54 protein-coding genes (1 of these 54 running past the window's edge) are annotated in these 56,681 nt (G+C 63.8%); 19 read left to right on the forward strand and 35 right to left on the reverse strand.

Features of this window, described 5'->3' with window-relative positions:
- The coding region (locus QZY01_RS20860) for a DUF2478 domain-containing protein (RefSeq protein ID WP_294541065.1) at positions 1-237 on the forward strand (237 nt) is incomplete at its 5' end.
- Between the two features lie 4 nt (positions 238-241).
- Here QZY01_RS20860 and phoB read toward each other — a convergent pair.
- The 11 genes from phoB to ribA form a co-directional block, all read right to left on the reverse strand.
- Positions 242-985 (reverse strand): phosphate regulon transcriptional regulator PhoB, encoded by a 744-nt coding sequence (gene phoB / locus QZY01_RS20865; RefSeq protein WP_294541067.1) that lies wholly within the window; start codon positions 983-985, stop codon positions 242-244.
- A gap of 52 nt (positions 986-1,037) precedes the next feature.
- A complete protein-coding gene (gene phoU, locus QZY01_RS20870) occupies positions 1,038-1,736 on the reverse strand; it encodes a phosphate signaling complex protein PhoU (RefSeq protein ID WP_294541069.1) in 699 nt (232 codons plus the stop codon).
- 35 nt (positions 1,737-1,771) lie between these two features.
- Positions 1,772-2,575, reverse strand: a complete 804-nt coding sequence (gene pstB / locus QZY01_RS20875; protein WP_294541071.1) for a phosphate ABC transporter ATP-binding protein PstB — start codon at positions 2,573-2,575, stop codon at positions 1,772-1,774.
- The gene (pstA, locus tag QZY01_RS20880) at positions 2,572-3,444 is read right to left on the reverse strand and encodes a phosphate ABC transporter permease PstA (protein ID WP_294541073.1); all 873 of its coding nucleotides are present in this window, start codon (positions 3,442-3,444) and stop codon (positions 2,572-2,574) included. The genes pstB and pstA overlap by 4 nt, the downstream gene beginning before the upstream one ends.
- 1 nt (position 3,445) lies before the next feature.
- A complete protein-coding gene (pstC, locus tag QZY01_RS20885; RefSeq protein WP_294541075.1) occupies positions 3,446-4,441 on the reverse strand; it encodes a phosphate ABC transporter permease subunit PstC in 996 nt (331 codons plus the stop codon).
- A gap of 106 nt (positions 4,442-4,547) precedes the next feature.
- Complete coding sequence (pstS, locus tag QZY01_RS20890; RefSeq protein WP_294541077.1) at positions 4,548-5,594, reverse strand: phosphate ABC transporter substrate-binding protein PstS; 1,047 nt, start codon at positions 5,592-5,594, stop codon at positions 4,548-4,550.
- A gap of 206 nt (positions 5,595-5,800) precedes the next feature.
- Entirely contained in the window at positions 5,801-6,850 is a 1,050-nt protein-coding gene (locus QZY01_RS20895; protein WP_294541079.1) for an ATP-binding protein, read from the reverse strand.
- Between the two features lie 17 nt (positions 6,851-6,867).
- Positions 6,868-7,992 carry a lysylphosphatidylglycerol synthase domain-containing protein gene (locus QZY01_RS20900; RefSeq protein WP_294541081.1) on the reverse strand — a complete coding sequence of 375 codons (1,125 nt, stop codon included), beginning with the start codon at positions 7,990-7,992 and terminating at the stop codon, positions 6,868-6,870.
- A 166-nt stretch (positions 7,993-8,158) separates the two neighbouring features.
- On the reverse strand, positions 8,159-9,055 hold the full coding sequence (locus QZY01_RS20905) for a 2Fe-2S iron-sulfur cluster-binding protein (protein WP_294541084.1): 897 nt from the start codon (positions 9,053-9,055) through the stop codon (positions 8,159-8,161).
- A 217-nt stretch (positions 9,056-9,272) separates the two neighbouring features.
- Entirely contained in the window at positions 9,273-11,618 is a 2,346-nt protein-coding gene (locus QZY01_RS20910) for a hypothetical protein (protein ID WP_294541086.1), read from the reverse strand.
- The gene (ribA, locus tag QZY01_RS20915) at positions 11,587-12,690 is read right to left on the reverse strand and encodes a GTP cyclohydrolase II RibA (RefSeq protein WP_294541088.1); all 1,104 of its coding nucleotides are present in this window, start codon (positions 12,688-12,690) and stop codon (positions 11,587-11,589) included. The genes QZY01_RS20910 and ribA overlap by 32 nt, the downstream gene beginning before the upstream one ends.
- A 153-nt stretch (positions 12,691-12,843) precedes the next feature.
- Here ribA and QZY01_RS20920 point away from each other — a divergent pair, with 153 nt between their 5' ends.
- Positions 12,844-13,794, forward strand: a complete 951-nt coding sequence (locus tag QZY01_RS20920; RefSeq protein WP_294541090.1) for a hypothetical protein — start codon at positions 12,844-12,846, stop codon at positions 13,792-13,794.
- Positions 13,791-14,771: a heparan-alpha-glucosaminide N-acetyltransferase gene (locus QZY01_RS20925; RefSeq protein ID WP_294541091.1), complete on the forward strand. Its 981-nt coding sequence runs from the start codon at positions 13,791-13,793 to the stop codon at positions 14,769-14,771. Before QZY01_RS20920 ends, QZY01_RS20925 begins: the two co-directional genes overlap by 4 nt.
- 12 nt (positions 14,772-14,783) lie before the next feature.
- On the opposite strand, the gene fumC is transcribed toward QZY01_RS20925, so the two are convergent.
- Positions 14,784-16,160: a class II fumarate hydratase gene (gene fumC / locus QZY01_RS20930; protein ID WP_294541169.1), complete on the reverse strand. Its 1,377-nt coding sequence runs from the start codon at positions 16,158-16,160 to the stop codon at positions 14,784-14,786.
- A 297-nt stretch (positions 16,161-16,457) separates the two neighbouring features.
- Between fumC and QZY01_RS20935 the strand changes: the two genes are divergently transcribed.
- A complete protein-coding gene (locus QZY01_RS20935; RefSeq protein ID WP_294541093.1) occupies positions 16,458-16,730 on the forward strand; it encodes a KGG domain-containing protein in 273 nt (90 codons plus the stop codon).
- A gap of 119 nt (positions 16,731-16,849) precedes the next feature.
- On the opposite strand, the gene QZY01_RS20940 is transcribed toward QZY01_RS20935, so the two are convergent.
- The 3 genes from QZY01_RS20940 to petA form a co-directional block, all read right to left on the reverse strand.
- Positions 16,850-17,695 carry a cytochrome c1 gene (locus QZY01_RS20940; protein WP_294541095.1) on the reverse strand — a complete coding sequence of 282 codons (846 nt, stop codon included), beginning with the start codon at positions 17,693-17,695 and terminating at the stop codon, positions 16,850-16,852.
- A gap of 28 nt (positions 17,696-17,723) precedes the next feature.
- Positions 17,724-19,004, reverse strand: coding sequence for a cytochrome b N-terminal domain-containing protein (locus QZY01_RS20945; RefSeq protein ID WP_294541097.1), 1,281 nt, complete (start codon positions 19,002-19,004; stop codon positions 17,724-17,726).
- Positions 19,005-19,070: 66 nt separating this feature from the next.
- A complete protein-coding gene (petA, locus tag QZY01_RS20950; RefSeq protein WP_294541099.1) occupies positions 19,071-19,589 on the reverse strand; it encodes a ubiquinol-cytochrome c reductase iron-sulfur subunit in 519 nt (172 codons plus the stop codon).
- A 430-nt stretch (positions 19,590-20,019) separates the two neighbouring features.
- Between petA and QZY01_RS20955 the strand changes: the two genes are divergently transcribed.
- The 3 genes from QZY01_RS20955 to QZY01_RS20965 are packed head-to-tail and all read left to right on the forward strand — an operon-like array spanning position 20,020 to position 21,680.
- Positions 20,020-20,529, forward strand: a complete 510-nt coding sequence (locus QZY01_RS20955; RefSeq protein ID WP_294541101.1) for a tRNA (cytidine(34)-2'-O)-methyltransferase — start codon at positions 20,020-20,022, stop codon at positions 20,527-20,529.
- Positions 20,523-21,422 (forward strand): oxygen-dependent coproporphyrinogen oxidase, encoded by a 900-nt coding sequence (hemF, locus tag QZY01_RS20960; RefSeq protein ID WP_294541103.1) that lies wholly within the window; start codon positions 20,523-20,525, stop codon positions 21,420-21,422. Before QZY01_RS20955 ends, hemF begins: the two co-directional genes overlap by 7 nt.
- A gap of 60 nt (positions 21,423-21,482) precedes the next feature.
- Positions 21,483-21,680: a DUF2158 domain-containing protein gene (locus tag QZY01_RS20965; RefSeq protein WP_294541105.1), complete on the forward strand. Its 198-nt coding sequence runs from the start codon at positions 21,483-21,485 to the stop codon at positions 21,678-21,680.
- A gap of 424 nt (positions 21,681-22,104) precedes the next feature.
- On the opposite strand, the gene QZY01_RS20970 is transcribed toward QZY01_RS20965, so the two are convergent.
- From QZY01_RS20970 to QZY01_RS20995, 6 genes are all read right to left on the reverse strand, one after another.
- A complete protein-coding gene (locus QZY01_RS20970; RefSeq protein ID WP_294541107.1) occupies positions 22,105-22,830 on the reverse strand; it encodes a PEP-CTERM sorting domain-containing protein in 726 nt (241 codons plus the stop codon).
- 369 nt (positions 22,831-23,199) lie between these two features.
- On the reverse strand, positions 23,200-24,312 hold the full coding sequence (locus QZY01_RS20975; protein WP_294541108.1) for an extensin family protein: 1,113 nt from the start codon (positions 24,310-24,312) through the stop codon (positions 23,200-23,202).
- Positions 24,313-24,495: 183 nt separating this feature from the next.
- A complete protein-coding gene (locus QZY01_RS20980) occupies positions 24,496-24,969 on the reverse strand; it encodes a DUF2852 domain-containing protein (protein WP_294541110.1) in 474 nt (157 codons plus the stop codon).
- A 102-nt stretch (positions 24,970-25,071) separates the two neighbouring features.
- On the reverse strand, positions 25,072-25,782 hold the full coding sequence (locus QZY01_RS20985; RefSeq protein WP_294541112.1) for a TetR/AcrR family transcriptional regulator: 711 nt from the start codon (positions 25,780-25,782) through the stop codon (positions 25,072-25,074).
- Positions 25,783-26,562: 780 nt separating this feature from the next.
- Positions 26,563-27,516 (reverse strand): crotonase/enoyl-CoA hydratase family protein, encoded by a 954-nt coding sequence (locus tag QZY01_RS20990; RefSeq protein ID WP_294541114.1) that lies wholly within the window; start codon positions 27,514-27,516, stop codon positions 26,563-26,565.
- Between the two features lie 182 nt (positions 27,517-27,698).
- Positions 27,699-29,330 carry a RecQ family ATP-dependent DNA helicase gene (locus tag QZY01_RS20995; RefSeq protein WP_294541116.1) on the reverse strand — a complete coding sequence of 544 codons (1,632 nt, stop codon included), beginning with the start codon at positions 29,328-29,330 and terminating at the stop codon, positions 27,699-27,701.
- A 239-nt stretch (positions 29,331-29,569) separates the two neighbouring features.
- Between QZY01_RS20995 and QZY01_RS21000 the strand changes: the two genes are divergently transcribed.
- From QZY01_RS21000 to QZY01_RS21015, 4 genes are all read left to right on the forward strand, one after another.
- Positions 29,570-29,962, forward strand: coding sequence for a cytochrome c family protein (locus QZY01_RS21000; RefSeq protein ID WP_294541118.1), 393 nt, complete (start codon positions 29,570-29,572; stop codon positions 29,960-29,962).
- 364 nt (positions 29,963-30,326) lie between these two features.
- On the forward strand, positions 30,327-30,716 hold the full coding sequence (locus tag QZY01_RS21005) for a cytochrome c family protein (protein ID WP_294541120.1): 390 nt from the start codon (positions 30,327-30,329) through the stop codon (positions 30,714-30,716).
- Positions 30,717-30,842: 126 nt separating this feature from the next.
- Positions 30,843-31,343, forward strand: a complete 501-nt coding sequence (locus QZY01_RS21010) for an N-acetyltransferase (protein WP_294541121.1) — start codon at positions 30,843-30,845, stop codon at positions 31,341-31,343.
- Between the two features lie 398 nt (positions 31,344-31,741).
- Complete coding sequence (locus QZY01_RS21015) at positions 31,742-32,224, forward strand: cache domain-containing protein (protein WP_294541123.1); 483 nt, start codon at positions 31,742-31,744, stop codon at positions 32,222-32,224.
- Between the two features lie 232 nt (positions 32,225-32,456).
- Here the strand turns inward: QZY01_RS21015 and QZY01_RS21020 are convergent, their stop codons facing one another.
- From QZY01_RS21020 to QZY01_RS21035, 4 genes are read right to left on the reverse strand one after another with little or no spacing between them, the layout of a single operon-like run.
- Complete coding sequence (locus QZY01_RS21020) at positions 32,457-34,586, reverse strand: hypothetical protein (RefSeq protein WP_294541125.1); 2,130 nt, start codon at positions 34,584-34,586, stop codon at positions 32,457-32,459.
- A 16-nt stretch (positions 34,587-34,602) separates the two neighbouring features.
- On the reverse strand, positions 34,603-37,389 hold the full coding sequence (locus QZY01_RS21025; protein ID WP_294541127.1) for a DUF4159 domain-containing protein: 2,787 nt from the start codon (positions 37,387-37,389) through the stop codon (positions 34,603-34,605).
- Positions 37,386-38,306: a DUF58 domain-containing protein gene (locus tag QZY01_RS21030; RefSeq protein WP_294541130.1), complete on the reverse strand. Its 921-nt coding sequence runs from the start codon at positions 38,304-38,306 to the stop codon at positions 37,386-37,388. The genes QZY01_RS21025 and QZY01_RS21030 overlap by 4 nt, the downstream gene beginning before the upstream one ends.
- Entirely contained in the window at positions 38,306-39,325 is a 1,020-nt protein-coding gene (locus tag QZY01_RS21035) for a MoxR family ATPase (protein WP_294541132.1), read from the reverse strand. The genes QZY01_RS21030 and QZY01_RS21035 overlap by 1 nt, the downstream gene beginning before the upstream one ends.
- A 192-nt stretch (positions 39,326-39,517) precedes the next feature.
- On the opposite strand from QZY01_RS21035, the gene QZY01_RS21040 reads away from it, so the two are divergent.
- The 7 genes from QZY01_RS21040 to QZY01_RS21070 all read left to right on the forward strand — a co-directional run bounded on the left by QZY01_RS21040 (position 39,518) and on the right by QZY01_RS21070 (position 44,239).
- A complete protein-coding gene (locus tag QZY01_RS21040; RefSeq protein ID WP_294541134.1) occupies positions 39,518-40,102 on the forward strand; it encodes a DUF1285 domain-containing protein in 585 nt (194 codons plus the stop codon).
- Positions 40,099-40,758 (forward strand): CoA pyrophosphatase, encoded by a 660-nt coding sequence (locus tag QZY01_RS21045; RefSeq protein WP_294541136.1) that lies wholly within the window; start codon positions 40,099-40,101, stop codon positions 40,756-40,758. The genes QZY01_RS21040 and QZY01_RS21045 overlap by 4 nt, the downstream gene beginning before the upstream one ends.
- A gap of 41 nt (positions 40,759-40,799) precedes the next feature.
- Complete coding sequence (locus QZY01_RS21050) at positions 40,800-41,297, forward strand: hypothetical protein (protein ID WP_294541138.1); 498 nt, start codon at positions 40,800-40,802, stop codon at positions 41,295-41,297.
- A gap of 78 nt (positions 41,298-41,375) precedes the next feature.
- The gene (locus QZY01_RS21055; protein WP_294541140.1) at positions 41,376-41,639 is read left to right on the forward strand and encodes a DUF6111 family protein; all 264 of its coding nucleotides are present in this window, start codon (positions 41,376-41,378) and stop codon (positions 41,637-41,639) included.
- Between the two features lie 65 nt (positions 41,640-41,704).
- On the forward strand, positions 41,705-42,952 hold the full coding sequence (locus tag QZY01_RS21060) for a CCA tRNA nucleotidyltransferase (protein ID WP_294541142.1): 1,248 nt from the start codon (positions 41,705-41,707) through the stop codon (positions 42,950-42,952).
- Positions 42,953-43,006: 54 nt separating this feature from the next.
- A complete protein-coding gene (locus tag QZY01_RS21065) occupies positions 43,007-43,267 on the forward strand; it encodes a hypothetical protein (RefSeq protein WP_294541143.1) in 261 nt (86 codons plus the stop codon).
- Between the two features lie 297 nt (positions 43,268-43,564).
- Positions 43,565-44,239, forward strand: coding sequence for an outer membrane beta-barrel protein (locus tag QZY01_RS21070; RefSeq protein WP_294541145.1), 675 nt, complete (start codon positions 43,565-43,567; stop codon positions 44,237-44,239).
- Between the two features lie 134 nt (positions 44,240-44,373).
- Here QZY01_RS21070 and QZY01_RS21075 read toward each other — a convergent pair whose 3' ends face one another.
- The 8 genes from QZY01_RS21075 to QZY01_RS21110 form a co-directional block, all read right to left on the reverse strand.
- A complete protein-coding gene (locus QZY01_RS21075) occupies positions 44,374-44,985 on the reverse strand; it encodes a glutathione S-transferase (protein WP_294541147.1) in 612 nt (203 codons plus the stop codon).
- A 109-nt stretch (positions 44,986-45,094) separates the two neighbouring features.
- Positions 45,095-45,307 carry a cold-shock protein gene (locus tag QZY01_RS21080; protein WP_294541149.1) on the reverse strand — a complete coding sequence of 71 codons (213 nt, stop codon included), beginning with the start codon at positions 45,305-45,307 and terminating at the stop codon, positions 45,095-45,097.
- A 272-nt stretch (positions 45,308-45,579) separates the two neighbouring features.
- Positions 45,580-46,377 carry a 23S rRNA (adenine(2030)-N(6))-methyltransferase RlmJ gene (gene rlmJ / locus QZY01_RS21085; RefSeq protein ID WP_294541151.1) on the reverse strand — a complete coding sequence of 266 codons (798 nt, stop codon included), beginning with the start codon at positions 46,375-46,377 and terminating at the stop codon, positions 45,580-45,582.
- A 123-nt stretch (positions 46,378-46,500) separates the two neighbouring features.
- Positions 46,501-46,980: a nuclear transport factor 2 family protein gene (locus tag QZY01_RS21090; RefSeq protein ID WP_294541152.1), complete on the reverse strand. Its 480-nt coding sequence runs from the start codon at positions 46,978-46,980 to the stop codon at positions 46,501-46,503.
- 40 nt (positions 46,981-47,020) lie between these two features.
- A complete protein-coding gene (locus tag QZY01_RS21095) occupies positions 47,021-47,782 on the reverse strand; it encodes a ribonuclease T (RefSeq protein ID WP_294541154.1) in 762 nt (253 codons plus the stop codon).
- A gap of 27 nt (positions 47,783-47,809) precedes the next feature.
- Positions 47,810-48,259 (reverse strand): hypothetical protein, encoded by a 450-nt coding sequence (locus QZY01_RS21100; RefSeq protein ID WP_294541156.1) that lies wholly within the window; start codon positions 48,257-48,259, stop codon positions 47,810-47,812.
- A 106-nt stretch (positions 48,260-48,365) separates the two neighbouring features.
- Complete coding sequence (locus QZY01_RS21105) at positions 48,366-49,961, reverse strand: peptide chain release factor 3 (RefSeq protein ID WP_294541158.1); 1,596 nt, start codon at positions 49,959-49,961, stop codon at positions 48,366-48,368.
- Between the two features lie 216 nt (positions 49,962-50,177).
- Positions 50,178-50,654, reverse strand: a complete 477-nt coding sequence (locus QZY01_RS21110; RefSeq protein ID WP_294541160.1) for a ferritin family protein — start codon at positions 50,652-50,654, stop codon at positions 50,178-50,180.
- Between the two features lie 412 nt (positions 50,655-51,066).
- Between QZY01_RS21110 and QZY01_RS21115 the strand changes: the two genes are divergently transcribed.
- Positions 51,067-53,004, forward strand: coding sequence for an alpha/beta hydrolase (locus tag QZY01_RS21115; RefSeq protein WP_294541162.1), 1,938 nt, complete (start codon positions 51,067-51,069; stop codon positions 53,002-53,004).
- A 51-nt stretch (positions 53,005-53,055) separates the two neighbouring features.
- Here QZY01_RS21115 and QZY01_RS21120 read toward each other — a convergent pair whose 3' ends face one another.
- Complete coding sequence (locus QZY01_RS21120) at positions 53,056-56,253, reverse strand: efflux RND transporter permease subunit (protein ID WP_294541163.1); 3,198 nt, start codon at positions 56,251-56,253, stop codon at positions 53,056-53,058.
- 123 nt (positions 56,254-56,376) lie between these two features.
- Positions 56,377-56,681: the 3' portion of an efflux RND transporter periplasmic adaptor subunit gene (locus tag QZY01_RS21125; RefSeq protein ID WP_294541165.1), read on the reverse strand. Its footprint extends 838 nt past the window's final position; the window shows 305 of its 1,143 coding nt (coding positions 839-1,143); its start codon lies off the right edge, out of view — the gene reads right to left on this strand; its stop codon occupies positions 56,377-56,379.

Genomic DNA, 56,681 nt, shown 5'->3' on the forward strand with positions numbered 1-56,681 from the left:
GCGGGCGCGCCGGACTTGCTGCTGATCAGCCGCTTCGGCCGCGCCGAGGCGGAGAGCGGCGGCTTTTTGGCCGAAATCGGCGCGGCGGCCTGCGCCGAGACCCCGACCCTGATCGGCGTTCCGGCCAGGCGCGAGGCGGAATGGCGCAGCTTCGCCGGCGATTTCGCCGATGCGCTGCCCTTTTCGCTCGAAGCGCTGCTGGCGTGGTGGGACGAGGTCGCGCCGGAAAGGCCGTAAAGCCTTATCCCCGCCCGAAAGTCTCGTCGAAAGCATAGCCGGAGCCGCGCACCGTGCGGATCGGGTCTTCCTGCTCGTCCTGCGACAGCGCCTTGCGCAGGCGGCCGATATGGACATCGACGGTGCGTTCGTCGATCTCGGCGGAAAAGCCCCAGACGCTGTCGAGCAATTGCGACCGCGCGAACACCCGGCCGGGCTTTTCCATCAGATATTCGAGCAGGCGGAATTCGGTCGGGCCGAGGTGGACGTCGCGGCCCGCGCGCCGCACCCGGCGGGTTTCCCGGTCAAGCTCCAGATCGCCGGCGAGCAGCTTGACCGCCACGCGCTCCGGCCGCGCCCGGCGCAGCAGCGCCCGCACCCGGGCCATCAGTTCGGGCACCGAAAAGGGCTTTACCACATAATCGTCGGCGCCGACCGACAGGCCGCGCACCCTTTCGCCTTCATCGCCGCGCGCCGTCAGCATGATCACCGGCAGGGTGCGGGTGATTTCGCGGGCGCGCAGGCGGCGGCAGATTTCGAGGCCCGACACGCCCGGCAGCATCCAGTCGAGAATGACCAGATCGGGCGCCGCCTCTTCCAGCCGCAATTCGGCTTCGTCGCCGCGCTCGACCCGCTCGACGACATAGCCTTCGGCTTCAAGGTTGTAGGCGAGCATCAGCGACAGCGCCGACTCGTCCTCGACAACCAGAATGCGGGGAGCGCCGCCCGGCGAGGCGGCGCCGACGACCGATGCGCGCGTTTCGTTCATGAATTCAGCAAGGCTCCCGATTTATTCCGGAACGACAGGCCGGCGACGGCTTTCACGGCGTGGAAGCGGAATCCAGCCCGCGCGGCCGCTCGACCGGCAGCGATTCCCCGGTGACGATATAGACGACGGTCTCGGCGATATTGGTGGTGTGGTCGCCGACCCGTTCGAGGTTTTTCGAACAGAACAGCAGATGGGTGCAGAAGGTGATGTTGCGCGGATCTTCCATCATGAAGGTGAGCAGATCGCGAAACACCGAATCCTCCAGCGAGTCGAGTTCGGCGTCGCGTTTCCACACCGACTTGGCGCGTTCGGGATCGCGCTGCGCATAGGCGTCGAGCACGTCGTTCAATTGCGTGGCGGCGACGTCGTGCATCGACCGCAGGCCGACCACGCTGCGGGGAATGCGCATTTCGCCGGCGATCAGGGCCGCCCGTTTGGCGATGTTCTTGGCGAGGTCGCCGACCCGCTCCAGATCGGCGGAAATGCGGATCGCGCCGACGATCTCGCGCAGGTCGACCGCCAGAGGCTGCCGCTTGGCGATGGTGTGGACGGCGAATTCCTCGACCGTTCTTTGCAGCAGATCGAGGCGGGGATCGGAGGAAACGACCCGCTGCGCCAGCTCGACATTCATGCCGGCGAGCGCGTCCATGGCGTCGGCCAGCATTTTTTCCGCGATGCCGCCCATTTCCGCAATATAGCGGTCGAGCGTTTCCAGCTCGACATCGAAGGATTTGACCGTGTGTTCGACCATTTGAGCGATTCCTGTCTGGCCAGCGAATTCGGAGATCAGCCGAAACGGCCCGTGATATAATCCTGGGTGCGGCGCTCGGTCGGCGCGGTGAACACCTTGTCGGTATCGCCGAATTCCACCAGTTCGCCCAGATACATGAAGGCGGTATATTGCGAGACGCGCACCGCCTGCTGCATGTTGTGGGTGACGATGGCGATGGTATATTCGTTACGCAACTCGTCAATCAGTTCTTCCACCTTGGCGGTGGAGATCGGATCGAGCGCGGAACAGGGTTCGTCGAACAGAATGACTTCCGGCTGGATCGCCACGGTGCGGGCGATGCACAGGCGCTGCTGCTGGCCGCCGGAAAGGCTGAGCCCGCTGGCCTGCAGCTTGTCCTTGACTTCGCCCCAGATCGCCGCGCCGCGCAGGGCTTTTTCGACCCGCTCGTCCATTTCCGCCTTGCCCAGCTTCTCGTATAGGCGGACGCCGAAAGCGATGTTTTCGTAAATCGACATCGGGAAAGGCGTCGGCTTCTGGAACACCATGCCGACGCGGGCGCGCAGCCCGTTGACGTCGAGGCCGGGATCGAGAATGTTCTCGCCGTCGAGCAGAACTTCGCCCGCCGCGCGCTGGCCAGGATAAAGGTCGTACATGCGGTTGAAAACCCGCAACAGCGTCGACTTGCCGCAACCCGACGGGCCGATGAACGCCGTCGCCAGATTGGCGTAAAGCGGCACATTGACCGATTTGAGCGCCCGGTTGTCGCCATAGAAGAAATCGAGGTTCCGCACGGTCATTTTTTCGGGGAATTTTTCCAGCGACGCGGGCGCCTGTTGCGACGAAACTACATTGGTCATTGGCTGGTCCTTTGCGCGCCGAGAATTCGCGCCGTGATCGACAGGGCGAGAACCGCCAGGGTGATGAGCAAGGCGCCGACCCAGGCGAGTTGCTGCCATTCCTTGTAGGGCGACATCGCGAACTGGAAGATCACCACCGGCAGGCTGGCCATCGGCTTGTTGAGGTCCGTACTCCAGAACTGGTTGTTGAGCGCGGTGAACAACAGCGGCGCGGTTTCGCCGCTGACGCGGGCCACCGCCAGCAACAGGCCGGTAATCAGTCCCGCCCGCGCCGCCTTGTAGGCGACGAAGCGGATTACCAGCCAACGCGGCAGGCCGAGCGCAGAGGCCGCCTCGCGCAGCGGGCCGGGCACCAGATTGAGCATGTCCTCGGTAGTGCGCACCACCACCGGCACGACCAGCAGCGCCAGCGCCAGCGATCCGGCGAGGGCCGAAAAATGCCCCAGCGGCACGACGGCGATTTCATAGACAAACAGACCGATGACGATCGAGGGCGCCGACAAGAGAATATCGTTGATGAAGCGCACCACCAGGGTCAGTTTCGAACCATGGCCATATTCGGCCATGTAGGTGCCGGCGAACAGGCCGAGCGGCGCGCCGAGCAGCACGCCGAAAGACGTCATCACCAGCGAGCCGAAAATGGCGTTGAGCAGGCCGCCGCTCGACCCGGGCGGCGGCGTCATCTGGGTGAAAACCGCCGGCGACAGGCTGGAAAAGCCGCTCCACAACAGGGCGCCGAGGATCAGCGCCAAAGCGATCAGGCCGAGGGCGGCGGCGACGATGCACAGAACCATGATAATGCCGCTGCGCGTCTTGCGCGTGGCTTGCAGCCGGGCTGCCAGCGGCCTTGAGGATTGCACGGCGGCCATATCAGCGCGCTCCCTTTTGCTCGATGCGCATCAGCAGAAGCCGCGAAACCGACAACACGATGAAGGTGATGACGAACAGCACAAGACCGAGCGCAACCAGCGATGAGGTGTAGAGCTTGCCGTCGGCCTCGGTGAATTCATTGGCGATGGTCGCGGAAATGGTGGTGCCCGGACCCAGAATCGACGGCATGATCTTGTGGGCGTTGCCGATGACGAAAGTGACCGCCATGGTCTCGCCGAGCGCGCGGCCGAGCGCCAGCATGATGCCGCCGACCAATCCGACGCCGGTATAGGGCGCGACGATGCGGCGCACGACTTCCCAGCGCGTGCAGCCAATGCCGAAGGCCGCTTCCTTGAGCACCGGCGGCACGGTGTTGAAGACGTCGCGGGAAATCGAACTGATCAGCGGCAAGATCATGATCGCCAGGATCAGGCCCGCCGTCGCTATGCCTATGCCATAGGGCGGGCCGGAGAATATCTGGTTGAGATAGGGGACATTGGCGAAGGCGGCGATGATCGCCGGCTGGACGTGTTCCTGCAGGAACGGCGCGAGGATGAACATGCCCCAGATGCCGTAGATGATCGAGGGAATGCCGGCGAGCAATTCGACGGCGATGCCGATCGGACGGCGCAGCGCATAGGGGCAGAGTTCGGTCAGAAACACGGCGATGCCGAGGCCGATCGGCACCGCGATCGCCAAGGCGATGAAAGACGTGACCAATGTGCCGTAGATGGCCGGGGCCGCGCCAAAATTCTCCGTTACCGGATTCCACGCCGAGGAAGTGAGAAAGCCGAAGCCGAACTGGCGCAAAGCCGGCGCCGCGCCTTCGACCAATGAGACAATCACGCCGCCGAGCAGCAGCAGGACGGTGACGGCGCAGGTCTGAGTGACGATACGGAATGACTTGTCGCCAAGGGCGAAACCGCGCAGCACCCTGTCGCGCAAATCGTCTCGCGGCGCTGGCTTGGCGTCCGTGCTCAAAAGCGCCTCCGTCATCGATCAGACCCCGAGGTTAGAACCGGAACGGGGAAAACGTCCCGTTCGTTAAGTCGAAACCCCGATCCGATCAAGTCGGACCGGGGCTTTTGACGCGCAGGATCGATCAATTGCCCAGATAGACGGCCTTGCCGTCGGCGGCCTTGATGTCGGCGGCCCAGGTCTTCTTGATCAGGCCGACAACCTTGTCGGGCATCGGGATATAGTCGAGCGCCTCGGCTTCCTTGTCGCCCTTGGCGAAGGCCCAGGAGAAGAACTTCAGCGCGTCGCCCGTCGCCGCCGCATCGACCGGCTGCTTCTGAACCAGAATGAACGTGGCGGCGGTGATCGGCCAGGAGGCGGCGCCCGGTTCATTGGTCAGGATCTGGTAATAACCGGGGGAATTGGCCCAGTCGGCGTTGGCGGCGGCCGCCTGGAAGGCCTCCTTGGTCGGCGCGACGGTCTTGCCCTCCTTGTTGATCAGCTTGGTGTGGGTCATCTTGTTCTGCTTGGCATAGGCATATTCGACATAGCCGATCGAGCCCCTGGTGTTGGCGACCGTATTCGCGACGCCCTCATTGCCTTTGGCCGCGAGGCCGGTCGGCCATTCCACCGCCGCCGCCGATCCGACCTTGGTTTTCCAGTCTTCGGAAACCTTCGCGAGATAATCGGTGAAGTTGAAGGTCGTGCCGGAACCGTCCGAACGATGCACGACCAGAATGGCCGTTTCGGGCAACTTGACAGAGGGGTTGAGCTTTACGAGGGCCGGATCGTTCCAGGTCTTGACTTCGCCGAGGAAGATTCTGGCCAGCGTCGGGCCGTCGAGGACCAGATCGCCGGCGGCGACGCCGTCGAGATTGACGACCGGCACGATGCCTCCCATCACCTGCGGCCATTGCACCAGGCCGGATTTTTCAAGGTCGTCGGCCTTGAGCGGCGCGTCGGTGGCGCCGAAGGTCACGGTATTGGCCTTGATCTGCTTGATGCCGCCGCCCGAGCCGATCGACTGGTAGTTGAGGCCGAGGCCGGTTTCCTTCTTGTAGGAATCCGCCCATTTGGCATAGATCGGATAGGGGAAAGTGGCGCCGGCGCCAGAAATATCGGCGGCGATGGCGGCCGAGCCGACGCCGACGAGAGCCGCCACAAGGGCGGAGCGCAAAAGAATTTTCGACATGCCGGACCTCTTCTGAGGTTGAGAGGATCGCCCGTGCTCCGCCCGCAAGCGAAGACCGGCGAATGCGCTGGGGCGTCGCGCCGCAGCCTGGATGCGCTTTGAGCGCTGCCATCGTTTACGACGCACGGATGACGGTTGCGTGACAGCCGCCGTCCGCTTTTCGCATGCGGCCGCCGGCAGCCTTCTTTGAAAAGGCGCTGCCCGCTTCACGGTTCATAAAGCGGCGCCATGGCCGAAAAAGTCGCGCCGCGCCCCGGTTCCGAACTTATTTCGAGGCGGCCGCGATGACGGGCGAGAATATGCTTGACGAGCGCCAGACCGAGGCCGGTGCCGCCCTTGGCGCGGCTCTGGCCGACATCGACGCGGTAGAAGCGCTCGGTCAGGCGCGGTATATTCTCCGGCGCTATGCCCGGCCCTTCGTCGTGCACTTCGAGCACGCCAAAGGCGCCGCGCGGCGCCACGCGAATCCAGACCCGCCGCGCCTCCTCGCCGCGCTCCGGGGCGCTATATTTGATGGCGTTCTCGATCAGGTTTTCCGCCACTCGCACCAATTCGTCGCGGTCGCCGCGCACCAGCGCCGGTTCGGTGTCGATCTCCAGCACGAGCCGATTATCCTGCGCGAGCGGCGCCAGCGCGTCGCGCACGTGGCGCGCCAGACCCGCGAGATCGACGGCGGCGCGCGGACGCAGGTGCAGGGTCTGCTCGATCCGGGACAGCGACAGAAGATCGTCGACCAGCCGCGCCATGCGGCGGGCCTGTTCCAACATGATGCCGAGGAAGCGCTCCCGCGCCTCAAAATCGTTGCGCGCCGGCCCCTGCAAGGTTTCGATAAATCCGAGCAGCGAGGCCAGCGGCGTGCGCAATTCGTGGCTGGCGTTGGCGACGAAATCGACCCGCGTCTGTTCAAGGCGCCGCGATTCGGTGGCGTCATGCAGGGTCAGGGCGACAAAGCGCGCCTCTTGCGCATGAAAGGCGGCGACATGAATCTGGAACAGCCGTTCGACCGGCACGCGATCGAGCCAGGAAATATTTTCCGCCTGCCCGGTATGCAGCACCCGCGCAATGGCGTCGTGCAGATCGACCGCGCGCAGGCTGGTCGTCAGCGGCGCCTGCGGGCGCAGATGCGGAAACAAGGCCCAGGCCGGCGCGTTGGCCGCGACGAGCCTTACCGTGTCGCTGACCACCAGCACCGGTTCGGGCATGGCCTCGATCAGACCGGACAACAGCGCGCCGGCGACTTCGATGGCCTCGTTCATGCCAAGCCAATCCCTGTTCAGGCGTCCTTGTCCCGCTCCGCCTGCGCCCGGTTCATGGTTTCACGCAAGGCGTCCCAGCGGCGCCCGCCTTCGTTGGCGCCAAGCAGCGCAAGAGCCAATACGAAAGGGATGACATAATAAAGAATGCGAAACATCAAAAGGGAGGCGAGCAGCGCCTCCTGCGAAGGCGACGGAAGCACTTTCAGCATGGTCGCCTCGAAAACCCCGATCCCGCCCGGCGCATGGCTGACGATGCCAAGCAGGCTGGCGAAGACATAGACGGAGGCGAAGGTGAAGAAATCTACCCCGGCATGGCTTGGCAGCAGCATATAAAGCGCGCCGGCGGCGCAGCAAAGGTCCATCACCCCGAGGCCCATCTGGCCGAGCGTCAAGCCGAGGCCCGGCAATTCCAGGTTCAGCCCCTGCCAGCGGGCGCGGCGCGGCCGCGCCGAAACCCAGGCCAGATAGACTAAAATCGCCGCCAGAACGCCAACGCCGATCAGCCGGTTCCAATTGACCGCGAGATGGTTGATCTCGGAAAGCGGCTCCGCCTCGATCAGCAGTCCCAGGCCGATCACCACCGCCATGCCGAGCCAGAAGGTCACGCCGGCGACCACCGTAAGGCTGGCGATCTTTCCCGGCCGCACGCCGGCGCGCGAATAGATCCAGTAGCGCACCGTGCCGCCGGTGAAGATCGGAAAGCCCAGGGTGAAGGACACCGCATAGGAGGCGAAGGAGCCGAGCGCCGTGGTGCGATAGGGCACGTGCAGCTTTAGCTGGTAAAGGGCAAGAGCGTCGTAACCCGTCAGGATCAGATAGGACATGGCGGTGAAAGCCAGGCCGAGCACGATCTGGCGCGACGAGGTGGCGGCGAAGGCGGCGCGCAATTCGCCGATATCGAGGCTGGCGATGGTGCGGCTGAGCACGAAAATCGCCACGCCGACCACGAGCAGGCTGATCGCCGCACCGATTCGCGTCCAGAGTTTGCGCTTTTTCGCCGCCGCATCGCCAGCCTGCCGGCGGGGAGAACGGATGGATTGCGTCGGCGCCGGTTCCGGCGCCTCGACGGCATCCTCGCTATCACTCCCCATACGTTCCATCGCTGACGCTACCACCAGGCCGGCGAACAGCCGGACGCTCACGGCTCCTTTACGGCGCCGCCCCTTTTTGGGCAAGTCGTCGTTCTTTCGACAATTCGTCCTTCTGTCGGGAAATTAGGCCTTTTTATGGGAAAGCATCGCCTCGAAGGACAAAAAAAGCGGGCGCGGGTTATCCCCGCGCCCGCCTCGCCCTCCCTTGTTCGTGAAATCAGACGGCGTGCTTGGCCGACAGCCATTCCTCGCGCGCGATCCAGGCTTCGAGGATTTTCACATGCTCGGCCTCTTCCTTGACGAATTCCTTGGCCATCTCCACGATCTCATCGTTTTTCGAGGTGCCGGCGACGCTGTAATAGAATTCATAGCCGCGCTTCTCGCCGACCAGCGCCGCACGCAGCGCGTCGAGACGCGAAATATCGGCGTCGCTGGCGTAAAGCGAGGTGCGCTCCGGCGTGGCGTGTTCCGGCCAGACATAGTCCGGCGGGATCTGCGCGGTCAGGTCGAGGTCCTTGGCGCGCGTCTTGGCTTCCTTGAGGTGCAGGCGCGAATAGCCGGCGAGCTGGCGGAACAATTTGCCGACTTCGCCGTTGCCACAAGCCTCCATGCCGGCGGCGAGGCCGTCGAAATGGATCGCGGCGTCCTCTTCGACCTTGATCGCATGGGCGAGGAAGTCATCGACCGATTTGAGCTCAAGCCCGCCCTTGAACACTTTGGCGGCGCTCGAGAGATGCGGCGGCTGCGCCGGCACGGTCTCGTCGCCGACGAACGACACCTGAATGTCCTCGTTACGCACGAAACACTGGCAGGCCAGCCGATAACGCGGCGGAATGTCGTTGACCTCGGCCTGGACGATTTCCTCCTTTGTGATTTTGCCGAGCTGGCGCAGGGCTTCCTTTTCCTTTTCGGTCAGCGCGATGCCATAGGGGCGCTTGTCGCTGAGCGTCTTGACCTCAACCAGGCAGGAGCCGCATTCGCCATCCTGGCAGTCGAACGGGATCGGAATCTTGTTGGCCTTGGCCACCGCGAGGATGGTGCCACGATCGCCGGCGACCGCATAAACCGTCACGTCGCGTGACAGGGAAGGCGAGGTAAACGTAATATTAGCCATTGGAATTGCTCCCGGAACAGGTTGAAGCCGCTTTTGCTCCCGGCGCTCCGGCAGCAAGAGCCGTGCCCGAATAAAATTATTTAAAAACAAAGAATTAATGTGAGCGCCGGCTTGGCCGAACCAAACAATTTGTTGCGGCCGGCGCAAAAGCGAAAAGAAAGCGACAGGCTTTGTTTCGTCCGCGTCGCAAGGACGACAAGCCTGTAGCGAGCGGTTCCTATCGTCCCGGCATGAATTGCAGCAGACCCCTTGCCGGTTCGAAACGGAAGCGCACGCGATGGGCGCCGGGCGACAGGGCTACGGCGCGAAACATCAGGTTCGCGCGCAAAATCGGCGCCTCGACCCCATCGACGGAGGCGCTCTGCCAATCCTGCCAGATATCGTTGAGCACCAGAAAGCCGCCCCCGGACGGCGCCTCGGCCTCGATGTCGATCAGCGTATTGCCGTAGCGCAAAATCCTGGCCGCGCCCGACAGCGCCGGCGGCGCCGCCTCCTCCTTGCAGGAAAGCTCGGGCCGCGCGGCGCAGGTCGCGCGGTCGAGCAGCACATAGAGGCGGTAGTCGATGTCGGGCGTCCCGCCCTCGGCGGCGATCTTGGCGAAATCCGCCGCCACGGCGCGCCCCGGCGCCAGCACGCGCGGCAGAGCGTACTTGTTCTCATATATATAGGCGTCGACGGTGCGCTGGACCAAAGGCAGGTCGCCGGGCTTGAGGCTCGTGTCTATCTCCTCGGCCGGGACGCCCGTGGCGATCCAGCGCAGTCCCAGCAAGTTGGCCATCGGCGATTTATAGGAAGGGAAAGCCGGCGAGAACACGCGCTGTTCGGGGATGGCGACATGGTCGTTGGCGTGGGTCACGTCAACAAACAACGTCAGGCGGATCGGATTATAGCCAAGGCTCATGTCGAAGCCATGGGTCAGCCCGGCATTGGGCCAGTGGAAGCCGATCCCCGCCAGTTCGACGCGGTCGCGCCGGTCCGGTTCCCGGTTTTCGGCCAGCCTGTCCTTCAGAAAGACGATAGTGTCGTTCTTCGTCGCCTCGCGCAAAATATCGTATTTTTCCGGCGGCAGGCCGGTGGATTGGTTGGGCGCATTATTGAGCGACAGGTCCAGAGTCAGCAAAAGGCCGACGGCCAGCACGCCGAGCGCCGGTTTTTCGCGCCATTGGGCCAATTTTTCCAGCAGCCACAGCGATAGGCCGATGAAAAAGGCCGAAAACAGCAGCGCCGGCAGGGCGGCGGCCAAATGGCCCTTGGCGAAGGCGACGACGAGACAAAGCAGATAAAGCGCGCCGACCACAGCCCCGCCGATTTTTTGCCTGGCCGCGTCCGGCGGCGCGTCGATGGCGCGGCTGACGCAATAGCCGCCGATGACGGCGGCGAAAACGCAAAGCGGAAAAGTGGCGTCGGCGGGCCGGCGAAACAGATTGGCCCCCGGCACGTCGAACAAGGCGGCAAAAATCGGGGTATATTTCCCGAAAGCGTAAATCGCCATCACCAGCGCGGCGGCGCTGAAAAAACGCATCGGCCGCGCGAAAACCCAGCCGCGCGAAAAGCCGAAGGCGAGGAGCGCGATGGCGGGCAAGGCGCCGAAATAGATTTCGCCCATGTTGCGCGCGATATAAAGCCCGGTTTCACCCCAGTCGAGCGAGGGCGGCCCCCAGAATTGCGATTGCGCGCCATGAATATTGTAGAGATTGGCGACGACGGCCGTGAGCAGCGAAGCCGGATGCAAGGAGCCGCGCAGCGCGCCTTCGAGGGTGATTTCGGCGCGATTGGACTGCTGCGCCAAGGCTATGGTCCACAACAGCGGCGGACCGGCGACGATCAGGCCGACGATGGCGCCGCCGGCCAGCGGCGCGATCAGGCGTTTGAGCCGCGCGAAAAAAGCATTCTTGTCGCTTTGGGGCGGGGAAAACAGCCGCCAGATTGTGAAAAAGCTCAAGCTCAGCACGAACAGCCAGGCGATCTGGTCGCGGCCGAGCACCATCAAGGCGGCGAACAGCCCGGCCAGCGCGCCCCACCGGAAGGAGGCGCGGTCATAGGCCCGGTTAAGCGCCCAGAAGGCCAGCGGAAACCACGACAGGCTCAAAATCTGCCCGGTATGCTGGATGCGCCAGGCCGCCGAGCCCCCGTAAGCAAAAGCCAGCGCCGCGACCAGTCCGCCGGCGGCCCTCCAGCCGCGATCGCGGAAATAAAGCATCCAGCCTATGCCGCCAAGAGTCAGCATGGCGAAGGCGACGGCGTCGGCCTGTCGGAAGGTCGGCTCGGGAACCAGCGCCGCGAGCAGCAGGTAGGGCGGCGAGAAGATCAACGATTGCGGGTCGGCGATCTGCGGCATTCCCGCAAAGACGTTCGGCGTCCAGAACGGCGACTGCCCGCTGTGCAAGGCATGGGCGAGAAAGGATAGCTGCGGCTGGAAATGGGCCTTGGAATCCCACGGAATCGTCACCTGCCCCGATAGCCACGGCCAGGCCAGATAAAGGCTGGCGAGGACGAAGAAACCAAGGGCGAAACGAAAGATCTTAACGGATTCAGGCGCCGCCGGGCGGGGGAATGTCGACATCGAGGAAATGGCCTGCCCTGTCGCGTTTGGTGGCGAGATAATGAATGTTTTGCGGCGTCGGACGCCCCTGAATGCGCTGGTCGGCAACCTCGAGCCCGGCGGCGCGCAAAGCCTCGATCTTGGCCGGATTATTGGTCATCAGCCGCACCCGCGTCACCCCGAGCAGGTCGAGCATCCGCGCCGCATAGCCGAAGCGGCGCTGATCGAGGCCAAAGCCCAGAATTTCATCGGCGTCGTAGGTGTCGTGGCCCCGCGCCTGCAACGCATAGGCGCGGATCTTGTTGGCGAGGCCATTGCCGCGCCCTTCCTGGTCGAGATAGAGGATCACCCCGCCGCCGTTTTCCGCCATGAAACGGGCGGTATGGCGCAACTGGTCGCCGCAGTCGCATTTGAGCGAGCCGAACAGGTCGCCGGTCAGGCAGGCCGAATGCAGCCGCACATGGACCGGCCCGGCGAGATCGGGTTTGCCGACGATCACCGCCGCCTGATCGCGAAGACCCTCGCCGCCGCGAAACACCGCGATTTCCGAGTGCGGCGCGCCTTCGAGTGGCACGGGGGCCCGCCCGACCATATTCAGCGACAGGATTTTCTTGGCGCGAAATCCCCTTATGTCGTGGCCCGACACTTCCTGCAATTCCGGCGTCGGTCCCGTCAAGGGCGCCAGCACGGCGCCCGGCAGCAGATGGGCGAGGCGCAACAGGTCGAGCGCCGCCTCTTCCGCCGGACCGGGATGCGCCACCGGCGCGTCGATGCGGGCGTCCTCCTCGGCAAGCAGGGCGGCGATGCGTTCGAGGTCGATTTGCGGCAGGGCGATCAGGCCGGGACCGCCGCGCTCCACCCCGAGCCGCCGCAGCCTTTGCGCCGACACGATCAGATTGGCGCGCCCCGGCGCCAGTTGGTCGAGCGCCTGCGCCGAATTCACGTCGAGAAGCTCCGCCGGAAACACCAAGAGCCGAGTAGCGCGCTCGGTGACGACGATGGGCCGCCCGCCGCGCAATTCGGCTATGCCGCGCTCGACCGCGACCGCGCCGGAAACCGCAAGCGAAGGGAAAAGCCCGGAAAGTTCAGACATTTTACAGGATAACCTTTTTTGCGCCGCAACGCACTCGTGCCTACATAAGGGTTCGGCGACCCAAGAACCAGCTTTAAGCGAAATTTGCGCGTTGCTTGCCTTCGAGGCGGCGGCGGCTTAAAGCCGCAGCGACGTTTTTGCCCGGATTATGCCATGCGCCCGTTTCGCCTCGCCTGCCTCCTGCTTTGTCTCGCCGCGCCGGCGCTGGCCGCCGGCTCGCAAAACCTGGTCAACGAAATGGCGGTGCGGGTCCTTAACAAGTCGACGCCCGAGGTTTGCGCCGAGCGCGACAATGTCGAACTCGATTTCGTCTCGCCCGAACTGCGCCACATGGAGATCAAGGCGGCGCATCCCGCCTTTATCGGCATGATCGTCACCGACCGCTGGGCGCCCGATTTTTCCGCCTGCAACATTCCGCATGGCGAAGGCTTTTTGCCACGCAAGACCTTTTACGAATCCCCGACACTCTGGCTCACCGGCCTGACCGATCCGGACTTCTGGCGCCCCGCCAATGTTCCGGTCCGCGTCGGCGACCATGTCGAGCCGGGGTTCAATTACATCCAGCTGTGGATGCTGTTTCGCGAGCGCGCCGAAGAGATTCTGGTGATGTATCCCTCCGACGGCAATTGGCGCATCCGCCCCCTGCCCTTCGGCGACCTGCGCTGGACGGCCTATGGGTCCTCGTTCCAGATCGGACCGCTCGAAGTGCAGGACGGCCCCGGCGGCCCGCGTCCGATCGTCGCGATCAAGGACATCATGTTCGATCCGGCCAAAAAAGCCTTCACGCTGAATTTCATTCGCGGCGGATCCGCGACCGTGACGCTTAAACAGGTCGACCAGGACCATATCGCGCTCGATGTCGATTATTCAGGCGCCATGCCAGAAAATTTGCCCTTCGCCGCTCTGCGCTCGATGTATACGGCCGAAGGTAATTCCGACGTCGCCCGCATCGCCTGGCGCGAAAAGAACGGCAAGGGCTGGAAAGAATCGCCGGTGCTGGATTTCCCCGGCGCCTTCGTCACCGAAGTCTGGGCCGGGCGGCTGACGCCCTCGCGACATAATCTGTCTGCGCCGGACATGATCTTTTCGCACTTCCAGCCATGACCGCCGCCGAACGGGGGGGGCCGATCCGTTTGCCCCTCGTCGATCTTGCGCGCGGGTTGGCGTTGTGGGCGATGCTGGTCTTCCATCTGATCTGGGATCTCGCAGCCTTCGGCTGGATCGACGCCGACGCGCCGCATACGCCTTTCTTGCGATGGTTTGGCCACGCCATCGCCGTGAGCTTCCTGCTGCTGGTCGGCTACAGTCTCGTCCTCGCGCAAAACGCAACGGGGCTTGAGCAGGGGCCGCTCTGGCGCAGCGCGAAATTCTGGCGGCGCTGGGGCCAGATCGCGCTGGCCGCAGCCGCGATCAGCGCGGTTTCCTTCTTTCTGTTCGCGGAGACGCCGATCTTTTTCGGCATGCTGCACTGCATCGCGCTGTCCAGCCTGATCGCCCTGCCCTTGCTCGCCGCGCCGGCGGCTCTCGCCTTTGTTCTGGGCGTCGCGGCGCTGGCCGCGCCGCATTTCCTGGCCTCGTCCCTGTTTGACGCCAAAATCTTCTGGTGGACGGGCCTCGGAACCTACCAGCCGCCAAGCAATGATTTCCGGCCGCTGCTGCCATGGCTGGCTTTCGTGCTGTTCGGCATGGCGCTGGCGAAGTGGGCAAAGCTCCCTCTCCCGGTCTCGACGAGGAGAGGGCGCGGGGAGAGGGGGTTAGGCCGCGCCCTGACCTTCTGCGGGCGTCATTCGCTCGCCTTTTATCTGATCCACCAGCCGGTGCTGTTCGGCCTCTTCACCCTGCTCGGCTTTTTCGTCACGCCGACGCCCGACGCCGGCCCGTTTCAGCGGCAATGCGCCATGCAATGCGTCAACGCCGGCGCGGCGGCGGAGCTTTGCGAAAAATCCTGCGCATGTGTGATCGACCGCGCCAAAAGCGCGGGCCTTTGGAATGTGCTGGCGCGCGACCGGCTCACGGAAGCGCAGAAAAGTCTCGTCCACGACGCCGCGATGGCCTGCTATGCCGATTCCGCAACGAAATAACCGTTTGAACTATCAGTCTTTCGGCGCCAGCATGTTTTGTGGTCGCACCAAAGCGTCGAATTCCGGCCCCGTGACGAAGCCGAGCCGCAAGGCCTCCTCGCGCAGGCTGCTATTATTGGCCTGTGCCGCCTTGGCGACCTGCGCCGCCTTGTCATAGCCGATTTTGGGCGTCAGCGCCGTCGCCAGCATCAGCGAGCGGCGCATGGTTTCGTCGAGCTTGTCCGCGTCGGCCTTGATGCCCTCGATGCAATGGAGGGCGAAGCTGCGCGTGGAATCGGCGAGCAGCCGCACGCTTTCGAGAAAGGCGAAGGCGATGACCGGCTTGTAGACGTTTAGCTCGAACTGGCCCTGCGAAGCGGCGAAAGCGATGGTGGTCTGGTTGCCGAACACCCGGGCGCAGACCATGGTCAGCGCCTCGACCTGGGTCGGATTGACCTTTCCCGGCATGATCGACGATCCCGGCTCGTTCGCCGGCAGGATCAGTTCGGCGAAACCCGCGCGCGGGCCGCTGCCGCCCAGCCGGATATCGCTGGCGATCTTGTAGAGTCCGGTCGCCGCCGATTCCAGCGCGCCATGGGCGAAAACCAGGGCGTCATGGCAAGCCAGCGCCTCGAAGAAATTATCGGCCGGCTTGAACGGCAGGCCGGTTTCAAGCGCCAGTTCATGGGCGAAACGCGCGCCGAAATCCTTGTGGGCGTTGAGCCCGGTGCCGACCGCCGTGCCGCCCTGCGCGAGAAAATAAAGACCGGGCAGGACCGCTTCGATCCGCTCCGCCGCAAGCGCCAGTTGCGCCGCATAGCCGGAAAATTCCTGGCCGAGCGTGATCGGCGTCGCGTCCTGCAGATGGGTTCGGCCGATCTTGATCAGCCCGGCGAATTCCCGCGCCTTGGCGTCGAGCGCGCCCTGGAGCCGGTGCAGCGCCGGCAGCAGATTTCGCTTGAGCGCCGAGGCCGCCGCCACATGCATGGCGGTGGGGAAGGAATCGTTCGAGGACTGGCCGAGATTGACATGGTCGTTGGGGTGGACCGGCTGCATCGCGCCACGCGGCGCGCCAAAGGATATCTCGTTGGCGCGATTGGCGATCACCTCGTTGACGTTCATGTGCGACTGCGTGCCCGATCCCGTCTGCCAGACAAGCAGCGGAAAATGATCGTCGAGGTTGCCGGAAATGATTTCGTCGGCGGCGGCGACGATCGCTTCGGCCATGGCCGGATCGAGCAGGCCGAGTTCCGCGTTGACCTTGGCCCCCGCCTTCTTGCCGAGCGCCAGCGCGTGAATGATTTCGCGCGGCGTCCGCTGCGCGCCAATGGCGAAATTCTGCAAGGAGCGCTGGGTCTGCGCGCCCCAGAGCCGATCCTCGGCCACTGCAACCGGGCCGAATGTATCCATTTCCGTGCGCGTCTGGGTCACGGGTTTCTCCCTTGTCGGTTGACGCCGAGCTTAGAGCTTTCCCCGCTCCGCCTGAAGCGGGGAAAAAAATCTGGATTTCTTTGAAAACGCCTGTCCTTTTCGTAAAACCGGCGTCCACTTTTGCGGGATAGGCTCCAGCCCGGCGGGCGCCACACGCGATCACGAATTCGTGATCACAAAAAATTCATTTAAGCGCAGCCGAAACGCGTTTCGCGCGTTTCAACCTGACGCGTGCAGGCGGCGTAGTGTCGCCTGCAATCGCCAAGAGGAAAGTCGATGATTGACCTAGCGAAAAAGCCGAAACGCGGTTTCGCCTCGATGGATCCAGAAAAGCAGCGCGCCATTGCCCGCAAAGGGGGCGAAAGCGTGCCGCGCGAGAAGAGAAGTTTTTCGCAAAACGCCGAGTTGGCCGCCGAAGCCGGGCGCAAGGGCGGCAAAAGCGTCAGTCCGACCAACCGGAGTTTCGCGCGCGACAAGGATCTGGCTAAAACCGCTGGCCGCAAGGGTGGCCGCGCCGCCCATACGGCGGACGAAACCGGACGTCGGTAAAGAGACCGGACCGGAGCGTGGCGATCGGCGCCTTCGAACTGGCGGCCATGGTAAGCAAAGAGTCCGAAAAAAGGCGGAGGTCACGACCTCCGCCTTTTCATTTGCGTTCGCCGGCGGGATCAATGCGCGACGTCGGACCAGACGCGCTTCTTGGCGAAGTAAACCAGACCGGCGAGCAGGAACAGGAACAGCATTACGCGCAGGCCGACGCGCTTGCGCACCTCCAGGGTCGGTTCCGCCGCCCAGGCCAGAAAGGCGGCCACGTCCTTGGAATATTGCGACAGGGTCGTCGGCGCGCCGTCGGTATAATCGACCTGGCCGTCGGCCAGCGGCTTGGCCATGGCTATCTTGTGGCCGGGGAAATAGAGGTTCCAGTTCGGATCGTCCTCCTTGGTGTAGCCGTGGAGAATGGCGTAGATCAGATCCGGACCCACTTCCTGATAGATGCCGAGGCCTGGAATCGGCAGCGCGTCGAACACGAAATTGGGGAAGCCGCGCTCGAACTTGATCGACTTGGCGATCAGCGACATTTCCGGCGGCACCGCGCCAAGCGCCGCCGCGGCCGCTTCCGGGTTGGGAAAGGGCGGCGGGAAATAATCGGAGGCGCGGCCGGGACGGTCGAACATGTCGCCGGCCAGATTGGGGCCGTCGTGGATGGTATAGGTCGCCGCCAGCGCCTTAACCTGATCTTCGCTGAACCCCGGTCCGCCCGGCTGGCCCAAGGTGCGGAACGGGATGCGCAGCTCGTGGCAATTGGAGCAGACTTCCTTGTAGACCTTGAAGCCGCGCTGCAACTGCGGCTTGTCGAACGTGCCGAAAAAGCCGGAAAAACTCCAGTTCTGGCGCTCAGGACTGGGTGCTTCGGCAAATCCGGGCGGCTCTTCGGCGCGCAGGACGGGAGAGGCGATCGCAACGGCGGCGAAAACGGCGGCCGCGACAAATCCGATTTTCCTGGTGAAAGCCATGGTCTTGTTGTCCCTCGAAATCGGCCGATCAGCCCTTGGTCTGCGGAGCGGAGGCGGCGCTCGCCGCGACCGATGAAGCGGACCCAGTCCTTGCGAGCACGGCGTCGGCGATGGAGGCCGGCACCGGCGTGGTTTTTTCGAAAAGGCCGAGCAGGGGCAGGACGACCACGAAGAAGCCGAAATAAACCACTCCGAGAATGCGCGCCGCCAGCACATAGCCGCCTTCCGGAGGCATGGCCCCGAGATAGCCGAGTCCAATGCCGCTCGCCACGAAGATCCAGAAGAATATCCGGAAGATCGGACGATATTTGCCCGAGCGCACTTTCGACGTGTCCAGCCAGGGCAGGAAGGCGAGGATGGCGATGGCCGCGAACATGGCGATGACGCCGGCGAGTTTGTTCGGGATCGACCGCAAGATCGCATAATAGGGCAGGAAATACCATTCCGGCACGATGTGCGCGGGCGTCTTCATCGGATTGGCGGGAATGTAATTATCCGCGTCGCCGAGATAGTTCGGGATGTAGAAGATGAACCAGCAATAGAGGATCAGGAAAAATGCGATCCCGACGCTGTCCTTCATCGTCGCATGCGGCGTGAACGGCACGCAATCCTTGTGGATGTCCTGTACTTCGACGCCGTCCGGATTGTTCTGGCCACAGACATGCAGCGCCCAGACATGGAGGGCCACCACGGCGACGATCATGAAGGGCAGGAGATAATGCAGGGCGAAGAAGCGGTTCAGTGTCGGATTATCGACCGAAAAGCCGCCCCACAGCCAGACCGTGATGTCGTCGCCAACCAGCGGAATGGCCGAGAACAGGTTGGTGATGACGGTCGCGCCCCAGAACGACATCTGGCCCCAGGGCAAAACATAGCCCATGAACCCGGTGGCCATCATCAACAGGAAGATGATCACGCCGAGAATCCACAAAACTTCGCGCGGCGACTTGTAGGAGCCGTAGTAGATGCCGCGGAACATGTGGATATAGACGGCGAAGAAGAACATCGACGCGCCATTCGAGTGGGCGTAGCGCAGCATCCAGCCCCAGTTCACGTCGCGCATGATTTTCTCGACCGAACCGAAGGCAAGGGTCGATTCCGGCGTGTAATGCATGGTCAGCACGACACCTGTGACAATCTGGGCGATCAGCATGAAGGACAGGATGCCGCCGAAGGTCCACCAGTAATTGAGGTTTTTCGGGGTGGGAAAGGCGACGAAAGAGCCGTGAGCGAAGCTGAGAATCGGCAACCGGGCTTCGAGCCACTTCACGAAGCCATTCTTGGGCTCAAAGGTTGAGAGTCCGTGCATGTGAGATCTCTCCAGATCAGCGTTCGGGACGGGCCGAGGCGCCCGGCTGCAAGCCGGGCCGCACCTTCAGCCGATTTTGACTTTGGCGTCGGTCAGGAAACTATAGGCCGGAACCTCGAGATTCCTCGGCGCCGGGCCAGAGCGGATGCGGCCCGAAGTATCGTAGACGGAACCGTGGCAGGGGCAGAACCAGCCGTCATATTCGCCCGCATGACCGATAGGGATGCAGCCGAGATGGGTGCAGACGCCGACGACGATCAGCCATTGCGGCTTTTGCACGCGGGCCGAATCGGCCTGCGGATCGGGCAGGGTCGCGATATTTACGGCCTCGGAGTCCGCAATTTCCTTGGCGGTGCGATGGCGGACGAACACCGGCTTGCCGCGCCACTTGATGGTGACGATCTGGCCTTCCGGAATGGCGGAGATGTCCAATTCGGTCGAAGCCAGCGCAAGAGTCGAAGCGTCGGGGCTCATCGAGTTAATCAAGGGCCAGACGGCGGCGGCGGCGCCGACGGCGGCGACCGCCCCGGTGGCGATATAAAGGAAATCTCTGCGGGTCGGTTCGACCGTCGTTGCGGTGGCCAAGTTTTCGTCCCCAAGGTTTTGAACCCGACCCCGCGCCCGAGGCGCCGGCGGCTCGCTTCGCCCAATCCGGCGAAGCTGTTGACATTACTTACGCGAGTCCGGCCGGGCCGGTCGACGCACGGCGAAAAAAATTTCCGCAACGAGCGCCTCCGCCTGCCGGCGAGCGGCGCGGTCGAGGGGAAACCATGGCGGAACCTGACTGAGCAAGCATCGCTATTTGGCATCGTTCCGACGCCTTGTCCATAGTATATCCTGTACGTCAGGTTTTGCGCCAGACCGCTTTGGCGCCATGCCCGCCCCCGATTTGGCTCCGCTGGACCCGGCCGCCGCAAAAGGCGCCGAAGTTCCGGGCAAAGGTCGCCGCTGCAAACGGCGACGCGCCGGAAGGTGGAAAGCTTGGCGGCGCGGCGCGGCGATGCTATCGAGCGCCATGGTTTCGCAAGTCCCTTTCTGTCTCGCCCTTTACCAGCCGGACATTCCGCAGAACGCCGGCGCGATGCTGCGTCTGTGCGCCTGTCTTGGCATCGACGCCGCGTTGATCGAACCGGCCGGCTTTCCAATGTCCGACCGCCATTTCCGTCGCGCCGGCATGGATTATCTCGACCATGTGCGCATCGACCGGCACATATCCTGGCGGGCGTTCGAGCAATGGCGTGCGGCAAAGGGTCGCAGACTGGCGCTGTTGTCGACGCGCGGCGAAACATCTTACGCGGATTTTGCCTTCGCGCCCGGCGACGTCATCATGGTCGGACGCGAATCGGCCGGGGCGCCGGAAGAGGTTCACGCCAGCGCGCAGGCGCGGCTGCGGATTCCGTTGCGCGCCGGTCTGCGTTCGCTCAATGTCGCGATGGCGGCGGCGATGGTTCTGGGCGAGGCGCTGCGCCAGACCGGTAGCTTTCCGCCGGGGAATTTTGTGCATCCGCAGGGAGATTTTTGGTGAGCCTTTCCGAACTGGAAGCCCGCAAGACGGCGGCGTCAGAATGGTTTCTGGCGCTGCAATCGCGCATCGTCGCCTCATTCGAGGCGCTGGAGACGCGCGGGGACGCCATCCTCGCCGAACCGGACGCCGCCCCGGGAAAATTCACGCTTTCGCCTTGGCAGCGCACGAATCATGACGGCGCGCCGGGCGGCGGCGGCCGCATGGGCCTGCTCAAGGGGCGGATTTTCGAAAAGGCCGGCGTGCATTGCTCCGTCGTTCATGGGACTTTCGCGCCGGAATTCGCCGGGCAGATTCCCGGCTCCGACGCCGACCCGCGGTTCTGGGCGGCGGGCATCTCGCTGATCGCCCATCCATGGAACCCCAATGTGCCGACCGTGCACCTGAACACGCGTCTGGTGGTGACGAGCAAACACTGGTTTGGCGGCGGCTCCGACCTCACGCCGGTGCTCGGCGCCCGGCGCACGCAGGACGACCCCGATACGCTGGCCTTCCACGCCGCCATGCAGCAAGCCTGCGCAGGCCACGCCATCGCCGACTACGCGCGTTACAAGGCGTGGTGCGACGAGTATTTCTTCCTCAAACACCGCAACGAGCCGCGCGGCATTGGCGGCATTTTCTACGATTATCTCGAAGCCGGCGGCGAGGCCTTCGATCCCGCCTTCGCCTTCACCCGCGCCGTCGGCGAGGCTTTCGATGGCATTTATCCGAAAATCGTCGAAGCCAATATGGGCAAGAGCTGGACGCCGGCGCAGCGCGAGGAGCAGCTGGTGCGGCGCGGACGCTATGTCGAGTTCAACCTGCTTTACGATCGCGGCACGATTTTCGGCCTCAAGACCGGCGGCAATGTCGACTCCATTCTGTCATCCATGCCGCCTATCGTGAAATGGCCGTAAGACTTCCGGGCGGCGCCATCCGCCGGACGCAGACAAAGACCCCAAACAGCGAGCAAGGCGATGGAATTCAAACCCGGCGAAATCGTGCAGTTGAAATCCGGCGGCCGCAGCCTGACCGTGGTCCGGCAGGTCAAGGAAAACGTCGAAGTGATCTGGTACGCGGACGCCGACGACGTCGTGCGAACGGCGACCGTCCCCGCCGTCTGTCTGGCGCTGATCGAATTCGCCGACGACGAGGACGAACTCGACGACGAGTGAGTGTGCCGGGCCGCCCGACTTTTCGGGCGCGGTTCAAGGATCGGGCGAAGGGGTTGTGCGCGCGACTTGGCGTTTCACGCCGCTTCTCGTCTTGCGGGGACGGATAAACCGCGCTTGTGCGTTCAATACCCGAACCCGGAAGTCTTGATTTCCGGGTTCGGGTCAGGAGCGAACGTGACGCCGAGCTTAAGCGAGGGATTCCAAAATCGCGACGGGTCGCGATTTTGGAGGCTTGGTATCGGACACCGCAATATGTAGAGGGGGCCGCGCGCTCGTTGCAACGGCAAGGATCGGCGGAAAGCCGTCGTCCGGGAATGCGGGCGGCAAAGGCGAGGATGCGCCATCAACGCAAGTCGCCATGCGCGAAACGAAGAAGGATAGCCGCCCGAAGGCAGTTCGCAATTGCAATCCTGATTATGATCGATCAGGCCGCCAGCAATGCCGGCTTGGATTTCCGGCGATAGGCCATGAAGGCGACGCCCGCAAAGCCGAGCAGCATCGTAGCCCAGGTCGCTGGCTCCGGCGCAGATGGCGCCGACGGCGTGTAGTCGTAGGTTACCGTCTCCCGATAAAAAAAGGTCGAGGTTGCATTGCCGATATAGGACGTATTTCCCGGTAAAAGGTAGACATAGGCCAATACGGGCACATAAATTGTATTGACGAAGAATGGTCCAAACGTTGTTGACAAGTTGTTTGTGTAGGAGCTTGGCCCGCTGCTGCTGGTTTGGACGCCAGTGTCGAAAAAGCTCGGATTCCCGCTACTCGAAAATGTAAAAGGCAAACCGGCGCCCATGCCGCCATACGGCGTTCCTCCGCTGATATACAATACTGCATTTAATATATTCGTCGGAGCGCCGTAGATATTATAAGCTTGCTTGAATTCGAGCGAACCGCTGACAAGCGTCGTCAACGTCACCGAGTTGAGCGCGCCAAGCGCCGCATTGAACCCGCTTAACGTAATCAACGCATCGTATCCGCCCAGGTTTCCTGGCGGGCTATAGCCGGTAGCTGGACTATAATCCGTTGCGGGATCATAGATTAGCGCGTTTCCGGTAACGCTGCCGGTGAAGGAGACCGTGGCGGCAAAACAGGGACTGGATACCAGCAACAGGGCGCCGATCATAAAGGCTCTGAACGAAGAGGTGTCCATCCGCAAGCTCCGCCGCATTTTACGAACCGCACTGCAAAATTGCTGTAGCCGATATAAAACCATACAATGGCGAAAAAGAATAGTTTGGTCGCTGAAAACGCTTTAACCCTTGTGCGATTTTGCATCGTTGGAAATCGAGCGCAATAGCGAAAGTTGCTGGATTTTGCGGCATCTCAAGGACGGCTCCTCACTGCCGCCGCAGATATCCGCGTTGATCGACCGCGCGGAGGGCTGCTGTTCGATGAAAATCCGTTTAGGGTCGGATTGGGACAATCTGGCTCTCCGCCATTTCTAAAAGGAGCGCCTGTGCGCGTCCGCCTCAACGGGACAGGCGCGCAATCGATAGGCCTCCCGCCGCCGCGCCCAATATCAACGCTGGAATCGCGAGGTCGGCAGGTCGAAATCGGCCGGCCGGCCTTCGGGGACGAAGACGCCGTCGTCCCTCATCCGGCCGCGCGCGGGCGGCGGCGGCGGAGTTTCGAGGACAGCGGGCGCATGAAGCGCCAGCGGCCCGGCAGCCAAGGCTCCGGAAGCCGCCTGCCCTGAAGCCGCCGTCCGGCGGGGCGGCAGGGGCGGCGCCTGCGGCGCGGAAGGGTCAATGCGCGGCGCTGGCGGCGGGTAGGGGTCGATGCGCCGCGCCGGCGCGGCTTCGATGGTCGCGGCGGCGAGGGCCAGATCGGGACCCGAACGGCTGACGTAGGCGGGGCCATTGGGGACGCCGACCTGCGCGATGTCGAGATCGTCGTCGATATCCGGCGCGTCGGGCAGACTGTCCTTGCGCGACGGCGGCTCGGTCATTTGCGGCGCCGGCTTGCAGATGCGGCGCGGTCCGGTCGAGGTCATGCCGTGCTGCGCCAGATCGACGTGAATGTGGTTATAATGAAAAAGGTTGGAGCCTGGGCTCAGCACGGTGGCGAAATGGCCGCAGGCGCCATTATGCACGTCGTGCAGGAAAGCCCGGGTCTGCAAATCGCCACGGGTCCAGTCGCGGGCCAAAATGATTCTGCGCCCGTCGGCGAGTTCGAACCCTCCGATGTCGATAGCGTTGCCGAAGGAATGTTCCGACAGCCGCGCGCCCATCTGGTTGTTCATGCCCCGGCAATTATAGGCGCCCATCGAATCGAGCTGCGCCACCGGCGCGCCGAAACGCGCAACCGCCGCCGGCTGCACCACCTCGTAAAGCCAGGCGTCGAGTTCGGCGACCATCGGGCAATCGAGCGTCTGGGTCGCGTTGAACAAGACCGTGCCGCCCAAAAGCGCCGTCACTTTCAGAGGACGTGTCAGGCCGCAGATCGAGGGGCCGTCGATTTCATGCGAGGCCGGCTGGATGTAGTTCGACAGCGTGACGCGCCTTTGCGCGAAACAGGCCGCCTCCGCCCGCGTGCGCCAGGCCGGGCGCTCGGCGCGTTGAAACTTCGAGCACCCGGCAAGGGCGCCGAGCGCAAGCAAGAAGACAAGGGCTATTTCGCCATGGCGCGCCATGATGCATTTTCTGCAACCGGCGTGTTAATCGGCGCTGAAGCAAAATAGTTAATGTTGAAATTTAACCGACTGCGGCATGCGACTCCACCGCGCAAAGCATTTTTCGTTCGGGCGTTCCGACCGTCGACACGGCGGACAGATAAAAAACGGCGGCCCTGAAGCCGCCGTTCATCAGGCAAAAGTTCAGCTTTGCGGCGCGACCGGGCCCTGGCTGGCGCGGCTGGCCATGAAGATTTCGAATTCCTCGCGGTCCTTGGCGCGGCGCAGACCTTCGAGGTAATCGTCGAACGCCTTTTCAGCCTCGAAAATCTTGCGCCTCTCCTCTTCGAGACGCTTCAGTTCGGCCTTGCGCCAATCGTCGAAAGCGGAATTGCCGCTCGACGGCCATTCGCCGGAAAACTGGCGCGCCATGTCGGCCAGTCCGCTGCGCTTTTCGAATCCGCCCCATTGTTCCTGGGCGAATTGGCCGAAGTCGCCGGCATAGGCGGTTTTCGACTGGTAGATTTTCCATCCCAGTATGGCGAGGCCGGCGGGGAAGAAAAAGATGAAGCCGAGAATCATCGCCATAAGTTCGATCGGCTTCCAGCGCATGCGTCCGCGAGGCGAGGCATGCGTCCGGGAATAAGCCGAGGCATAGGCTCGGTTAGAACAGCTCATGTTACAGCTCCGTTCATCGCCGGCCCCCAACGGCTGCGATGTGAATGTAATATACATTTACATCGTAGCCCTTTCCAGAGGCGCGGCGAAAAAATTTTGCGATCACTTTTTTGGAGAAATATCTTCCCTCGGAAACACCGGCTTTACGCCAAGCGACTGACGGATTTCGCCTTCGACCAGAGCGGCGACGGCGGTTTCGAGCACGGCGCCAGCCTGCGCCGCCTCACCGCAAAAATGGCCGGCGAGCAGGAGTTCGACGACGCCATGGGTCATCGCCCAGATCTGCACCGCGAGGCCGCGGGCGTTGTTTTCCGGAGCGCAGAAATGACGCAACACGGCGACGGTGGTGCGCACCAGTTCGTCGAAGGCCTTTTGCGCCGCGATTTTGGCGTCGGGCGGGGCGGTGGGCCCGGCCAGAAAGCCGGCGTCGCCGAACATCGCCTTGTAAAGGCCCGGTTCGGCCTTGGCGAAAGCCAGGTAGGCGTTGCCGCGCCGGCGGAGCGCCGTGACGGGATCGGGACGCCCGCTGTCCCAGGCGCTGCCGAGCTTTTCGTTGAAATGCTCGAACCCCTCCTGCGCCAGCGCCGCCACCAGGGCGTTGCGGTCGGCGAAATGGCGATAGGGCGCGGCGCCGGTGACGCCGACGCGCTTGGCCGCCTCGGCCAAAGTGAAACCGGCCGGGCCGCGTTCGGAAATCAGCCCCCGCGCGGCCGCAAGCAGCGCCTCGCGCAGCCGGCCATGGTGGTAGCCGCGTCCCTTCTTGCCGAAGCCGCCCCCGGCCGACCAGCCGCATCCGTCCGTTTCGGCGCTCATCGAACATCCTGTCCGCCGTCGCGAAGAGGCCCAGTGCCCCCGCGGCTCGATTGAAACCTGTAAAATGCGCGATTCGCGAGCGAAACATCGATCGCAACAGCGATATCAGCCGCCGGAGAATCGAGATTCTCCGAATTCGCGATGTTTGCGCAACAAGCCGGCAAGCCGTTTTTGCACAGCGATCCCCTTGTCGCCACGATATATTTTTCTCCTGCCCAATTTTCGCCGGCTAATCCCTCTATCGATCAATGGCGCGTTTCGTCCCGGCGCCACGGTAGCGGTCGATTCGCCTTATTTTTGTGCAGCTTTTGCCGATTTGCGCAATATTCCCGCCGGTTTGCCCTTCATTTGGCATGGTGGAATGTTTTAATCATTATTACATTATTAAGACGTAAACTCTCGGTTATGTCGGAACGGTCAAGTGGCCCTGGAATCAAGGCTGTTTCGTCGAAAATGTCCATCCGGTCAAAAGACGCGCGTTCGGCCGAAGCCTTTGGAGAACCCGATGATGTCGACCATGGTAAAAATAGAAATCCTGTCGATCTGCGCCGCTTTCGCGTTCATCACCAGCGTGCTTGTCGCGGTCTGGTAAAAAGCGGTCGCGCGGCCAGTCCGACCGGTCGCACGAAAAACCGACGGCGCACGAAATGGCGCGCTTGCTCCTGGCGCGCAACACGTCGCCGTCCACCAAGGGCGTCTGGAAAAGTTCCAGACGCCCTGTTTTTTTTAAAGGCCTTTTTTTTGCGGGTTGCCGTCGCGGAACAGTCTTTGGCCCGGCCCTCAGGACTGCCTGAAGCGCTGGCTGGCCGCCTGCTGGAACAGCCGATCCTGCGACATGGCGAGCATTTCCATCTTTCGAAGGTTGATCGGAGCGAGATTCATCACCGATTCAACCCAGATGTCGGTGATGTCGCGCAGTTCCTCGCGAGTCAGCGGCGCGATCCGCCGCCGCACCTTGCCGATGGCCCCCAGCAGCGCGTGGCGCTTGCCGTTGTCGGCGATGAACCTTTGGGCGCGCGCCTGACCCTCGCCTTTTTCGGCGAGGATGTCGATCAGGCCCATCTCATGCAATTCCTCGGCCTTGCACATGCGCCCGGACAGGATCAGCTTTTCCGCGCGCGCCGGATCGAGTCGGCGCGACACGAGGCTATAAGCGCCCATGCCGGGGAAAGTCTGAAACAGGGCTTCGGGAAAACCGAGATTGACTCCCCGTTCGGCAATGACGAACTGGCAACTCAGCGCCGCCTCGAAACCGCCGCCCAGCGCGTCTCCTTCCAGCAAGGCCATGGTGACGACCGGCGAATCGAAGCCATGGTAATTCTCATAGATCGCCTCGACGCAGGCATAGGCGTATGAGCGCAGGCCCTCCGTGTCGCGCGCGCGCACGCGGTCGACAAAGAAAGGCAGGTCGCCGCCCATGCTGAACACGTCGGGCCGCAGCGAACCACCGATGAAGAATTTGATCGGCGGTTCGACGAAATCATTCTGCTCATACAGGGCGCGGATGTCGGCGTTCAGCGCGTTGAGTTCCTGCAGCAAAGGCAGAGTCCAGCTCACGGTGTTTTCGTGGCGCATGGCGCACCAAACGGTTCTGGAGACCGGATCGAACCGTACATCCAGCATGTGTCGCGGTTTGGCCAGAAAATCGAGACATTGCGGCAGCGCCTCGTCGCGGGTTCCGCCCGGCGTTGGCGGATCGCCCAGTGGGCTGGGAACGGGCGAAGCGGTACGCACAGACAAAAACTCTAAAGACTGGATCATGACTCGAACATTCAAGCGAGATCAGGGGCACGATAGAAAAGCTTAACAAACCTTTAAAGCCCCAAATGTTATTTTGGGACGCCAAAGCCAAAAACAGCCAAAAATTTATATCAGAAATTATTGTTTTTAATCAGTAGTTTAAAATGCATATACTGCTAAAGGCGCGACGCCTCGCCCCCCCGCGCGGCCTCGATCAGCGGCGCGCCGAAGCGCGCGAGCTGGCCGCTTTCGTCGCCGCAGCGGGAGACCAGTTCCGCCAGATCGACCGGAGGCGCGTCGATGAGGCTCGCCAGCGCCGCCTCATCGATAAGCCGCGCCGGAGCGACGCCGGCTTTCCGCGCAATCGTCAATCGCGCCTCGCGCAAGGCGCGAAGACGGCGCGTCTGTTCAACATTGCGCGCCGGTTCGGGCGGGGAGGGAACAAAGGGCGCCGCGAGTCCCGCCGCCTCGGGCTCGTCCGGCGACGGCGCGCGCGACAACCGCGCCATTCCCGACGTGATGGCGCAGCGGGCCAAAGCCCGCGCCTCGCTCGGCGCCTCGCGCGCCAGCCGCGCCAAACGCCGCGACAAGTCGAAACGCCCAAGAAAACCGGACCGCCGCCGGCAATTGTCGCATTGGCCGCAGGCCGGGCTCTGCTCCCCCAGCGCCGCGAGCAGGCGTTGCTCCCGGCAATCGCCGGCGGTGAAATATTCGGCCAGGATTTTCATGCGCCGCGCCGAGACCGGATCGAGACGCGCCAACTCGAATCGCGCCGCGCGCAATTGCGACAGAGTTTTCGGCGCATAAAGCGCGATGGCCTCGGCTGGGCGCCCATCGCGCCCGGCTCGGCCTGTCTCCTGATAGAGCGTTTCGAGATGATCCGGGATGTCGCCATGGATGACATAGCGCACATCCGGCTTGTCAATGCCGAGGCCGAAGGCGACCGTCGCCACCATCACCGCATCGGAGCGCGCCAGAAATTCGTCCTGCCGCTGCGCGCGCAAGCGCTCTTGCAGGCCGGCGTGATAGGAGGCCGCCCGGCAGCCGGCCTCGACCAGCGCCTGCGCCACGCGATCGGCCTTGCTGCGCGAGCCGCAATAAATAATTCCGCTGACATCGCGCCGCGCCACGACCAGATCGACAATCTGGCCGATAGGATCGCGTCCCTGCGGCAGGGCGGAAAGCGCGATGGCCTTGCGGCGGAACGAGCCGATCAATTCGCGCGGCGGGCGGGCGAACAGGTTTTCGACGATTTGCGCGCGCGTCGCCGGCGCCGCCGTCGCGGTCGTCGCCGCCATTTGCGGAAAGCCCAGAGTCCTGGAGGCCTCGCCGATCCGGGCATACTCGGGGCGAAAATCATGACCCCATTGCGCGACGCAATGGGCCTCGTCCACCGCCAGCAGGCGCACATCCGCCGCCCGCAGAAATTCGACCGTTTCCGGATCGGCGAGCCGTTCCGGCGAGAGATAGAGCAGGCTCAAAGCGCGGCGCTCGACATCCGCGCGGATCCTGGCATAGGCGCCCGTCGCCATATCGGCATGAAGCGCCGCCGCCGCAATTTCTTGCCTTTGCAGCTTCTGCGCCTGGTCGCGCATCAGCGCGATCAGGGGCGAGACCACCAGGGTCAGGCCGGGACGCAGGATCGCGGGCAATTGGTAGATCAGCGATTTGCCGCCGCCAGTCGGCCAGACGACGAAAACATCCTCGCCGTCGAGCACGGCTTCGATCGCCTCGCGCTGGCCGGGCAGGAAATCGTCGAAACCGAATTTTTCGCGCAAGATTGTCCGCGCCGCAGCCAAATCAGCCATCGCCGTCAGCCACGGAACGAATCGCCATTTTACGGCTTTCTTCAGCCCCCCCGCCCGCAAAAATCGGCGCCCCCGACGAAAAGGGCGCCAAAGTCGAAAGCAACATTGCCGCGCGCCCGATTGTCATGAACCGATCCAAAGCCTAGATTGTCGCCGCGCCGCGCGATGGCCGGTCGCAGGCTGCACTATTTTGCACCGATTCGGGCGCCTAGTCCCGACCGCAAGGAAGGAAAACAAGCATGAAACTGATCCAGGCTCTGTCGGCCGCCGCCATATTTGCGACGATGTCCTCGACCGCCTTCGCCGCGGCCGGCGACCCCGAAGCGGGCGCCAAGGTTTTCAACAAATGCGCCGCCTGCCACAAGGTCGGCCCCGGCGCCAAGAACGGCGTCGGTCCTGTTTTGAACGGTCTCCAGGGACGCAAGAGCGGAACCGCCGAAGGCTATACCTATTCCGACGCCAACAAGAATTCAGGACTGACCTGGGACGAGGCGACGTTCAAGGAATATATCGCCGGGCCGCAGAAGAAGATTCCCGGCACGAAAATGACCTACCCCGGCCTGCCGGTAGAGGCCGACCGCGACAACATCTGGGCCTATCTCATCCAGTTCAAGGCCGACGGCTCCAAATAGGGTTTATCTGAAGTAACGTCGTTCGGACGAGATGGCGAGGGTTCTTCCCTCAAATCGATGTTCTGAACCATTGGAGCGGGCCGTTGCCCGCTCCAGGCATTTTTGGAAACATTGGAGCGGGCTCTTGCCCGCTCCAGGCATTTCTGCGGGATGACCGCCGGCTCGACCCGGCGTGCAGGCGACTCAAGAGCAACGGACCGGCCGGCGCCCGCTGCAACAGACGAAAGCGGCATGTCGCGCCCGATTGTCATGCGCTCTGCCAAAGCCTAGATTGCGGTTGCGCCGCGCGACGCCCTGTCGACGGGCGGCGCCAATTTGCACCGAATCGGGCGCCAAGTCCCGATAGCAAGGGAGGAAGCAAAGCATGAAACGGATACATGCCCTTTCGGCCGCCGCCATCCTGGCGATGGCCTCCTCGACCGCCTTGGCCGCCGGCGACCCCGTTGCCGGCGGCAAGGTTTTCAACAAATGCGCTTCTTGCCACAAGATCGGCCCCGGCGCCAAAAACGGCGTCGGCCCGCAATTGAACGGCCTCGTCGGCGGCAAGGCCGGCGGCTACGAAGGCTTTGCCTATTCCGACGTCAACAAGAATTCCGGCCTGACCTGGGACGAGGCGACTTTCAAGGACTATATCGCCGCGCCGCAGAAGAAGATTCCCGGGACCAAAATGTCTTTCCCCGGCCTGCCGGCTGAGGCCGACCGCGACAATCTCTGGGCCTTTATCTCCCAGTTCAAGGCCGATGGCTCCAAATAGGCCGTTTCGGGCCTTGCCCTGTATTCGACTCCGGTCGCGCCTGTCGCGGTCGGCTTTTTGTTGCTGGCGCGGCGATTCCGCAAATTGGCGCTTTCCCTTTGCCGGCCGAAGTCTTAAACGGCGCGGATGACCGATCTGTCGCTCGATTATGCGCTGCAAACCGCCGCCGATCTGCCCGCCATCCGCAAGCTGGAGGCGCGCGCCTTCGGCCCCGGCCGTTTCGCCAAGACCGCCTACCGCCTGCGCGAGGGCGTGGCGCCGGACTGGACCCTGTCCTATCTGGCGCGAATCGGCGGGATGCTGGTCGGCGCCAATACCCTGACCCGCATCGCCATCGGCGGCGCGCCGGCTTTGCTGCTCGGCCCGCTCACGGTCGAGGAGGCGTTTCGCACCCGCGGCCTCGGCGAGGCTCTGGCGCAAAAATCGCTCGACACCGCCAGGGCCGCCGGCCACAAACTGGTCATTCTCGTCGGCGACCCGCCGTTTTACGAACGCCTCGGCTTTTCGCGCACGCCTTTTGGCCGTTTCCAGTTCCCCGGCCCGGTCGATCCGGCGCGGCTGCTGCATTGCGAATTGCAACCCGGGGCACTGGAAGATTATCGCGGTGCGGTGACCCTGTTTATTTAGAACCGTCGTCCATTCGGCGCGACGGACACTGCGGCGTCGCCAAAAAAATCGCTATAAAACAAGGATCTACGAGCAGGCTTTGGGTGTCGCGCCAGGCAAGGCCGGCGCGGACGCGAAGCCCTCGCCGCGCGCCGATGACAAAATCTCCCCCGGACGCCAAAAAACCGTTCCTCGCCTGTTGGAAGAATGGCGCTATTTCGCAAGACGCATCTGTGATGTAAACTCAAGCGCAAGCTTTCCCGGAGGCGCCGACAAAACAACAGAAGGCGGCGAAATGGCCCCCGCGAACGCCTGCAAAACCTGAAAAAAATCAAAAGCTGCGAAAAAAGTCAAAAAATCAAAAAGTCAAAAAATCAAAACGCGCAAAAATCGGAATATGCACTCAGGGAGGAAATGACATGGTACGCAAATTCATTATTGCCGCGGCGTCCGGCGCCGTCCTCGCGCTTTCGCCGACTTGTTTCGCTCAAGCCGCCGAACACTACTCGGATCGATACATTGCCACGGCCATGCTGTTGAATGTGGTGGCCGAGGTGAAAGTCAACCGGGAGCAGGCCTTCGACACGTTCAACCAGGGCGGAGGCCGGTTCCTGAACGGCGATATTTATGTGTTCTGCACCAATGCCGATACCGGGAAATTCGTCGCCACAGGCAACCCCAATGCGAAGGATTTGATCGGACAGGATATCCGGTCCCTGAAGGACGAGACCGGCAAGAACTTCGGTCAGGATCTTTTCGTCGCGGGACAGAAGCCGGAAGGCCAGATCACCGAGATCAACTACCTGTTCGCCAAGCCGACGGACCCGAGACCGGCCCCCAAGACGACCTTCGTGACGCGGGTGGACGAGGATTACGCCTGCGGAGTCGGCTATTACAAATAGCCCGCCCGCATCGAGCGGCGTCACGACAAGTTGTCGCGCCTCGCGCATGTTCCCGAAAAGTTGCAGACTTTTCGGAAAAGGACATGCGCTTGAATAAGACGCATGTTCCCGAAAAGTTGCAGACTTTTCGGAAAAGGACATGCGCTTGAATTAAAAAATTTCCCCGGAATTTAGGGACTTTTCGGAACGAAACAGGCGGTTGAACAAAGAGTTGGCGGGCTGAACAAGTCGTTCAGCCCGCCCTCCCCCGCCGCCCCTCCCAAGCCCAGGCGCCGACCAGCGCGCCGAGCAGCGCCAAAAGACCGAACAGGCCGACCGCGAGCGGCGCCAGTCTGATGCCACGCGCCACGCTAGCGCCGGTGCGGCGGACGCCGATATAGTCCTGGCCCGCATAGACTGGGCTGTCGCGCATTGCGACGATTCGCGGCAGGCGAATGGCGCTTCCGGACGCCTCGCCGATCCGCCGCGCCGAACCGCCGCCGGCTTCCGCCAGAGGCCGCAGTTTTTCCGTCGTCGAGACCACTTCGCGATATTCGAGCGGATTTTCCGGCCCGACATTGACCAGAGCCGTCAACTCCACAGCCGCAGAATCCCTTTGGCTCAACCGATAAAGACCTAGTTCTTCCGCGCTCAGCTTGCCGCGAAACAGCCCCGGCGCCGCCTGAGTCAGGGCGACATCGAAGTGCTTGCCGGACGGCGCCGCGACGTGGACGGTCGCGACCGTCTCGGCCAGCGTCTGGCGCTCGACCGAAACCTCCCGGCCCCTCGCGGTCGCGTGCAAGAATTCCTCTTCGAGCTCCGGCTCCTTCATCAGCCAATGCGACATGCGCCGCATCAGATCGTCATAGGGGCCGCCGCCGCGATAGCCGCGCGACCACAGCCAGCTCTGGTCGGTCAGCAGCAGCGCCACCCTGCCCTTGCCCTCGCGCGACAGCACCAGCAGCGGCGCGCCGCCGTCCCCTTCGAGCACCGGAGCGCCGCGCATGAAAACGGCCTGTTCCTGACGGAACCAGGGGCTCCAGACGGCAGGCCTGGCGCCGGCGCCCGGGAGGTCGCGGGTCACCGGATGGCGGGCGCCAAGTTGCGACAGCGCCGGTTGAAACGGCGTCTCGATCGCTTCGCCGGTCGGGCGGGCCGGGATGACCTTGCCGATGGGAGTGTAATAGAGTCCGTCCGGCTGGGCAAAATTCGGCCCGGCGACGATGGCGAGCGCGCCGCCGTCACGGACATAGCGGACGATATTGTCGAAATAGGCCGGCGGCAGCAGGCCCATGTTGGAATAGCGGTCGAACAGGATCAGATCGAAATCGCCGATTCTCGCGCCGAATAATTCGGCGGTCGGAAAGGCGATCAGCGCCAGTTCGCGGATCGGCGTCCCGTCCTGCTTTTCCGGCGGCCGCAGAATGGTGAAATGCACCAGTTCGACATTGGCGTCGGCCTTGAGCAGGTTGCGCCAGGCGCGCTCGCCCGGGTTGGGCTCGCCCGACACCAGCAAGACCTTGAGATGGTCGCGCACGCCCTCGACCGTCGCCACCGCCTTGTTGTTGACGAGCGTCAGTTCGTCCGCCATCGGTTCGGCATCGAATTCCAGCACATTCTGGCCGCCATGGTCGAGCCGCACCGGAATTTTTACCGGCTCGCCGGGCCGCGCCAGCACGCGGGTCGTCACGGCGCCGTCGCGCTTGACCGTGACCGCGACCGGATCGCCCGGCCCGTTGGTCTCCTCGACTTTGAGCGTGAACGCCACCTCCTTGCCGATCAGGCCGAAGCGCGGCGCCTCGACCAGCACGATATGGCGGTCCCGTTCGCCTTCATGGCCGGTGACCAGCACGTGCAGCGGCGCCCTGAGATTGGCGCCGGCAAGCGAAGAGGGAATATCGTGGACGACGCCGTCCGTCACCATGATCACCGCGCCGAGCCGTTCGGACGCGACGTCGGCGAGGCCGGCGTTGAGCGCCGCGAACAGCCGCGTGCCGTCGCCCTGCCCGGCGTCCGCAAGTTCGGCGCTCAAAGGCGCCGCGCCGGCCTCGATCAAGCGGATATCGACATCGCCGAGCGCCTTGAGCTGCCGGTCGAGCGCATCGCGGGCGGCGTCGGTCTGGGCGCGGCGGTCGCCGAAATCCTGCGAGGCGCTGCGGTCGAGCACCACCGCTACCACATCGTGCAGATTTTCGCGCTGTTCCTCGACCAGCGACGGGCCGCTCAAGGCGCCGAGCAACAGGGTGAAGACCAGCGCGCGCAATAGCGCGCCGCGCCGGCGCAGGATCAGCGCGGCGGCGACCGCGGCCAGCGCCAAAGCCGCGAAGACCCCAAGCAGCCAAAGCGGCGCCAGTGGCGCGAAGGCGAGACTGAACTGCGTCAAGGACCAGAGCCTTCGTTCAATGGCCTAACCTTTCGAGCAACTCATGGACGTGGACCTGATCGGCCTTGTAATTGCCGGTCAGCGTGTACATCACGATATTGACGCCGGCGCGCAACGCCATTTCGCGCTGGCGCGGCCCACCCGGATCGAGCGGATAAAGCGCCTCGCCATAAGCATTGCCGGCCCAGGCCGCCGCCAGATCGTTGGAGGCGACGATGATGGGCGAGACCCCGTCGCCGGCGCGCACCGGACGATTGGCGGCGTCGGTCTCGGGCGGCAATGCCTCGATATAGGTCGGGCCGCCGGTGGTGCGGCCGACAAAACCATCGAGAATATAGAAGGTGCGGTTGACGACATGGTCGCGCGGCGCCGGCTCCAGCGGCGGCAGGTCGATATCTGCGAGAAAACGCCGCAGCCAGTTCTGCGCCGGCGTTCGCGGGCCGCCCTCGACCTGCATCCCGGCGTCGCGGGTGTCGAACAGCACCAGTCCGCCCTGTTTCATATAGGCGCCGATGCGTTTGGCCACTGCCGCTCCCGGCTGCGGCCGTTCGGGCGCGATGGGCCAGTAGATCAGCGGATAGAAGGACAAGTCGTCGCGCGCCGGATCGACGCCGCGCGGCGCCCCGGGAACCAGCGCGGTGCGATTGGAAAGAACCTCCGACAAGGAGGTCAGTCCCTCGCGGCTGATCCGGTCGGCCCGCGCGTCGCCGGTGACGATATAGGCGAGTTTGGTGGTCAGCGCCGCGTCGATATCGGCTTGCGGAATCTTTTCGACCGTTTCGGCTCTGGACGGCGGCGTCTCCGCTGTCGCTGGCGGCGGTCCCGCGCCGAACAACACGGCGAGCGCCAAACCGGCCAGCGCCGGTCCGGCCCGCCGCCGCCAGCGACCGCCAAGCAACAGGGTCGCCAAAGCGTCGGCGAGCGCCAGCACGAAGGCAGCGATCAGCAAGGGCGGGCGCAGATCGAGGGGGCGCGGACCCGCCAGTTCGGTCCGCTTGAGCCCGGTTGCGGCAAAATCGAGCGGCGCGAGCGGCGTCTCCTTCGAGGCGGCGTTGAGCGCGCGCGGCGCGTCCGGCGCCCCATACAGGCCCGCCGGGTGATCGCCGTCGGGGACGACGACGCCCGCGCCGGGCAAGGGCTTGACGGTCGCGGCGGGCGCGACCAGCGCCCCAAAACCGTCGAGCATCCGCAGCGGCGGCAAATAGGCCGCCGATTGGGCCGCCGCCTCGCCGGACGCGCCGAGTTTGCCTACGATGCCGGCGCGATCGACGATTTTGCGCAGCATATCGACGAACAGCCCCGACAGGGGCAGGTTAGACCAATTGGCGTCGGCGGAGACATGGAAAAGGATCAGGCTGCCCGACCCGCGCTTTTCGGCCGTGACCAGCGGCGTGCCGTCGGCCAGCCGCGCCCAGGTCTTCGCCGGCAGGCCTTCTTCCGGCTCGGCCAGAATCTGGCGCGACACCGTCGCCTCCGCAGGCGGCGTCAGGCCGAAGAACGGGCTGGTCTCGTCGAACGGCGCGAGCGGCTTGGGACGGTCCCAGGACAGCGCGCCGCCCAGCGTGCGGCCGCCGCCGCGCAGCCGAACCGGCAGGAAATCGTCGCCGCCGGCGGCAAGGCGCGGCCCGGCGAAACGCAGGATCGCGCCGCCGGACCGCAGATAAGCGTCGAGTTTTTCGCGCGTCTCCGGCCCGCCGACTTGCGCGTCGGCAAGGATCAGCACATCCACGCCCTCGTCGATCAGATGGGCGATGGCGTCGGGATCGCCGGCCTTTGGTTCGCGCAGGTCGGCGAAAGGCTTGAGCGCGTCGCGCAGGTAATGCAACGGCGAGAGAAACGGCTGTTCCACCGCGCCGCCCGAAACCAGCCCGACGCGCCGTCGCCGCGCGCCCGCGTCGAGCAGGAAGGTTGCGCCGGCGGAATTTTCGAAGGCGATGTCGAGACGGGCGATTTCATTGCGTAACGGCGTCGGCAGATCGAAATGCGCGGCGGCTTCCAGCCCGGCAAAGGTGAACCCGACCTCGCCGAGGCTTGCGCCCCTGGCGTCGAAAGCCCGGATCTTGCCCTCGGCGGGGCCCGTCGCAGCGGATCGCCGCAGCAAAACCTCCATCGTCGCCGCGCGATTATCCGCGCCGGCGAGCGCCCGCACGGCGCGCAAATCGTTCAGAACTTCCGCCTCCGGAGCCAAAACGGCGAGTTCGCGCGCGAAAACCTCTCCGTCGCACCCCGTCAGCCCGTCGCTGAGCCAGACCACATGGGCGGTCGGATGGGCGTTGAGGAACTGCGCAATCTTCGGCAAAGCCGGAGCCCGCGCGGGGAGGAAGGCTTTGGGCGCAACCGCCCGCGCCTGCGCCAGCGCGGCGGAAACTTCCTGCAACCGCGGCGCCGCCGTTTCCGACAGGGCGAGCACGGCGGCGGGCTGTCCAAGCCGCCCCGCCTCCTCCAGCCGCGCCTCAACGGCGCCCACGCGAGAACTCCAATCCGGGGCGGCGGTCCAGAAATCGTCGATCAGCAGCAAGAGCGGGCCCTTGCCGGCGCTTGGCGCCCCGGCGGGCGCAAACACCGGCCCGGCCATGGCGAAGACCACCAGAACCGCCAGAACCAGGCGCAACAGCAATAGCCAGAGCGGCGTGCGCGCCGGGGTGGCGTCGGGCTTTTTCTGGTCGAGAATGAGCTTTAGCGGCGGAAAGGCGACACGTTGCGGCGGCGGCGGCGTCACCCGCAGCAACAGATAGAGCAAAGGCGCGCCGGCCAGCGCCAGCAGCACCCAGGGAGCGGTAAAGGCCAGCGGGAAAAAACTCATCGCGCGCCGTCCGCCGTCAGCGCCAGCCGCAGATGGAGCAGGGCCTCGGCGGCGGGGCGGTCGGTGCCGTGGAGGCTCAGCGTCCACCCCTGCGCCCGCGCCGCCTGCGTCAGCGAGTCGCGATGGGCTTCGAGCCGCCCGGAAAACACGGCGGCAAAATCCTCCGCCCGGCCCGCGCGCAGCAGCGCGCCCGTCTCGTCGAAAAACTCGGTCTGGCCGGCGAAGGGAAAAGCCTGTTCCACGGGATCGAAAACCATCAGCGCATGGCCCCGCGCGCCCTGGGCCGCCAGCCTTTGCACCAGATCGGCGAATGCTGAGGGCTCGACCAGAAAATCGCCGATCAGCACCGCCTTTTCGCGCGGACGCAGCGGCAGGGCCGGCGGCAGGTCTTCGAAACGCTCGCCATTGCGGCGGGCCTCGGCGATCAGCGCCACGGCGATCCGATCGACAATGTCGCGCGCCGAAATCAGCCGCGTCACGCCGAGCCAGCCGGTGCGTTCGCCGGCGCGGGCGCAGGAATCGGCCAGAGCCAGCGCCAAAATCAAGGCGCGGTCCAGCTTGCTCGGCAAAGCGGCGTTCGAGCGGAAATTCATCGAAGCAGACAGATCGGCCCAGACCCACAGGACCTGCGCCGCCTCCCATTCCCGTTCGCGCACATAGAGCCGGTCGTCGCGCGCCGAACGCCGCCAATCGACATTGGCCGCCGCCTCGCCGGCGATGAAGGGGCGGAATTGCCAGAAATTCTCGCCCATCCCGGCGCGCCTTCGGCCATGCAGCCCGCTTTGCAGCGAGGCCGCCGCCTGCCGCGCGGCCAGCGCCAGAGCCGGCAGCCGCCGCGCCAGATCGAGCGCGTCATGCCGCTTGCCTGGATCGGGACGGGCGGCTTGCTGAGGCAAAAAGGCGGGTTCTGGCGCCATCAGGCGAATCTTTGCGTCAGCTTGTCGATGACTCCGGCGACGCTTTCGCCATCGGCGCGGGCGCTATAGGTCAGGGCCATGCGATGTTTGAGGATCGGCGCGGCGAGCGCCAGCACATCGGCCTTGCCGGGCGCGAGGCGACCTTGCGTCAGGGCGCGGGCGCGGCAGGCCAGCATCAGGCTTTGCGCCGCGCGGGGTCCCGGCCCCCACGAGATGTGCCGGGTCAGTTCGGGATCGCCTTCGCCCGGCCGCACCGCGCGGACCAGATCGAGTATGATTTCGACAATTCCCGCGCCGACCGGCATCAGCCGCACCAGCGCCTGAATCTCCATCAGCCCGGCGGCTTCGAGCACGCGCGACGGTTTTGGACGCGCCTGTCCGGTGGTTTCGATCAGGATGCGGCGCTCCGCCGCGCGGTCGGGATAAGGCACGTCGATCTGCATCAGAAAGCGGTCGAGCTGGGCCTCGGGCAGCGGATAGGTGCCTTCCTGTTCGAGGGGGTTCTGCGTCGCCAGCACATGGAAGGGCTTGGGCAGGTCATAGCGCTCGCCCGCTATGGTGACATGATATTCCTGCATCGCCTGCAACAGCGCCGACTGGGTGCGCGGGCTGGCGCGGTTGATTTCGTCGGCCATCAGCAATTGCGCGAATATCGGCCCTTTGATGAAGCGGAAGGCGCGGCGATGGTCGGCGCTTTCCTCCAGCACTTCCGAGCCGAGAATATCGGTCGGCATCAGATCGGGGGTGAACTGCACCCGGTTGGCGTCGAGCCCGAGCACGCGGCCCAAGGTCTCGACCAGCAGCGTCTTCGCCAGTCCCGGCGCCCCGACAAACAGCGCATGGCCGCCCGAAAGCAGCGTCACCAGGGCTTCCTCGACTACCGCGTCCTGGCCGAAAATCGCCTGGCCGATCGCGGCGCGCGCGACGCCAAGCGTATCGAGGGCGTTCTGAGCCCTGGTCTCGATCGGCGCCTCGGACAGGGAAGCGGTTTCGGGCCGGAGGGCGGGTTCGGCATTCATCCCAGATTTCTCCATGGGCGGCGGCGCGCCAAGACTTGTTTGGCGAAGCTTTGAGTAAGATTCGATACGCAATTTGTCGGGCTTCGGCCTACCATATAGGTTGGCGCGGCTTTGCATAGAACCCGATCGCTGCGGTCGTGTTCTCCATTGGCGTTATAAAATGCCGCGAAATCATGGCGGCGGAGTTTTGCGATGAGCGAGGGAAACTTGAGGTCTGAGCCTTTGCGGGGCCTGGAGGACCTGCACAAAACGCGCGGGCCGGCGCCGGTTCATTTGTGGAACCCGCCCTATTGCGGCGAGATCGATATGCGGATCGCCCGCGACGGGACCTGGTTCTATAAAGGGACGCCGATCGGTCGCCCGGCGCTGGTGCGGCTGTTCGCAGGGGTGTTGCGCAAGGACCCCGAGCGCTTTGTGCTGGTCACGCCGGTCGAGCGTGTCGGCATCATCGTCGAGGACGCGCCCTTTCTCGGCGTGGAATTGCTGCGCGAGAGCGAGGGTCCGGCGCAGGTCTTGCGCCTGCGCACCAATGTCGAGGACTGGGTGGAGATTTCGCCGAAAAATCCGCTCAAATTCCTGCCCGGCGACAGCGGCGGCCTGAAACCCTATGTGCTGGTGCGCGGCGAGCTGTGGGCCTTGGTCAAACGCGCGCTGTTTTACGATCTCGTCGCCTGGGGCGAGTCTTGCATAGTTGGGGCCGAGGAATTTTATGGCGTCTATTCGGGCGGCGGCTTTTTCCCGATGGCGACGATGCGCGAACTGGCCAATTTGACATGAATTTTACTGAGCCGATTTTCAGCGCCGAGGATTTTTGCGACCGCGCGCGCAACAACCTCGCGCAATCCTGGCCGGAACATGCTTTCGATCCTTCGACGCGCCCCCCTCATGGCGACCATCGCCTAAACGAGCCCTTGCCCGACGAGGCGGCGCTGGTTCCGGAGCCCGCCCGCCCCGCCGCCGTGCTGGCGCCCATTGTCGCGCACGAGGGCGCCGCCACCATGCTTTTGACGCGGCGCGCCGCCGCCTTGCGCGACCATTCCGGCCAGATCGCCTTTCCCGGCGGCAAGATCGAGCCGGGCGAATCGCCGCTCGACGCCGCGTTGCGCGAAGCCCAGGAGGAGATCGGGCTGATGCGCGAAAATATCGAAATTCTCGGCTGTCTCGACCCCTACCAGACTTCGACCGGCTTTCGCGTCTTTCCGCTGGTGGCGCTGCTGCGCCCGCCGCTGAATCTGTCGCTGAACCGCGCCGAAGTGGACGACGCCTTCGAGACGCCTTTGTCTTTCTTGATGAATCCGGCCAATCATCAGCGGCTCAAGCGCCAATGGCAGGGGCAGGAGCGGCAATTTTACGCCATGCCCTGGCAAAACCGCTATATCTGGGGCGCGACGGCCGGCATGATCCGCAATCTTTACGAGAGGCTATATCGCTGAGACCGAGCCCTGCCGAGGCTTTCAGATCGAAGGAGGAAAGCTTGGCCCGTTGGAATATCGCGGCGATCGCAGCCGTTGCGGTCGCATTGTCCGGATGGAGCGCCGGGGCCGATCCATGGCGTTCCTGCCATAATTCGCGTTTTGGCGCGACCGCCGATTATCCGTCGGGATGGGAAATGCAGACGGCCCCGGAAAACAAGGACGGGCGCGTGTTCGTCTCGCCCGACGGCCGGGCGCGCGTCACCATTTCCGGAATTTTCGCGCTGGAATCCCGCGCCAGGGAATTTGCCGAAAAAGCCGAGCCTCTCGATGGTGCGACAGTGACCTTCAGTGCTCGTAAAGGCGACGGGATCGTCATGTCGGGCTTGCGCGGCGCGACTGTTTTCTACCGAAAGGCGCTGCTTTCGTGCAGCGGCGCCGTCTGGAGCAATGTTCAGATCGAATATCCGCTCGAAGACAAGGCGAAATACGATTCCCTTGTCGCCCAAATCGCCGCTTCGCTCAAGTCCGGAAGCGGCTACGATGCGCAATGCAAATGAACGGGGCGGCATTTGCCGCGCGGCGTCCGCTCGGTCGGGTCAGGTCGAACCGGACGCAAATCTGGAGTAAGTTTGGCAATGGCGCGCTCGCTTCTGGAAACCCTCGGCCTGTTCGCCTTGCCTTTTTTGCTTTATGCGCTTTTTCTGGGGTTTCGGGCGCGTCATCCGCTGGTGGTCGAGCACTGGTCGCGCGGCGCCGTGTCCTGGCTGGCGCTGGCCGGGCTGTTGCTGGCGATAGCCGGCTTTCTCGTCGCCGGCTTTTTCGACGGCCGCAGCCGGGGCGCCTATATTCCCGCTCATATGGATGAGAATGGCCGTCTCGCGCCGGGACACTTCCAGTGAAGTTGGGGAGACACTTCCAGTGAAATTGGAGAGACACTTCCAGTGAAGTTGGAGAGGCGCTTCCAGTGACTTCGGAAAATGCGCAGAAAGCCATTGAACGACTGCTCGCCCACGCCCCGCTGCAAAAATTGTTCAGGGCGCTTTCGGGCGAGGAAATCCGCGTCGTCGGCGGCGCGGTGCGCAACGCCCTGATCGGAGCGGAAATCGCCGATATCGACATCGCCGCTGCGGCCCTGCCGCAGGTGATCGCCGAAAAGGCCGGCAAGGCCGGGCTGCGCGTCGTCCCGACCGGCGTCGAACATGGCACCCTGACGCTGGTGTTCGACGGAACCCATTTCGAAGTGACTTCTTTGCGCGAGGATGTGGAGACGGACGGGAGGCGGGCGAAAGTGCGGTTCGGCCGCGATTTCGCCGCCGACGCCTTGCGCCGCGATTTCACCGTCAACGCGCTTTCGATCGACGCCGACGGCAGGCTCTACGATTACACCGGCGGGCTCGAAGATCTGGCGGCGCGGCGCATCCGCTTCATCGGCGCGCCGGAAAAGCGCATCGCCGAGGATTTCCTGCGCATCCTGCGCTTTTTCCGATTTTCCGCGTCCTTTGGCGAAGGGCCGCTCGACGCCGCCGGGTTGGAAGCCTGCATCGCGCTGCGCGCCGGCCTCGCCCATCTGTCGCGCGAAAGGCTCGGCGCGGAGACGTTGAAAATCTTCGCGGCGAAGCGCGCCGCTTTCGTCATCCAGGCCATGTCCGGGGCCGGATTGCTGAGCTATCTGCATGTCGCGCCCTGGCCGGTTCGGCTGTGGCGCCTCGCGGCGATTCTGGCGGCGCGCAAGACCGCCGACCCGCTGCTGGCGCTGGCTTCGCTCGCCCTGCACAGCGAAGCCGATGCGGAAATTCTGGGCGAAGGCCTGCGGCTGTCCAAGCTCCAGAAGCGACGGCTCGCCGACATGGCGAGGGTCTACGCCGTCTGGCATGGTTTGGCGGCTCCGCCAGAACCCGGCTTGTTGCGCGAGGCTTTGTTCCTGCATGGCGCCCCAGCGGCGCGCGACGCTCTGGCGCTGGTCGAGGCCGAAAGCAGCGTTGCGCCCGACGACCCCGGCTTTGCGCGCGCCGACGCATTTTTGCGCGACACGCCAAGACCCAAAGCCCCTTTCGCCGCCTCGGACCTGTTGGCGCGCGGGCTGGCGCCGGGCGCGGAACTGGGCGAAGCGCTGAAGCGCCTGCAAGCCTTGTGGATTCGCGCCGGTTTCCCGCAGGAGCCGCAAATCGTGGCGAACCTGATCGACGAAGCGAGAGCAAGCATTGGCGGATAGAATCGCACTGGACGCGCCGGCGCCAATAATGGTTTAATTTTCTGCGGAGAAATTATGGCCGTCGATAACAAACATCCTGGCGATCTCGCCGCACGCCTGGCGCAAAATCTGTCGCGGCTTTCCAGAGAGCGGCGGACGGGCGATGGCTTTCGTCGCGAGTCCTTCACTTTGCCGCGCGAAAAAGCCCGGGAAAAAGCCCGCGAATGGTTCAGCCGCTTTCCCAAGGCCGCCTATATGACGGAAATCGAATCCTGGCGCGAACTCGATGACGGCGCCATCGAATTCACCATGCGCCGCCTGCCCAGCGCCGACTGAAGGCGTGGAAAATCGCGTCTATTCGCAACGTGAAACACGTAAATAAATTATTAACCACAATATTCATGTCTATTGATGTAATTTTGATCGACATTTTTCCGCAATTCCTTCCAATCCAAGCCCGATACTTGGGTTATTTTTATTTGATATAAAGCCCTTTGTTTATGCCTTTGTTTGCCATTAGCGCACCTCAATTCCTAATATAAATAAACCATTTATTTTTACCCGGCAATTACCATTAAAGTTCTAAATCGCTTGAGACGGGCCGCGCTCTGGTCCGAATCCGGAGTTTGTCTGATGAAAAAGGTTCTGATCGCCATGGTCGGGGGCGCGGCGCTCGGCGCCGCCTCGCTCGCGCAGGCCGGCGATCTCCCCGGCCGCCCGTATGGGCAAAGCTATGATGCTCCGCCAAGCTTCACCTGGACCGGCTTTTATGCCGGGGCCCAGCTCGGCGTCGGCTTCGGCGGCTTCAACGGACCGGGCGCCGCTTATTTCGGCTCGTCCCCTTCCGGCGGCCTGATCGGCCTGACCGCCGGCTATAATTTCCAGTCCGGCAATCTAATGGTCGGCGCCGAAGGCGACTATGCCTGGAGCCATATCGCCGATCAGGCGACCTTTATGCCCGGCGTCAGTTCGACCGGCGTGGTGCAGAATATCGACACCATCCGCGCCCGCTTCGGCTATGCCGCCGAGCGTCTGCTGGCCTATGGCACGGGCGGCTACGCCGGCGCCAATATCCGCGGCGTGCTTAACAACGCCCCCGCCTCCGCCGTCGCCGACCAGACGTTCTACGCCAATGGCTTCACGCTGGGCGTCGGCGTCGAATATGCGATCACCCCGCATATCACCGCCAAGGCGGAATATCTCTATGTCTCGCTGGGGACCAATTCCTATTTCAACAGCACCCCAAACTACACCAGCGTCGGGACCAATCTGAATCTGCTGCGCGCCGGCGTGAACTATAAATTCTGACTCAGTTCCAGCCTCCCGAGGGCGGCCGGACAACAAGCAAAACCCTCCCGCAAATTCCCGCCCCGGCGAAAGCCGGGGCTTTTTTTGTCAAGAGATTTCGCCGCGACAGGCGCGACTGCGCTTTGACCCCGGCGTCAGGCGGCGGTGGCGGCGAAAGCCGGGACGGCTTTGGAAAAAGCGTCGAGCCAGCCGACGAGTTTGGGATGATCGGCGCGCCAGGCGCCTTCGAAACGCAAATCGAGATAGCCGAGCGCGCAGGCGACGGCGATGGCCCCGACGTCGGCGACGCCGCCGCCGGCAAAATCCTGCGTCGGCGGTTCTGCTTCTAGATGCGCCAGGGCGCGGGACACCTTGTCCTGCTGATGCGCAACCCAACGCGCGCTGCGCTCGTTTTCCGTCCGCATGCGGGTTTCGTAGACTTGCAGGATACCGGCGTCGTTCACGCCGTCGGCCAGCGCCTCCAGCGTCAAGGCGGAATGGCGCTTTCCCGCGTCGCGCGGAATCACGCGGCCCCCGCCCGCCAGATCGTCGAGGTAACCGACGATCACCGCGCTGTCGTATATGCTGGCGCCTTCGTCGGTTTCGAGCACCGGAATTTTTCCGAGCGGGTTTTTGCGGCGGATCGCGTCGTCGGGGTCGAGCGTGTCGGCGACGACAAGCTCGAGACGCGGCCCGAAACCCAGCAAAGCGGCGACAATCCGCGCCTTGCGCGAAAACGGCGAGGGCGGCGAATAATATAATTTCATGGCGAGAACTCCGGGCGCGCCTTAATCGGGTTAAGCGAAGCCAACCCGGTTCCCGGCGGGGACACAAGACTTTCGCGCGATCGAACGCCGGCCCGAAATTTTCGACGGATCAATCCAGGTGCAGATTGACCGCCTTGGGGCCTTTGCCCTTCTTGTCCGGCTCGACCTCGAAGGAGATTTTCTGTCCCTCGTTGAGCGAGGCGAGGCCGGCCTGTTCGACGGCGGTGATATGGACGAAAATGTCCCTGCCCCCGTCGCTCGGCTTGATGAAGCCATATCCCTTGTCGGCGTTGAAGAATTTGATGGTGCCCTGTTGCGGCATGACTTTTTCCCCTCCGGTCAGGGCCAAATCGCGGGGGAGGGAGCGCCGTGGTCAACGACGCAAGGATTGCAGTTCCACAAAATGCAGCCCACCCGGCCCAGTCGCGATCGGCCGGTTGGCGGTTGTCCTGCTTCGATCGACGCCGACCGGCAAAACAACGCTGCGGATTTTTCCGTCAGCGGCCGCGCTTGCGCGCGGCGCCCCCAACTGTCAATAAACTGCGACAAGTTGTCGCTGTTGGCAAGTCTTGACGGATTCGTCTTAAGTCGCCTTCAGGCTGGAGCGCCCAGAAGCTCAATCGAAAATTCCGCCCCCGGCCCGCGCGCCATCAGCCGCGCGAGAACCGGCAGGATGATTTGCGCCTGGTCTTCCAGCACCCAGGGCGGGTTGACGATGACAAGGCCGGCGCGCGCCAGCGGCCTGCCGCTCGCGGGCGTCTCGACCTGCAAATCGACGCGCAGGCTGGCCGGCGCCAAGGCCGCGATGGCGCGGCAAAAGGCGTCGACCACGTCCTTCTCCTTGACCGGCAGCCAGATCACGAAAATCCCGCCGGACCATTTGCCGAGCGCCGCGCAAAATGTATCGAAAACCCGCTCATATTCGTCGCGCCGCTCATAGGGCGGATCGATCAGCACGAGACCGCGCCGCTCCGGCGGCGGCACAAAGGCTTTCAAACCCCGGTAGCCGTCGGTCTCGACGAGTTTGGTCCGAATATCCTTGTTGAGCGCGCGGCGCAGGCTTTTGGAGGCCTCAGGCAGCATTTCGCAGAAAATCGCCCTGTCGCCGGCGCGCAGGAATTTTTGCGCGATCAGCGGCGAGCCGGGATAGAAGCGCGGCGCGCCAACAGCCTGGACCGCCGCCAGCCACGGTTCAAGCAAAGGCGCCGCCGCGCCAAGATCGGGGGCCGCCAAAAGCCGGCCGACGCCGTCGCGCGCCTCGCTCATCCGCGCCGCCTCCGGCGAGGTCAGATCGTAGAGTCCCGCCCCGGCGTGGGTGTCGATGTAGCGGAACGGTTTTTCCTTGCCGTGCAGATAGAGCAGGATGCGGGTCAGAAAGACGTGCTTGAGCACATCGGCGAAATTGCCCGCGTGAAATTCATGGCGATAGTTGATGGACGATCTCCCTGATTTTTTCCCCTCTTCGAACCGGAACCGGCCAGGGGACGCTTGCTTGCCTGCCTGCCGCCGCCCCGATCAATCGAGCAACTTGTTCGGCCGCAGGGTGAAAGCGGCCATGCGGGCGATCGACCAACGCCCGTCCGGCTGGCGGCGAAAAACATCGATGCCGCCCTCGGGAGTCCTGTCCTGCGCGCCGCCCTTCCGGACGGTGAGCGTCCAAAGGACGCGAACGACGGCGATATCGCCCGCGACGATGATCTCGCGAATATCCGGATCGTCGTAATGAAGCCGCAGATCCGGCCTTGCGAGCAGCCGGTCGATATTGCCGCAGATCGCCGCACGGCCGGTCTCCAGCCGCGGAGGCGCGGTCGCGATCAGGTCGGGCGCAAATATGTCGCAAGATCGAGCTTCATCGCGCGCGTTGAAGGCGTCCGCGAAACCGCGCAGCCGCGCGGCGACCGCCGCCTTGTCCGCCGCCTCGTCGGCGCGCGCCGCCGCCTGGCTCAAACCGAAAGCCAGGAGGCACAGGCAAGCCAATAAACGTGAACGAAACATAAGGACCCCTCCGCGCCCTGGGCCGCCATGTCGAGCGCGCTCATCCCCCCGCCGGCACGACGAGGCTCTGGCTGCGGCAGGAGGCCCGCGCGACCTGCGGACAGGCGACAAAATCGCGCAGATCGCGCGAAAGGCACAGCCGCGCCTCCTGCAAGACGCCGCGCCGGCAGGTCACCGCCATCATGCCCGGCCGCAGGCGCCGATTGGCCTCGATAAAGGCGCGCTGCACGGCGAGCGGCGAAAATTCGCGATCCTGTTCCAGCGCCTTGAAAGCCGAGGGAATCGCCACCGCGTCGCGCGCCGCGCGCACATCGGCGAAATAGCCGGCCGGGGTCTTGCCCGAACAGACGCCATGCTGGCGCCATTCATGCCGCGCCAGACCCTGGTCGGGATAGAGCCCATCCAGACCGGCGAGAACCGAAAACGGCAGAAAGCCGTCACCCCGGCATTGCGAGGGATAGCCGGAAAAATATTGCGGCCACAGGCCGTGGACGACAAAGCCGGGATTGGCGCCGGGCGCGCATTGGCCGCGCGACCTTTGCGCGCCGCCCTCGGCGCAGAAACTCGGCGACCAGGACAAAGCCAGCACGTAAAAATCGAAATCTCCGGCCGGCGCCGCCCCGCCCCGGCGCGAATTGAACTTTTCGTCGCGCGGCGGCGACGGCCTTCCAAACCCCTGCGAGTCCGTTTCCGGCGTTGTTCGCTGGTCGGCGCAGCGATCGAGCAGGCAGTCGCGGGCGTCGAGACCGAAGGCGGGCGTTGCGGCCAGAACCAGCAAGGCCATCGCAAACAGGCTTTTCATTGCAAATTTCCGCGAAAAAACCGACGCTCAGGGGCCGGCGGCGCGGCAGGCGGGCGAATAGACATGGAACGGGTCTTCGCCGACCACGCACCATTCGACGCCATTGCCCAGGCCGACGAATCCGCCGCGCTCGATCACATTATATTTGACCTCGCGCTCGCGGCCGTCGCTGAACCAGGCGCGGGCGACGCAATAGCGCCGCGGAATGAATTCGCGGCCATTGGTGCGGAAGCCGACCTCCCTGACCGTTTCGAAATGGTCGAGTGCGAGCCGCTCATGCGAATACCAATATCGGGAATAATTGAAGGCCCGGGCGATCTCTTGCAGCGTCCAGCTATCCTCGCAGGGCGGCAGGTCGCCGGAATAGGGAATGGTCCGGCTTTCGGCCGGGAAAGCCCAGGCTGCGCTCGATGACATGACGCCCGCGCCAAGCGACAACAACACGGCCCCAAGGGCGGCGCAACGTGAAATCAGCATGATATCCCCCTAACGGCGATCATCCGGGACGATGCGCGAATTGCGCAAGCCCCGTCAAGGCGGTTTTTTTCGCGCGCCCCCAGCCAAGTGAAAAAGCCCGGCCCCCTCAGCTTTTGCCGACCTGATAATCCTTGATGTCGGCGAAACGGATCGCGGGCCAGCGCTCCTGGTCGTAGCGGAGCGAAAACGCGGATTGCGCCAGAAACACCGGCGCGCCGTCGAGATCGTTGGCCATGGACGAGGGATAGGCGTTCTTGAAACGGTCCAGTTCGGCGGACTCGTCGGCGTCGATCCAGCGGCAGATTTCGAAACGGCTGTTCTCGAAACTCACCGGCAGGCCATATTCGGCCTGCAACCTTTCGGCGAGCACGTCGAGTTGCAGCGCGCCAACGACGCCGACCATCGCCGGGGCGCCGTCATGCGGCAAAAACAGCTGCACCACGCCCTCTTCCGCCATCTGCTGCAAAGCTTCGCGCAACTTCTTGGCCTTCATCGCGTCGCCGAGTTTGACCCGGCGCAGGATTTCCGGCGCGAAACTGGGCACCCCGCGAAACACCAGATTTTCGCCCTCGGTCAAAGTGTCGCCGATGCGCAGGGCGCCGTGGTTAGGAATGCCGACGACATCGCCGGCGAAGGCCTCTTCCGCCAGTTGGCGGTCCTGGGCGAAAAAGAATTGCGGCGCGTTGAGCGCAATATTTTTCCCCGTGCGCGACAGCCGCGCCTTCATTCCGCGTTGCAAGCGTCCCGAGGTGACCCGCAGAAAGGCGATGCGGTCGCGGTGGTTGGGGTCCATGTTCGCCTGAATCTTGAAGACGAAGCCGGTCATTTTCGGCTCGCGCGGATCGACCGTGCGGGTGGAGGCGGCGACCGGCTGCGGCGGCGGCGCGAATTCCGCCAGCGCGTCGATCAGATCCTGCACGCCGAATTTTTTGAGCGCCGAGCCGAAGAACACCGGCGTCAGATGGCCTTCGAGAAAGGCCGCGACATCGAACGGCTTTTGCGCCTCGCGCGCCAGGGAAATTTCCTCAGCCGCGATTTCGGCGTCGGCGGGGTTGGAAAGCGCGGCGATTTGCGGATCGTCGGGGCCGGAAACCTGGATCGGCTCGGCGTCCTCCTCGAGCCGGCGCACGACATTGGCGCGCAGGTCATAGGTGCCGGCAAAGGTCCGGCCGCGTCCGATCGGCCAGGTCAGCGCCACCGTGTCGAGCGCCAGCGTCTTCTCGATCTCGTCGAGCAGATCGAAGGGATCGCGGGTTTCGCGGTCCATCTTGTTGATGAAGGTGATGATCGGAATGTCGCGCAACCGGCAGACTTCGAACAGTTTGCGCGTGCGCGCCTCGATGCCCTTGGCCGCGTCGATCACCATGATGGCGCTGTCGACAGCGGTGAGGGTTCGATAGGTGTCTTCGGAAAAGTCCTCGTGGCCCGGCGTGTCGAGCAGATTATAGACGCAATCGCCATATTCGAAGGTCATCACCGAGGTGACGACCGAGATGCCGCGCTCGCGCTCGATGCCCATCCAGTCGGAACGGGTCTGGCGGCGGTTGGCCTTGGCGCGCACTTCGCCGGCAAGCTGGATGGCGCCGCCGAACAGCAGCAGTTTTTCTGTCAGCGTGGTTTTGCCGGCGTCGGGATGCGAGATGATGGCAAAAGTGCGCCGCCGCGCGACGGGATCGCGACTTTGGGGATCGGGATTTTGCATATTCAGCCGGGTTTGGGGTGTCTGTCCGGCTGATTAACGCGATTGACGCTTGCAAGGCAAATCGCCGAACGCGCCCAAGGGCTTCCACACCGCCGATCAGCGAACCGCGACGATATCGACCGCCTGTTCTTGCCCAAAAAGTCTGCAACTTTTTGGGAACAGGCGCTCTTTACCGCCTGTTCTTGTCCAAAAAGTCTGCAACTTTTTGGGAACAGGCTAGTCCGCCGGGGCCGTCATTCCGGCTTCGCAGGCGACGATCCACTTGTTCAGTTCGGCGACATGGCCCGCCTCTTCTGCGACAAATTCCGCAGCCAGAACCTTGACTTCCGGATCGTCGGTCGTATCCAGCACCGATTTATAATAATTATAGCCGGCGGTTTCGGCAGCGAGCGCGATCTGCAAGGCCTCGGCGCGACCGATCATCGGGTCTGCGCCCCAGATCGCCGCTGCTTCCGGGCTCTCCAGATCGGGCCAGACGAATTCCTCGGGGCCGATTTCCGGAATTTCGCGGAAACCCGCGCGCGCCTTCGCGTCGCCGAGATGCAATTTGGAATAATCGGACAGGCGCCGGAACAATTGCGCCACTTCCTTGTTGCCGCCCGACGTCATTGCATCCGCCAGCTCGCCAAAACGCGACGCCGCTTCCTGCTCAAGATGAATCGAATAGGCCAGAAATTCTTCGACCGTCTGCATAAATCGCCTCCCGTACCGCTTGGCGAATTTCAACTGCGAATAATTTTCATACACCGGCGCGGCGATAGGACAAGTCGCTTTTTTAGGCAAGTAGCAAAAATGGGCAGCTTTGACATTAAACTTTAGTTTAATGCTTTCACCCGATCTGCCGCCGGACCCGCGTTTTCGCATTGAAATCGATGCCTGTCGGTGGAAACTTGGTTATGGCGCCACAAGTTCCGGCGCAGAACAGCCGGGCGGGAAAAACGCCGAAAATTCCGGCCTTGCTTGCGTCCCGGACCAGTGCGGCGCAGGCTCAAGGTTCTATCGCGCCGATTCAATGGCGCAATAGATAAGGGCGCGACCGCAAGATTTTAGTAATATTCCCTGCAAACCGACGTAACGCCATCAGACCCTCGCCGGAGCCAAGCCCATGCCGCGCCGCCTTCTCTTAACACTCGCCTGCCTGTCGTTCGGCGTCGCGGCGCCCTTTCGCGCGCTGGCCGTCGAAGCGCGGCTCGCCTTTCCCTCCGCCTATTCCGGGGATGTCTTCGTCAAATCGCTGTTGTCGAGCAAAATTCTCGCGCAAGCGGGCGTGACCTTGATCGCGAAACAGCAGGCGGGCGAGAGCGCGGCGATGGGGGCGGTCAAGACCGGCGCGGCGGATATCGGCGTCTTCACCTTGGCGGACGAGGACTTGCGCAAGCTGCAAACGGCGGGTTCCGAAGCCTCGCTGCTGACACGGCCTTTCGTTTTCCAGTCGGCGAAGGAGGTTTTTCTGATGCAGAACAGCTTTCTCGGCGACGCCACCGCCACCGGCGCCGGCCGCTCGGGCCTGTTTCCGCTGCAATTATGGAATCACGCCATCACCTATTTCCTCACCCGGGAGCCGATCCGCTCGACGGCGGATTTCGCCAAGCTGACGGTGGCGGCGGACAAGGGCGCGCCGGATGTCAAAATTCTCAACTCCCTCGGCGCGAAGATTTCGCAGTCCAGGATGAGCATGAAGGAGGGCGCGACCAATGCGCTGGAGACGCAACTCGGCGCGGCGACCAGGGATTTCGCCAAAAAATTTGGCGGCAAGCTCTATCTGACCGTTGGCTGGCCGGAAACCGGGCTGCTGGCGGCGGCGCCCGATTTCTGGCTCAAGCTCAGCGAAGCGCAGAAAAACGCGCTGAAAATCGCGGCGAAACAGGCGCGGGAGGCCGCCGACGCCGAACTCATGGCGCGCGAGGAGGCGATCGTGACCATTCCCAATGTCGAGTTGACCCATCTCGACCAGCGCATGGACATGACGACGAACGTCGCCGGGAAACCGGCGATGCGCAAGGAAGGCGACAGTCCCGCCGCCATGGGCAAGGAAATGGAGCTTTGGCGCAAGGCGGAAGTCGAGGTCCATTCGCCGCCGGCGCCGGCGCTGCAAAACGCGGCCCCGCCCGCCCCCGAGCAGGCCCGCAAAATGGCGGCGCGCTCGCCGGTGTTTTTCGTCACCGACCGCAACGACGAGGCGACGCTGGACTACAAGACGCGTTTCGGCGCCCGCCGGCTCGATCCGTTCGAATATACCTGCGGCTATCTCGGCGCGCCGGCGCGCAACTCCGGCGAGCCGCAGATTCCGCCTGCGCCCAAAACCCTGATCAAGGGCGTCGAGGAATGCGCGAAGCTGATCGTCGCCAAGACCCGCGAAGCCGGCGGCTCGAAGGTGATGTTCGTGATCCACGGCTTCAACATTTCCTTCGACAGCTTGCTCTGGCGGGCGCTGCAACTCGGATCGGAAGCCGAGTATGACGGCGCCATCGTCGGCTGGAGCTGGCCCTCGGAAGGCTCGGCCTTCGGCTATGCCTATGACGAGGACTCCAGCGCCTGGAGCGAGCCGCATCTCGTTGAACTGGTGAATGAAATCGCGACGGCCGGGCCGGAATTGCAGCTCGATTTCGTCGCCCACAGCATGGGGAACCGCATGTTGTTGCAGATGTTGCGCGAATTCGCGCTGGCGAAGTCGGGCCTGCGGATCGGCGCGGCGATTTTCGCCGCGCCCGACGTGGCGCAGGATGTGTTCCGCGACCAGATCCGCATGGTGCGCAAGATCGGCGCGATCCGCACGCTTTACGCCTCGCAATATGACCGCGCCATATTGATTTCGGAAAGCTATCACCGGGCGCCGCGCGCCGGCAGCGGCGGCGACAATATTTTAGTCACCGGCGGCGTCGAATCCGTCGATGCGCGGCTTGGCGGCCATTCCTATGTGTTCGACGAACCCAAGGCGATTCAGGATTTCAAGCAGATTCTGAACCAGGCGACGATGGCGGGCGCGCGCGGTCTCGAAGCCAAGGAAAAGGCGGGAGCGGCCTATTGGGTGATCCAGCCGTGAGCGCTCTTGCTGGCGCTTGTCGCCCAGCAGGAAAAGCGAGGCGCGCCTGCCTCACCCGACCGCCGCATCGGCTTCGGCGTGCGCCGGGGCGAGCGCCGGCGCCGGCCCCTGCGGGCGCGCGGTTTTCTTCGGAACGGCAGCTGCTTTCGCCCCTTCGTCGCGGTGATCGCGCGCCAGCAGCGAATAGACCGCCGGAGTGACGAACAGCGTAAACAACGTGCCGACGCTCATGCCCGACGCGATGACCATGCCGATCGCGGCGCGCGAGCGCGCGCCGGCGCCCGCCGCGACGATCAGAGGCAACATGCCGACCACCATCGCCGCCGTGGTCATCAGGATCGGCCGCAACCGCACGCCCGCCGCGTGTTCGATCGCCTCGCGCGGCGAAAGCTGTTCGTTGCGCTGCATCTGGTTGGCGAAATCGACCATCAGGATGCCGTGTTTGGAAATCAGCCCGATCAGCGTCATCAGCCCGATCTGGGTATAGATGTTGATCGAGGCCGCGCCGAACACGCCCATGACGTTCAAGGGCAAGAGCGCGCCGAACATCGACGTCGGCAGGGCGATCAGGATGATGAACGGATCGCGGAAGCTTTCAAACTGCGCCGCCAGCACCAGATAGATGACGATCAGCGAAAACACGAAGGCCAGCGCCAGCGTATTGCCCTCCTGCTTGAACTGCCGGCTCTCGCCCTGAAAATCGTATGAAAAGCCCGCCGGAAAAATTTCCGCCGACTTGTCCTGCAGGAAGCCCAAAGCCTCGCCGAGCGTATGACCGGGGAAGGGCACGCCGGTAAGCGTCGCCGAATTCAATTGCTGGAACGAGGTCAGCGCGTTGGGCTGCACTTTGGCGGTTACGCTCGCCACTGTCGAGAGCGGCGCCAAAGCACCGCTCGCAGTGCGCACCTGATAGCGGGTCAGCCAGTCCTCGCTGAGGCGGAAATCGCGCGGGGCCTGCGGAATGACCTGATAGGAGCGGCCATCGAGATTGAAGCGGTTGACATAATTGCCGCCGAGAAAGGTCGCCAGCGTCGCGCCGATGTCCTGCATCGAGACGCCGAGATTATTGGCCTTGGCGGCGTCGATTTTGATTTCGAACTGCGGCGTGTCGAACTTGAGATCGCCGTCTGTGAACAGGAACAGGCCGCTCTTGTTCGCGGCGGCCTGAAGCTGTTCGAGGACGCCCGAGAGCGTGCGGTAATCGCCCGCCGTGCGGATGACGAATTGCACCGGCGGGCCGCCGGTCGAGCCCGGCAGCGCCGGCAGCGAAAAGGCGAAGATCTGGCCGCCGGTCTCGTCGGCGAGCGAAGGTTGCAGGCCGCGCAGGATCTGGCTCTGGGTGCGCTTGCGGTCGCCCCAGTTCTTGAGCAGCAGGCCCGCCATGCCCTGGTTGACGCCGCCCGAACCGTTGATCATGAACACATGACTCTTCTCTTCGACCTTATCGAAGACATTGGTCTTGAGCCGCGACGTAACCTGTTCGAGATAATCGAGATTGGCCGTTTGCGGGGTCTTGACCACAGTCAAGAGGATGCCCTGGTCCTCCTCCGGGGCCAGTTCGCGCGGCGTCGAGACATACATGATCGCGGTCATCGCCAGAACGCCGACGAGAACCATCACCGTCACGGCGCGGTAATTCATCGTTTTGCCGAGCAGGCGCTCATAGCGGCGGCGCAGCGCCTCGAAGGTCTCGTCGAGAAAGGTCGCAAAACCCCGGCGGCCATTCGCCGCCGCGCTTTGTCCCGGTCCCGTCTGGCCTTTGGGGCGGTTGTGGGGGCGCAGCAGTTTCGAACACATCATCGGCGACAGGGTCAGGGCGATGAAGCCCGACACCGCCACCGCACCGGCGAGCGTGAAGGCGAATTCCTTGAACAGGGCGCCGGTGAGACCGGAGACGAAGCCGATCGGCGCATAGACCGCCGCGAGCGTAACGGTCATGCCGATCACCGGCAGGGCGATTTCGCGCGCGCCCTTGAGCGCCGCCTCTTTCGGCGCCAATCCGTGCTCGATGTGGCGGTAGATATTCTCGACCACCACGATGGCGTCGTCCACCACCAGGCCGATGGCGAGGACGAAGGCGAGCAGCGTCAGGATGTTCATCGAATAGCCCATCCACATAAGGAAAGGCATGACGCCGATCAGCGACAAAGGGATGGTGACGATGGGAACCAGCGTCGCGCGCAGATCGCCGAGAAACAGAAAGATCACGACGATGACGATGGCCGCCGCCTCGATCAGGGTCTTGGCCACCTCGTCGATCGAAGCGCGAATGAATTCGGTGGCGTCATAGGCCACCGCCCCGGTGACGCCGGCGGGCAGCGCCGCCTCGATCCCGGGAAAGGCCTTGCGCACGTCCGAAATCACCGTCAGCGGATTGGCCGTCGGCGTGGCGTAAATGCCGATGAACACGGCCTTCAGTCCATCGAACACCGCCGAGGAATCGACGCTTTCCGGCCCCAGTTCGACGCGCGAAACGTCGCCGAGCCGCACCAGGGCGTCGCCTCGGCTCGAAATCACCAGATGCGAAAAGGCCTGGGCGTTGTCGAGCGAGGTCAGGGCGTTGATGCTGGTCTGGGTGAAGTCGTCCTTGACCTGGCCGGCGGCGGAAGTGAAATTATTGGCGAGCAGCGCGTTGCGGACGTCGGCGGCGGTGACGTTGCGCGCCGCCATGCGGTCGGGATCGAGCCAGACGCGCATGGCGAAATTCTGCCCGCCGATGATCTGGGCGCTGGCGACCCCCTCGATGGTCTGGAGGCGCGGCTGCACCACGCGGGTGATGTAATCGGTGATCTGCGACGGCGACAACACATCGGAATTGAACGACATGTAGAGCAGCGCCGTGCCCTGGCCCGCCTCCTTGACCACCACCGGGTCCATGGCGTCGCGCGGCAGTTGATACTTGACCTGGTTGACCTTGGCGAGAACGTCGGTCATCGCCCGGTCGGCATTGGCGTTGAGGCGCAGGTTGAGCGTGACGGTCGAGACGTTCTGCTGCGAATTCGACACCAGCGTATCGACGCCCTCGGCGCTGGCCACCGCCTGTTCGATCGGCGTGGTGATGAAGCCCTTGATCAGGTCGGCGTTGGCGCCGGGATAATGGGTGGTGACGGTGATGGTCGCCTGGGACAGAGCCGGATATTGGCGGATCTGCATATTGAACCCGGCCTGCGCGCCCACCAGCAGGATCAGCAGGCTGACCACGATCGCCAACACCGGACGGCGAATGAAAAGATCGGTAAAGGCGCCCATTTGTCTTTCTTTTCCCAATCGATCGCGACCGGCCGCAGTCCGTCCCTCGCTCAAACTCCGAAGGGCGGCGCCGACCGCGCCTCCAGCTAAGCGGAACGGTTCCCGTTCTGTTGCAGCGGCCCGCTATTGCAGTGGCCGGACCGCCTGCGGCCGCAGCGCCAGACCGGTCTCGATCCGCACGGCGGCGTTGGGCTGGAGCTTGATCTGCCCCTGCGAAACGATCTTGTCGCCCGCCGCGACGCCCTGCTTGAGGACGACGCGATCCTCGCGCGACTCGCCGATGCTGACATTGCGGCGCTCGACATGGAGCGGACCGTCAAAGCCTTTTTCGGCGTCGTCCGGCCGCACGACGAAAACCGAATCGCCGTAAAGCGAAAAGGCGACGGCGGTGCGGGGCGCGGTGACCATTTTCTGCGGCGCCCCGGCGT

The organism is uncultured Rhodoblastus sp. (assembly GCF_903903185.1).
GTDB lineage: Bacteria > Pseudomonadota > Alphaproteobacteria > Rhizobiales > Beijerinckiaceae > Rhodoblastus.

Bases quoted from the DNA above. Each gene is read 5' to 3' on its own strand.
- QZY01_RS21100 (WP_294541156.1), bottom strand. From the start codon at position 48,259: ATGCTGATTTCACGTTGCGCCGCCCTTGGGGCCGTGTTGTTGTCGCTT.
- QZY01_RS20970 (WP_294541107.1), bottom strand. From the start codon at position 22,830: ATGGACACCTCTTCGTTCAGAGCCTTTATGATCGGCGCCCTGTTGCTG.
- QZY01_RS21055 (WP_294541140.1), top strand. From the start codon at position 41,376: ATGGCGCGCTCGCTTCTGGAAACCCTCGGCCTGTTCGCCTTGCCTTTT.
- QZY01_RS21000 (WP_294541118.1), top strand. From the start codon at position 29,570: ATGAAACTGATCCAGGCTCTGTCGGCCGCCGCCATATTTGCGACGATG.
- QZY01_RS20975 (WP_294541108.1), bottom strand. From the start codon at position 24,312: ATGGCGCGCCATGGCGAAATAGCCCTTGTCTTCTTGCTTGCGCTCGGC.
- QZY01_RS20925 (WP_294541091.1), top strand. From the start codon at position 13,791: ATGACCGCCGCCGAACGGGGGGGGCCGATCCGTTTGCCCCTCGTCGAT.
- QZY01_RS21115 (WP_294541162.1), top strand. From the start codon at position 51,067: ATGCCGCGCCGCCTTCTCTTAACACTCGCCTGCCTGTCGTTCGGCGTC.
- fumC (WP_294541169.1), bottom strand. From the start codon at position 16,160: ATGGATACATTCGGCCCGGTTGCAGTGGCCGAGGATCGGCTCTGGGGC.
- QZY01_RS20955 (WP_294541101.1), top strand. From the start codon at position 20,020: ATGGTTTCGCAAGTCCCTTTCTGTCTCGCCCTTTACCAGCCGGACATT.
- pstB (WP_294541071.1), bottom strand. From the start codon at position 2,575: ATGACCAATGTAGTTTCGTCGCAACAGGCGCCCGCGTCGCTGGAAAAA.
- QZY01_RS21040 (WP_294541134.1), top strand. From the start codon at position 39,518: ATGAGCGAGGGAAACTTGAGGTCTGAGCCTTTGCGGGGCCTGGAGGAC.
- QZY01_RS20995 (WP_294541116.1), bottom strand. From the start codon at position 29,330: ATGGCTGATTTGGCTGCGGCGCGGACAATCTTGCGCGAAAAATTCGGT.
- QZY01_RS20980 (WP_294541110.1), bottom strand. From the start codon at position 24,969: ATGAGCTGTTCTAACCGAGCCTATGCCTCGGCTTATTCCCGGACGCAT.
- QZY01_RS20935 (WP_294541093.1), top strand. From the start codon at position 16,458: ATGATTGACCTAGCGAAAAAGCCGAAACGCGGTTTCGCCTCGATGGAT.
- QZY01_RS21030 (WP_294541130.1), bottom strand. From the start codon at position 38,306: ATGGCGCCAGAACCCGCCTTTTTGCCTCAGCAAGCCGCCCGTCCCGAT.
- QZY01_RS20920 (WP_294541090.1), top strand. From the start codon at position 12,844: ATGCGCCCGTTTCGCCTCGCCTGCCTCCTGCTTTGTCTCGCCGCGCCG.
- QZY01_RS21010 (WP_294541121.1), top strand. From the start codon at position 30,843: ATGACCGATCTGTCGCTCGATTATGCGCTGCAAACCGCCGCCGATCTG.
- QZY01_RS21075 (WP_294541147.1), bottom strand. From the start codon at position 44,985: ATGAAATTATATTATTCGCCGCCCTCGCCGTTTTCGCGCAAGGCGCGG.
- QZY01_RS21035 (WP_294541132.1), bottom strand. From the start codon at position 39,325: ATGAATGCCGAACCCGCCCTCCGGCCCGAAACCGCTTCCCTGTCCGAG.
- phoB (WP_294541067.1), bottom strand. From the start codon at position 985: ATGAACGAAACGCGCGCATCGGTCGTCGGCGCCGCCTCGCCGGGCGGC.
- QZY01_RS21045 (WP_294541136.1), top strand. From the start codon at position 40,099: ATGAATTTTACTGAGCCGATTTTCAGCGCCGAGGATTTTTGCGACCGC.
- QZY01_RS21105 (WP_294541158.1), bottom strand. From the start codon at position 49,961: ATGCAAAATCCCGATCCCCAAAGTCGCGATCCCGTCGCGCGGCGGCGC.
- QZY01_RS21080 (WP_294541149.1), bottom strand. From the start codon at position 45,307: ATGCCGCAACAGGGCACCATCAAATTCTTCAACGCCGACAAGGGATAT.
- pstC (WP_294541075.1), bottom strand. From the start codon at position 4,441: ATGACGGAGGCGCTTTTGAGCACGGACGCCAAGCCAGCGCCGCGAGAC.
- QZY01_RS21120 (WP_294541163.1), bottom strand. From the start codon at position 56,253: ATGGGCGCCTTTACCGATCTTTTCATTCGCCGTCCGGTGTTGGCGATC.
- QZY01_RS21025 (WP_294541127.1), bottom strand. From the start codon at position 37,389: ATGAGTTTTTTCCCGCTGGCCTTTACCGCTCCCTGGGTGCTGCTGGCG.
- ribA (WP_294541088.1), bottom strand. From the start codon at position 12,690: ATGTCTGAACTTTCCGGGCTTTTCCCTTCGCTTGCGGTTTCCGGCGCG.
- QZY01_RS21005 (WP_294541120.1), top strand. From the start codon at position 30,327: ATGAAACGGATACATGCCCTTTCGGCCGCCGCCATCCTGGCGATGGCC.
- QZY01_RS20965 (WP_294541105.1), top strand. From the start codon at position 21,483: ATGGAATTCAAACCCGGCGAAATCGTGCAGTTGAAATCCGGCGGCCGC.
- QZY01_RS20940 (WP_294541095.1), bottom strand. From the start codon at position 17,695: ATGGCTTTCACCAGGAAAATCGGATTTGTCGCGGCCGCCGTTTTCGCC.
- QZY01_RS20945 (WP_294541097.1), bottom strand. From the start codon at position 19,004: ATGCACGGACTCTCAACCTTTGAGCCCAAGAATGGCTTCGTGAAGTGG.
- pstA (WP_294541073.1), bottom strand. From the start codon at position 3,444: ATGGCCGCCGTGCAATCCTCAAGGCCGCTGGCAGCCCGGCTGCAAGCC.
- pstS (WP_294541077.1), bottom strand. From the start codon at position 5,594: ATGTCGAAAATTCTTTTGCGCTCCGCCCTTGTGGCGGCTCTCGTCGGC.
- QZY01_RS20895 (WP_294541079.1), bottom strand. From the start codon at position 6,850: ATGAACGAGGCCATCGAAGTCGCCGGCGCGCTGTTGTCCGGTCTGATC.
- QZY01_RS20910 (WP_294541086.1), bottom strand. From the start codon at position 11,618: ATGTCGACATTCCCCCGCCCGGCGGCGCCTGAATCCGTTAAGATCTTT.
- QZY01_RS21070 (WP_294541145.1), top strand. From the start codon at position 43,565: ATGAAAAAGGTTCTGATCGCCATGGTCGGGGGCGCGGCGCTCGGCGCC.
- QZY01_RS21095 (WP_294541154.1), bottom strand. From the start codon at position 47,782: ATGAAAAGCCTGTTTGCGATGGCCTTGCTGGTTCTGGCCGCAACGCCC.
- QZY01_RS21090 (WP_294541152.1), bottom strand. From the start codon at position 46,980: ATGTTTCGTTCACGTTTATTGGCTTGCCTGTGCCTCCTGGCTTTCGGT.
- QZY01_RS20905 (WP_294541084.1), bottom strand. From the start codon at position 9,055: ATGGCTAATATTACGTTTACCTCGCCTTCCCTGTCACGCGACGTGACG.
- phoU (WP_294541069.1), bottom strand. From the start codon at position 1,736: ATGGTCGAACACACGGTCAAATCCTTCGATGTCGAGCTGGAAACGCTC.
- QZY01_RS21065 (WP_294541143.1), top strand. From the start codon at position 43,007: ATGGCCGTCGATAACAAACATCCTGGCGATCTCGCCGCACGCCTGGCG.
- QZY01_RS20985 (WP_294541112.1), bottom strand. From the start codon at position 25,782: ATGAGCGCCGAAACGGACGGATGCGGCTGGTCGGCCGGGGGCGGCTTC.
- QZY01_RS21110 (WP_294541160.1), bottom strand. From the start codon at position 50,654: ATGCAGACGGTCGAAGAATTTCTGGCCTATTCGATTCATCTTGAGCAG.
- QZY01_RS21015 (WP_294541123.1), top strand. From the start codon at position 31,742: ATGGTACGCAAATTCATTATTGCCGCGGCGTCCGGCGCCGTCCTCGCG.